Source organism: Blautia sp. HCP3S3_B11 (assembly GCF_052064435.1).
GTDB lineage: Bacteria > Bacillota > Clostridia > Lachnospirales > Lachnospiraceae > Blautia_A.
In genome coordinates, this window is the sequence record NZ_JBQHVP010000002.1 from 115,344 (window position 1) to 173,014 (window position 57,671).

The 57,671-nt window shown below is 41.0% G+C and carries 49 protein-coding genes (2 of these 49 cut by a window edge); 3 read left to right on the forward strand and 46 right to left on the reverse strand.

Annotated elements, in window-relative coordinates; translation table 11 throughout:
• The 18 genes from ACTNC0_RS02085 to ACTNC0_RS02170 all read right to left on the reverse strand — a co-directional run.
• Window positions 1–139 carry the 5' end (the start) of a D-alanyl-D-alanine carboxypeptidase family protein gene (locus ACTNC0_RS02085; RefSeq protein WP_441086167.1) on the reverse strand. Its footprint begins 1,088 nt before the window's first position, so 139 of the gene's 1,227 nt are visible here — the first part of the coding sequence; it begins with the start codon at window positions 137–139; its stop codon lies off the left edge, out of view.
• Window positions 136–1,296 (reverse strand): FtsW/RodA/SpoVE family cell cycle protein, encoded by a 1,161-nt coding sequence (locus tag ACTNC0_RS02090; protein ID WP_117677406.1) that lies wholly within the window; start codon window positions 1,294–1,296, stop codon window positions 136–138. Before ACTNC0_RS02090 ends, ACTNC0_RS02085 begins: the two co-directional genes overlap by 4 nt.
• 3 nt (window positions 1,297–1,299) lie before the next feature.
• Window positions 1,300–1,542, reverse strand: a complete 243-nt coding sequence (gene minE, locus ACTNC0_RS02095) for a cell division topological specificity factor MinE (RefSeq protein WP_118410924.1) — start codon at window positions 1,540–1,542, stop codon at window positions 1,300–1,302.
• A 20-nt stretch (window positions 1,543–1,562) separates the two neighbouring features.
• Window positions 1,563–2,354, reverse strand: a complete 792-nt coding sequence (minD, locus tag ACTNC0_RS02100; protein ID WP_117677408.1) for a septum site-determining protein MinD — start codon at window positions 2,352–2,354, stop codon at window positions 1,563–1,565.
• Window positions 2,355–2,476: 122 nt separating this feature from the next.
• Complete coding sequence (locus ACTNC0_RS02105) at window positions 2,477–5,293, reverse strand: penicillin-binding transpeptidase domain-containing protein (RefSeq protein ID WP_441086168.1); 2,817 nt, start codon at window positions 5,291–5,293, stop codon at window positions 2,477–2,479.
• Between the two features lie 62 nt (window positions 5,294–5,355).
• Window positions 5,356–5,886 (reverse strand): rod shape-determining protein MreD, encoded by a 531-nt coding sequence (mreD, locus tag ACTNC0_RS02110; protein WP_441086169.1) that lies wholly within the window; start codon window positions 5,884–5,886, stop codon window positions 5,356–5,358.
• Window positions 5,876–6,787, reverse strand: coding sequence for a rod shape-determining protein MreC (gene mreC / locus ACTNC0_RS02115; RefSeq protein ID WP_441086170.1), 912 nt, complete (start codon window positions 6,785–6,787; stop codon window positions 5,876–5,878). The genes mreD and mreC overlap by 11 nt, the downstream gene beginning before the upstream one ends.
• Window positions 6,788–6,803: 16 nt before the next feature.
• Window positions 6,804–7,817 (reverse strand): rod shape-determining protein, encoded by a 1,014-nt coding sequence (locus ACTNC0_RS02120; protein WP_441086171.1) that lies wholly within the window; start codon window positions 7,815–7,817, stop codon window positions 6,804–6,806.
• A gap of 96 nt (window positions 7,818–7,913) precedes the next feature.
• Window positions 7,914–8,633, reverse strand: coding sequence for a RadC family protein (gene radC / locus ACTNC0_RS02125; RefSeq protein ID WP_441086172.1), 720 nt, complete (start codon window positions 8,631–8,633; stop codon window positions 7,914–7,916).
• A 225-nt stretch (window positions 8,634–8,858) separates the two neighbouring features.
• Window positions 8,859–10,448, reverse strand: a complete 1,590-nt coding sequence (locus ACTNC0_RS02130; RefSeq protein WP_441086173.1) for an NAD(P)/FAD-dependent oxidoreductase — start codon at window positions 10,446–10,448, stop codon at window positions 8,859–8,861.
• On the reverse strand, window positions 10,445–11,635 hold the full coding sequence (locus tag ACTNC0_RS02135; protein ID WP_441086174.1) for an NAD(P)/FAD-dependent oxidoreductase: 1,191 nt from the start codon (window positions 11,633–11,635) through the stop codon (window positions 10,445–10,447). The genes ACTNC0_RS02130 and ACTNC0_RS02135 overlap by 4 nt, the downstream gene beginning before the upstream one ends.
• A gap of 20 nt (window positions 11,636–11,655) precedes the next feature.
• A complete protein-coding gene (locus tag ACTNC0_RS02140) occupies window positions 11,656–12,933 on the reverse strand; it encodes an aminotransferase class I/II-fold pyridoxal phosphate-dependent enzyme (protein WP_441086175.1) in 1,278 nt (425 codons plus the stop codon).
• 84 nt (window positions 12,934–13,017) lie between these two features.
• Window positions 13,018–13,962: a tRNA (adenosine(37)-N6)-dimethylallyltransferase MiaA gene (miaA, locus tag ACTNC0_RS02145; RefSeq protein ID WP_441086176.1), complete on the reverse strand. Its 945-nt coding sequence runs from the start codon at window positions 13,960–13,962 to the stop codon at window positions 13,018–13,020.
• Window positions 13,963–14,027: 65 nt separating this feature from the next.
• Window positions 14,028–16,157: a DNA mismatch repair endonuclease MutL gene (gene mutL / locus ACTNC0_RS02150; protein WP_441086177.1), complete on the reverse strand. Its 2,130-nt coding sequence runs from the start codon at window positions 16,155–16,157 to the stop codon at window positions 14,028–14,030.
• Between the two features lie 6 nt (window positions 16,158–16,163).
• Window positions 16,164–18,779, reverse strand: a complete 2,616-nt coding sequence (mutS, locus tag ACTNC0_RS02155) for a DNA mismatch repair protein MutS (protein ID WP_441086270.1) — start codon at window positions 18,777–18,779, stop codon at window positions 16,164–16,166.
• A gap of 311 nt (window positions 18,780–19,090) precedes the next feature.
• Complete coding sequence (locus tag ACTNC0_RS02160) at window positions 19,091–19,399, reverse strand: RNA polymerase sigma factor (protein WP_441086178.1); 309 nt, start codon at window positions 19,397–19,399, stop codon at window positions 19,091–19,093.
• A gap of 86 nt (window positions 19,400–19,485) precedes the next feature.
• Window positions 19,486–20,529, reverse strand: a complete 1,044-nt coding sequence (locus ACTNC0_RS02165) for a hypothetical protein (RefSeq protein WP_441086179.1) — start codon at window positions 20,527–20,529, stop codon at window positions 19,486–19,488.
• A gap of 129 nt (window positions 20,530–20,658) precedes the next feature.
• Window positions 20,659–22,284, reverse strand: coding sequence for an MBOAT family O-acyltransferase (locus ACTNC0_RS02170; RefSeq protein ID WP_441086180.1), 1,626 nt, complete (start codon window positions 22,282–22,284; stop codon window positions 20,659–20,661).
• Between the two features lie 262 nt (window positions 22,285–22,546).
• Between ACTNC0_RS02170 and ACTNC0_RS02175 the strand changes: the two genes are divergently transcribed.
• Window positions 22,547–22,729 carry a hypothetical protein gene (locus ACTNC0_RS02175; protein WP_441086181.1) on the forward strand — a complete coding sequence of 61 codons (183 nt, stop codon included), beginning with the start codon at window positions 22,547–22,549 and terminating at the stop codon, window positions 22,727–22,729.
• A gap of 52 nt (window positions 22,730–22,781) precedes the next feature.
• Here the strand turns inward: ACTNC0_RS02175 and ACTNC0_RS02180 are convergent, their stop codons facing one another.
• The gene (locus ACTNC0_RS02180; protein WP_441086271.1) at window positions 22,782–23,126 is read right to left on the reverse strand and encodes a serpin family protein; all 345 of its coding nucleotides are present in this window, start codon (window positions 23,124–23,126) and stop codon (window positions 22,782–22,784) included.
• A 34-nt stretch (window positions 23,127–23,160) separates the two neighbouring features.
• Here ACTNC0_RS02180 and ACTNC0_RS02185 point away from each other — a divergent pair, with 34 nt between their 5' ends.
• Both ACTNC0_RS02185 and ACTNC0_RS02190 read left to right on the forward strand, forming a co-directional pair.
• Window positions 23,161–25,875 carry a response regulator gene (locus tag ACTNC0_RS02185; protein ID WP_441086182.1) on the forward strand — a complete coding sequence of 905 codons (2,715 nt, stop codon included), beginning with the start codon at window positions 23,161–23,163 and terminating at the stop codon, window positions 25,873–25,875.
• Between the two features lie 123 nt (window positions 25,876–25,998).
• Window positions 25,999–26,439 (forward strand): type II secretion system protein, encoded by a 441-nt coding sequence (locus ACTNC0_RS02190; protein WP_441086183.1) that lies wholly within the window; start codon window positions 25,999–26,001, stop codon window positions 26,437–26,439.
• Between the two features lie 185 nt (window positions 26,440–26,624).
• Here the strand turns inward: ACTNC0_RS02190 and ACTNC0_RS02195 are convergent, their stop codons facing one another.
• The 27 genes from ACTNC0_RS02195 to ACTNC0_RS02325 all read right to left on the reverse strand — a co-directional run.
• Window positions 26,625–27,653 carry a GGDEF domain-containing protein gene (locus tag ACTNC0_RS02195; RefSeq protein ID WP_441086184.1) on the reverse strand — a complete coding sequence of 343 codons (1,029 nt, stop codon included), beginning with the start codon at window positions 27,651–27,653 and terminating at the stop codon, window positions 26,625–26,627.
• Between the two features lie 215 nt (window positions 27,654–27,868).
• Complete coding sequence (locus tag ACTNC0_RS02200) at window positions 27,869–29,845, reverse strand: diguanylate cyclase (protein WP_441086185.1); 1,977 nt, start codon at window positions 29,843–29,845, stop codon at window positions 27,869–27,871.
• 116 nt (window positions 29,846–29,961) lie between these two features.
• A complete protein-coding gene (locus ACTNC0_RS02205) occupies window positions 29,962–30,717 on the reverse strand; it encodes an SDR family NAD(P)-dependent oxidoreductase (protein WP_441086186.1) in 756 nt (251 codons plus the stop codon).
• 111 nt (window positions 30,718–30,828) lie between these two features.
• Window positions 30,829–31,884 (reverse strand): 16S rRNA (cytosine(1402)-N(4))-methyltransferase RsmH, encoded by a 1,056-nt coding sequence (rsmH, locus tag ACTNC0_RS02210; RefSeq protein ID WP_441086187.1) that lies wholly within the window; start codon window positions 31,882–31,884, stop codon window positions 30,829–30,831.
• 123 nt (window positions 31,885–32,007) lie between these two features.
• Window positions 32,008–32,181, reverse strand: a complete 174-nt coding sequence (locus ACTNC0_RS02215) for a chorismate--pyruvate lyase (protein WP_441086188.1) — start codon at window positions 32,179–32,181, stop codon at window positions 32,008–32,010.
• A gap of 428 nt (window positions 32,182–32,609) precedes the next feature.
• Window positions 32,610–35,261, reverse strand: a complete 2,652-nt coding sequence (locus ACTNC0_RS02220) for a heavy metal translocating P-type ATPase (protein ID WP_441086189.1) — start codon at window positions 35,259–35,261, stop codon at window positions 32,610–32,612.
• A gap of 74 nt (window positions 35,262–35,335) precedes the next feature.
• On the reverse strand, window positions 35,336–35,650 hold the full coding sequence (locus ACTNC0_RS02225) for a metal-sensing transcriptional repressor (protein WP_117676451.1): 315 nt from the start codon (window positions 35,648–35,650) through the stop codon (window positions 35,336–35,338).
• 345 nt (window positions 35,651–35,995) lie between these two features.
• Window positions 35,996–37,315, reverse strand: coding sequence for an MATE family efflux transporter (locus ACTNC0_RS02230; protein ID WP_441086272.1), 1,320 nt, complete (start codon window positions 37,313–37,315; stop codon window positions 35,996–35,998).
• A gap of 197 nt (window positions 37,316–37,512) precedes the next feature.
• Window positions 37,513–38,913, reverse strand: coding sequence for a tRNA (N6-isopentenyl adenosine(37)-C2)-methylthiotransferase MiaB (gene miaB / locus ACTNC0_RS02235; protein WP_441086190.1), 1,401 nt, complete (start codon window positions 38,911–38,913; stop codon window positions 37,513–37,515).
• 82 nt (window positions 38,914–38,995) lie between these two features.
• Window positions 38,996–39,904, reverse strand: a complete 909-nt coding sequence (locus tag ACTNC0_RS02240; RefSeq protein ID WP_441086191.1) for a M14 family zinc carboxypeptidase — start codon at window positions 39,902–39,904, stop codon at window positions 38,996–38,998.
• A gap of 171 nt (window positions 39,905–40,075) precedes the next feature.
• Complete coding sequence (locus ACTNC0_RS02245; RefSeq protein ID WP_441086192.1) at window positions 40,076–42,154, reverse strand: hypothetical protein; 2,079 nt, start codon at window positions 42,152–42,154, stop codon at window positions 40,076–40,078.
• 140 nt (window positions 42,155–42,294) lie between these two features.
• On the reverse strand, window positions 42,295–43,545 hold the full coding sequence (locus ACTNC0_RS02250) for a glutamate-5-semialdehyde dehydrogenase (protein ID WP_441086193.1): 1,251 nt from the start codon (window positions 43,543–43,545) through the stop codon (window positions 42,295–42,297).
• A 14-nt stretch (window positions 43,546–43,559) separates the two neighbouring features.
• Window positions 43,560–44,147: a 5-formyltetrahydrofolate cyclo-ligase gene (locus ACTNC0_RS02255; protein ID WP_441086194.1), complete on the reverse strand. Its 588-nt coding sequence runs from the start codon at window positions 44,145–44,147 to the stop codon at window positions 43,560–43,562.
• Window positions 44,095–44,316 carry a DUF896 domain-containing protein gene (locus ACTNC0_RS02260; RefSeq protein ID WP_117676445.1) on the reverse strand — a complete coding sequence of 74 codons (222 nt, stop codon included), beginning with the start codon at window positions 44,314–44,316 and terminating at the stop codon, window positions 44,095–44,097. The genes ACTNC0_RS02255 and ACTNC0_RS02260 overlap by 53 nt, the downstream gene beginning before the upstream one ends.
• A 73-nt stretch (window positions 44,317–44,389) precedes the next feature.
• Window positions 44,390–45,247 (reverse strand): glutamate 5-kinase, encoded by an 858-nt coding sequence (gene proB, locus ACTNC0_RS02265; protein WP_117676444.1) that lies wholly within the window; start codon window positions 45,245–45,247, stop codon window positions 44,390–44,392.
• A 133-nt stretch (window positions 45,248–45,380) separates the two neighbouring features.
• Window positions 45,381–45,875 (reverse strand): rRNA maturation RNase YbeY, encoded by a 495-nt coding sequence (ybeY, locus tag ACTNC0_RS02270; RefSeq protein ID WP_441086195.1) that lies wholly within the window; start codon window positions 45,873–45,875, stop codon window positions 45,381–45,383.
• Window positions 45,872–46,882: a PhoH family protein gene (locus ACTNC0_RS02275; protein WP_117844397.1), complete on the reverse strand. Its 1,011-nt coding sequence runs from the start codon at window positions 46,880–46,882 to the stop codon at window positions 45,872–45,874. The genes ybeY and ACTNC0_RS02275 overlap by 4 nt, the downstream gene beginning before the upstream one ends.
• A 203-nt stretch (window positions 46,883–47,085) precedes the next feature.
• Window positions 47,086–48,291 carry a sporulation protein YqfD gene (locus ACTNC0_RS02280; RefSeq protein WP_441086196.1) on the reverse strand — a complete coding sequence of 402 codons (1,206 nt, stop codon included), beginning with the start codon at window positions 48,289–48,291 and terminating at the stop codon, window positions 47,086–47,088.
• Window positions 48,292–48,307: 16 nt separating this feature from the next.
• Window positions 48,308–48,592 (reverse strand): YabP/YqfC family sporulation protein, encoded by a 285-nt coding sequence (locus ACTNC0_RS02285; protein WP_441086197.1) that lies wholly within the window; start codon window positions 48,590–48,592, stop codon window positions 48,308–48,310.
• A gap of 60 nt (window positions 48,593–48,652) precedes the next feature.
• Window positions 48,653–49,189 carry a DUF2284 domain-containing protein gene (locus ACTNC0_RS02290; RefSeq protein ID WP_441086198.1) on the reverse strand — a complete coding sequence of 179 codons (537 nt, stop codon included), beginning with the start codon at window positions 49,187–49,189 and terminating at the stop codon, window positions 48,653–48,655.
• Between the two features lie 112 nt (window positions 49,190–49,301).
• Entirely contained in the window at window positions 49,302–49,781 is a 480-nt protein-coding gene (gene rlmH, locus ACTNC0_RS02295) for a 23S rRNA (pseudouridine(1915)-N(3))-methyltransferase RlmH (RefSeq protein ID WP_441086199.1), read from the reverse strand.
• A 108-nt stretch (window positions 49,782–49,889) separates the two neighbouring features.
• Complete coding sequence (locus tag ACTNC0_RS02300) at window positions 49,890–50,990, reverse strand: chitobiase/beta-hexosaminidase C-terminal domain-containing protein (protein WP_441086200.1); 1,101 nt, start codon at window positions 50,988–50,990, stop codon at window positions 49,890–49,892.
• 13 nt (window positions 50,991–51,003) lie between these two features.
• A complete protein-coding gene (locus tag ACTNC0_RS02305) occupies window positions 51,004–53,751 on the reverse strand; it encodes a DNA translocase FtsK 4TM domain-containing protein (RefSeq protein ID WP_441086201.1) in 2,748 nt (915 codons plus the stop codon).
• Window positions 53,752–53,888: 137 nt separating this feature from the next.
• Entirely contained in the window at window positions 53,889–54,767 is an 879-nt protein-coding gene (locus ACTNC0_RS02310) for an undecaprenyl-diphosphate phosphatase (RefSeq protein WP_441086202.1), read from the reverse strand.
• A gap of 320 nt (window positions 54,768–55,087) precedes the next feature.
• Window positions 55,088–56,482, reverse strand: a complete 1,395-nt coding sequence (gene gltA / locus ACTNC0_RS02315) for an NADPH-dependent glutamate synthase (RefSeq protein ID WP_291805275.1) — start codon at window positions 56,480–56,482, stop codon at window positions 55,088–55,090.
• Entirely contained in the window at window positions 56,482–57,369 is an 888-nt protein-coding gene (locus tag ACTNC0_RS02320) for a sulfide/dihydroorotate dehydrogenase-like FAD/NAD-binding protein (protein ID WP_118410941.1), read from the reverse strand. The genes gltA and ACTNC0_RS02320 overlap by 1 nt, the downstream gene beginning before the upstream one ends.
• Before the next feature lie 221 nt (window positions 57,370–57,590).
• Window positions 57,591–57,671, reverse strand: partial view of a ClpP family protease gene (locus ACTNC0_RS02325; protein ID WP_441086273.1) — the 3' end only. The gene runs 714 nt beyond the window's last position; only the last 81 of its 795 coding nucleotides appear in the window; its start codon lies beyond the right edge, outside the window; it ends in the stop codon at window positions 57,591–57,593.

Genomic DNA, 57,671 nt, shown 5'->3' on the forward strand with positions numbered 1-57,671 from the left:
TTACAGTATGTACAGGTCTGGAATTTTGGTTTCGAATAGTTTTGTCTTCTTGTGCACGCTTGTATGGCGTGGCTGATTTATACGGAGTAGCTGATTTTCTTTCCTGTATTTGATTTGAAGATTCCTTTCTTTTTCTCATAAGTAATCCTCTCTCCTGTCAATCTCTTTTTGTATGATTTCCTTGTTATATGTACTGCTTTGGAGTCCCACATTAATCACAATTCCCATACCAATATACAAGCTTACAAGTGAAGTCAATCCATAGCTTACAAAGGGAAGCGGAGTTCCGGTATTTGGCGCAAGACCTGTTGCAACACAAATATTAATAAAACTCTGTAATGCGATCAGACCACCCATTCCGCAACATAGAATCCTCCCAGACAAATCTTTTGCCCGAAGACTCATCCGGATGCACTCAAATGATATCGCAAGCAGCAGCAATACGATTACCACGCATCCGATAAATCCATATTCCTCACCTGCAACCGCAAAAATAAAGTCAGTCTGATTTTCAGATACAAAATTACCCTGATTGACAGAAGTCGTACTGTCATCACCACTTAACTTTTTGCCAACCAATTCGCCTGAAGCAATCGCAGTTTTGGAATTATTCTGCTGTTCAATATCATCAGAATACTCCTCGTTTTCCGGATATAAGAAAGACATAATACGATTTCTCTGATAATCTTTGAGCAATTTCTGATCTGGCTGAACAACAATTGATAAAAAGATAATCAGAAGAGGAACTGCAATAAGCAATGCACCACCAATGATTTTATAACTCAATCCTGCGATATAAATCATAATACAAAAGATTACCACAACCGTAATCGTATTTTTCAGGTCAGGCTGTTGTAAGATCAAAAATAATGGAACTGCCAGCAATACGGCAGATAATGCCAGTGTTTTTAATGTATTCAGAGTTTCTTCATGATCCATGAAAAATTTTGCAAAAAATATAATCAGGATGATTTTAGATAACTCTGTCGGCTGGAATCGGAAAGATCCAATACCGATCCATCTGGCAGCACCGTTGGCGCTGTCACCAGCAATACGCACAACCAGCAGCATTATAATATTGAAGCCATACATAATCCACTGAAAGTTCATAATCCAGGAATAATCCATCAAGGAAAGGACTAACATAATTATAATTCCCAGCACTACACCGGCAAACTGTTTTGACCTCAGATCCGGAGCAGCAGTTCCTACTAATGTAACTCCAATCAGGCTGATTGCAATTAAAAAAAGAATCAGCCTGAAATTGTAAAATCTTAATTTATATTGCTTTAACATAATTTATCTATCCTTTTTATTCAAAACAGGAATATACACATAAAGCATTGCCGGCTCCTGTGTAATCTGAATTTTTATCTGTTTTTCATCGATGGTAAGGTATTTCTTTACGGTATGTATCATATCATTCCGCAACATTTTCATCATCTGTGGTGAGCAGTCGATCCGTTCTGAGATCAGCAAAAGTTTCATTCGGTCTCTTGCATATCCTGCTGAACGCTTCTTTTCTTTAAAAAAAGCTTTCACACAGATTCCCTCCTTACGATTTAATTGTTTTTGAAAATATTACTTAGCCTTCTGAAAAATCCCTGTTTCCTGTTAATATCAACAAATGGAATCTCTTCTCCGAGAATACGTTTGCAGATGTTCATATATTCATCTTCCGCCTGAGAAGCTTTCCCGGAGAGAGGTTCTCCCTGGTTGGTCGCGATCACAATCTGTTCATCATCCAGAATTGTTCCAATGAGATCAACTGCAAGAATTTCTGTCACATCCTCCACAGACATCATATCACCTCTTGTAATCATATCCGGTCGCAGGCGATTAATGATCAGACGGATATCATGAATGTCATTTGCTTCGAGAAGACCGATAATCCTGTCTGCATCCCTGATTGCAGATACCTCCGGAGTAGTAACCACCAATGCTTTATCAGCACCGGCAATCGCATTCTTAAATCCCTGCTCTATTCCCGCCGGGCAGTCCAAAAGAATATAGTCAAACTGTTCTCTCAAATCATCGGTCAGTTTTATCATCTGTTCTGGTGATACAGCAGATTTATCCTTTGTCTGCGCAGATGGCAGCAGGCAAAGATCCGGATGTCTTTTATCCTTAATCAACGCCTGTCGCAAGCGGCAGCTCCCATTAATTACATCTACCAGATTATAGACAATCCTGTTTTCCAGACCCAGAACAACATCCAGATTTCTCAGCCCTATATCTGTATCCACCACCACAACTTTCTTGCCAAGCATAGCCAGGCCTGTCCCGATATTGGCAACAGTAGTAGTTTTCCCTACTCCGCCTTTTCCGGAAGTGATCACAATGACTTCACTCATAGTTACATTTCCTCCTGAAAAAATTTTCCACTCTCCTGGTATTCTCGTGTATTGTGATTTTGCAATTACCACTCACGCCGTGTCAATAAGAGTTACTGAAAATGGAGTGAACAGCAATACCTTTAGTCATTCGATGTATCACTGGTATCAGTTGCGGCAACACCTGTAAGAATAGACTTTTCGTCAGCTAACTCAAAGATATATTTAAAAATTTCATCAGCCGCAAGGCATGCATTACCGGAAGTATATCCATTTTCAATACGAACTGCAATTGCATATTCAGGATCTGAAGCCGGTGCATATCCGATAAACATACCATGGTTCGGATGATAAATATTTACCTCGCCTGTACCGGTTTTACCTGCCACGTCTACTCCTAATCCATCAAACTGTTTATGAGTCTGAACCACTCGATACATTCCATCATGGATATCGTCCCATACATTCTGTGACACATCAACAGTGTTAATGATATCTGGTTCATATTCTTTAAGTGTTTCACCTTTAGAATTCGTCTGTCTGTCAAGTAAAGTCAGATCATATACATTTCCACTTGTAGCAATAGCGGTTGCATAACGAGCCAGCTGACTGGTAGTATAAGCATTTGTGCCCTGACCGATGTAAGACGGAACAGCATATGAAGTTGATACCTGTGGTGCAGATTCCGTAATCTCAATTCCTGTTTTCTTATCAAGCCCAATCTCAGCAGCATATTTCTGTAGCACACTCAGACTTCGATTTTCTGAAAAATCTCCGTTCTCATCCTGTCCAAGCTTAAAACCAACCATATTGAAATAAGAGTTGCAAGACTGTTCTATTGCTTCTCTGATCTCAATTTCCCCATGTCCCTGTTTATTCCAACAGTTAATTGGCGGAGTTACCAGGTCAAAAGAACCTGTACAATTAATATATGTTCCATCATCGATCACGCCTTCAGACATTCCGGCAATCGTAGAAAGAATCTTAAATGTAGAACCAGGTGCCGCTGTCTGCTGTGTTGCTTTGTTAAAGAATGGACTGGACTGATCCAGAGACAGTTTTGTATAGTATTCTGTATCCATATTATTTACAAGTCGGTTATTATCATATCCAGGATAAGAAACACATGCCAACACATCTCCGGTCTTTACATCCGTAATCACTGCTGATGCAGAACAAGGCTCCAGTGCAAGCTGTGCAGGTTCAATCTCCAAGGTATAAATCTTATTGATCATAAAATCATACGCCGTCATAGCACCAGATGCCAATGCTTCATAAGTGCCGTCATCCTTCGATAAAACGCCTTGCTCATAAAGTACCAAGCAGATTTCTCTTCCTGAGATCGTATCTTCCTGAAGCATATATTTGTACAGAAGTTTAGAAAAACTGTTATCTGTTTTCAGATAATCTATCAGATAATCTGTAAGTGCTTTATATACCTCATCTGAATCCAGATAATCACCTTCTGTAGAAAATTTGGAAATATCGATCCAGTTCTGACTTGCTGCATATGTCAGATAATCTTTCAGGCTGATATTTTTATCTGTTGTCCATACCTGATAAGTGCTGTCAGATGTATCGATTGCATTTTTTGAAATAATTCCAAGAGTATCTCTCAGAAGATCATCACAAATATATGTGAGATATTCCTGAATCTGTTCATCTTCATCCTTTACAGCAGGAGGATTCTCACTTGTAAGTCTGTTAGTTATTGTATCAAAAACCTGTTGCTGTTTTTGCTGAAATTTGGCATATAAATTTTTTTCTGTATCAGAAGCATCTGCGTCACTGAATTTACTGATATCAATAACGCTGTTCGACACCAGTGCATTATATACGCCATAAATCGGTATCTTAATCTGAGCCGCATCCTGAACACTGAAATCATATGTCTTGGTTGCTTCTATCTTAGACAACAAAATTCCGGCAACCCTTTGTTTCAATATCTGATAGATTGCAGACTGCCAGCTACTGTCTATAGTCAGATACGTATCATTACCTGCCACAGGTTCCACTCTTGTACTGTCATCAATTTTAAGTACTTTACCAAGGTTATCGACAGTAACAGTTTCCTCACCATCTGTTCCCTGCAATGAAGTTTCCATATATTTTTCAATACCGGTTTTACCAACAATTGCATCATTGGAATAATCAGGGTTCTTTGCCCTTAATTCTTCCAATTCATCTGAGGAAGCCTGACCTGTATATCCAAGTATCGGTCCCATACTCACATCATCAATATATTTACGAATAGAATCTTCTACAATATCAATACCCTGAAGCTCCGCCTGATTTTCCTTGATAGCAGCTACTGATTTCTCACTTACATTTGTGGCAATCGTAACAGCCATATATTTTTTAAAACTGTTTGTACTTAATGCGTAACGAATCTTTGCCAGATCAAGAACATCCTGTTTGGACAGCTCCAGTGGCAGACCATGAGATTGAAGTTCTTCGTTGGTATAAGCATTATCTCCATAGAGAACAATGGAAAATCCCTTATTGCCGCTTAGATATTCAATCATCTCATCTGCAGTAGCCTTTTTTTGTTCTTTTGTCAGATTATCAATCAGCGCTTCACCATAAATATCTGCACGAAAACGGTTCAGTGTAAATCCCTCATCCACATCAAATACATAATTTCCATTCTCGTCCAGAACAATATGAAAACTGGTGCTTATAGAATCACCATTAGACTGAAGAATCTTCAGAACCTGATAAGCAATGCCATTCAGCGTAAGATTTTTTTCTCTGGTAGAATCATAAGTTCCGTTATCCTCAAAAGTTACAGAATAAGCCAGCACATTTGTTGCCAGTTCTTCTCCATTTCTATCATATATATTACCACGTGTGCTCTTGATCACACGTTTTTTGGTCGTCCTTGATTCAAATTTACTGATATAGTCCTGTCCCTGAATGATCTGCAGTTCAAAAAGCTGTCTTACTAAAGTAGCAGACATAAACACAAAAACAAGCACCAATACTGTAGTTCGTTTTATTCGTATCTTTTTAAAAAATCTTTTTATTTTAGTACCCAAATAGACTCACTTTCTTTCCTTGATGGATTATTCATAAAATGATAGTTAATATAATGAAATACCCGGTAAACAATCAATGTAAGAATCACTGTATAAAAAATCTCAGGCAGGATAATTCTATATAAATAAGTTCCAAGTCCTAAACGGCCACGAAGTAAAAACTGTAACGCATAGACAGCAAGACCATACAATAAATCTCCAATACCAGCAAGCATTACCGGAACTTTAATATCATCATCATAACAGATCCTATGTGCATATCCGCTGAAAAATCCAATATACATATAGATCAGAGCATAAAATCCAAATACAGATCCATAGAACATATCTACAAAAAAGCCGCAGAAAAAGCCTGTCCACATTCCACTTTTTCTACCCCGCATCAATCCCATCGATATACAAAGAATCAGAATAAGGTTCGGTGTGATAGATCCAATAGATATCACATGAAGAACTGTACATTGAAGAAGAAAACTTATAAGAATCATAAAAAATAATGTTATCTTACTCTTCATTCGCAGTTGCCTCCTGAGCTGCCTGTCCGCTGTCATCAACAGAATCCTGTTTATTTACTGTAATTACAAGTACATCTTTCAGGTGCTGAAAATCTACGGGTGTGACGATTGTTCCGGTTTTAGTCAGATTGTTGCTGTCCTGCTGAACTTCGCTGACATATCCGATAAACAATCCTTCTACATATTTTTCACTGATATTTGACGTTACAATACGTTCTCCGACTGTTACCTTATTATCCTGGTCATACATCTGACTGAAACTCAATTTTCCCTCATCAATCAATTCCAGGTCACCCTCTACCACACAATTATCCTGCGTGCTGACTGTCATGGCGCTGACATTACTGCTGTCATCAATGATGGAACGTACGGTTGCCCAATGAGTTCCTACCTCTGTTACAATTCCTACCAGTCCTTTATCAGCAATTACATTATTGTCCACACGTATTCCATCTGCTGATCCCCGGTTGATCATAAATGTATCATACCAGTTTCCAGGATCTTTGGATATTATCTCAGCGGCAACCTTTGGATATTCTGTATATTGCTGATCAAGATTATACATCTGCTGTAATCTTACATATTCTGTCTGATCCTGAATCAGCTTATTATTCTGTTCTGTAAGACTTTCTACCTGTGCCTTTAAATTCTCATTTTCGCTGAGGATTTCTTCTTTGTCGCGCATACGATCCTGCATTCCGGTAAGAACAGAACTGATCTTATTGATGCTGTTCTCAAATGGGACAATCACAATACCTGCCGCATCCTGCAATGGTGCAGTAGTAACACCGGAAGCAAATGTAGCAGCAATACAGCTGACGCAAAAGATCGTCATAATGGCCAAAAGATGTTTACTTTTTAATTGAATCCTAAAACGTACTTTCTTTTTCAGGTTTTTCATGATGCACCCCTAAAAATTATAGTTTTCTCTGCGTAATCGGTACTGCCCATTTACGCAGATCTTTATCTCTGATTATTTTCTCAAGACCTGTAACTGCCGAAGTTTCATAAAGTTCTGACAGATTAAAGGTAAACCCAGTATAACTGGCAAGATATTTGTCTATATAAAGCAGTCTTGTACTGCCTCCTGTTATGTAAATACCCTGTTTTGCGATATGATAGGAAATCTGTGGCGGAATTCGTTCCAGAAATGTCTTCATTTCTGCTGCAATCTCATTCAGACAATTCATAATTCCATCATTTACCACGTATGATGAAATGACTTCTTCTCTCGGGAGTCCGGAAATGCAGTCGATTCCGACAACTTTTCGAACTCCTTTTTTCTGATCACTAAGACGTCCCATTACCATCTTAAGCCTCTTGGCAGTTCGTGTCCCTATCTGCAGATTATACCTCTTACGTATTTCACTGCAAATAGATTCATTCATCTGTCTGCCACCCAATGGTATTTTCTTACTGATAATAATCTTTCCGTCAGTAATAATCGATACTTCTGTACTCTGTGCACCGATATTAACGATCATATTTCCTTCCGGATCTTCCAGATTCACACCCATGGCAATCGCATCGGCGATTGGTGCTTCCACCATGAATACACGATTTTTCTTCAACCAGTGACCGTTTGCCACATGAAAATAAGCCCTTTTCTCGACGGCAGTCATATCCAGCGGAACTGTAAAATACATCACCGCTCCAAATCCGAGAATATGATCGATCTTACGAATCATGCTGTAAAGAACGATTTCCTGAAGTTCCAGGTTAGCAATCATACCAAATGTCATCGGCGAATCAACTGCAATATCTGTAGGTGACTTCTCAAACATCTCATACGCTTCGTTACCCATGGCAATGATCTTACGTCCTTTGGATGCAATCATATTTTTCTCAATATAAGTTTTGTTCCTAAAAAAAGAATAGACCTTTACGGAACTGCTCCCCAAATCTATTCCATATGTTTTCTCAAACAGCATATATCTGCCCCTTTACCGTTATTGTCCGCACACAAATCCTGACAGACAGTATCTCCTCTATTTCTGATTACCAGATGTAGAATAAACAGTACTCTCTTATTCTACACATTCTTCCCACAATCCTTCTTCTCTGAAGCTACAATACTTCTGATCTCCAATTACAATATGGTCAAGGAGATGTATGCCAATCAATTCCCCTGCCTGATAAATTCTTGTCGTAATCTGTACATCATCCGGACTTGGTGTAGGATCACCACTTGGGTGATTATGAATCAATATCAGACTGACTGCATGGCGGCGTAACGCCTCCATATAGATTTCTCTGGGTGTTACCATTGATCCCGTTGCAGTTCCCCTGGTCAATATTTTATCTCCCAGAAAATGCCCCTTTACATCTGACATCATACAGATTACAACTTCTTGTTCTTCATGACGAAGTTCTTCCATATAATAGGCTGCAATAGAAGCCGGATTATTCATAACCAGCTGAGGTCTGGCAGCATTTCTTGCAATCCTTTTGGAAAGCTCGCCAATGCATTTCAGCTGAACGGCTTTTACCTGTCCGATTCCATTTATTTTCATAAGATCCTGTAAAGATATATGTAAAAGTCCTGTCAGTCCGGGATAGGAAGATTTCTCCATAACCTTAAGAATTTCCTGTGCAAGTGTCAGTGAATTCTTTCCCTGAGTACCACTACGCAAAATTACTGCCAGCAGTTCGCTGTCACTTAATGCGCTTTCTCCCTGTGTAAAACATTTCTCATATGGACGCTGCTCCTCCGGCAGTTGTTTCATGATATTATTTGTATTATTCATAAGTTTGCCGTCTGCTCTCTAAAGCTTTTGGGCAAATTGCAAATTATATTCTAGCATAAAAGAGGAGAGATGTACACTCTCCTCCTAAAGTTTTTATGTGAACTTTATGTGTTGCAATGTTATATTACTGATTAATTTTTACTGTATTCTCAGTAATATATTTCATGCTACATGCCAAAGTAAACAAAACAAAAACAACCGTCATATTATTACATATTCTGTCAGCTACTTTGTAATTGCATATTTTCTGCATACTGTCTCCGCAACTTTTATTCCGTCCATAGCTGCGCTTGTAATTCCGCCCGCATACCCTGCGCCCTCACCACAAGGGTAAATTCCTCCTATATTTGCCACAAGTTCCTGATCGCGTACAATTCTTACAGGAGAAGAGGTACGGCTTTCTATACCGCTGAGAAGTGCATCTTCTCTGTCAAATCCGGAGATTCTTTTTCCAAAAGATTTCACGCCTTCTTCTATCGAATCGCCTACAGCTTTTGGCAGAATAGACCGGACATTTGTCAAAGTATATTCACCTTTCATACATGGCAAAACTTCTCCCAATGCTTCACTTGGCTGATTTTTGCAAAAATCCCCAAATAGCTGAACAGGAATCTTGCCTTTTCCAAGTTCCCATGCTTTCCTTTCCAGATTACGCTGGAATTCTACACCGCCAAGTGCTCCTTTTTCCGGAAAATCCTCAGGTGTGACTGTCACAATCATTGCACTGTTCGCATTTCTGGAATCACGCGCCTGATAGCTCATACCGTTAACCGCAAGACGTCCAGGTTCTGAAGACGCATTTACTACGTATCCGCCAGGACACATACAGAAAGAGTAAACGCCTCTGCCGCTCTCACATTTATGAGTTACTTTGTAACTGGCAGCTCCAAGTAATTCATTCTCTGGTTCTCCGTACAGATCCATATTGATCATTTCCTGCGGGTGCTCGATACGCAGTCCTACGGCAAACGATTTCGGTTCCATATAAACACCACGTTTCTGAAGCATCTCAAAGGTATCTCTTGCGCTATGCCCAAGAGCAAGCACACAAACTTCAGCCGGGATTTTTTCACTGTTGTTTATCTCCACTTCTTTCAGCGCACCATTCTCAAAAATAAGATCTGTCACTTTTGAACGAAAGCAGAATTTCCCCCCCATGTCCTCTATCTCATGACGCATTTTCTCAACGATTCCAACCAGGACATCTGTTCCCAGATGAGGTTTCTGCTGATAAATAATCTCCTCCGGTGCACCGGCAGCAACAAAACGCTTCAGTACTTCATGGTTGCGTCCATAAGGATCCTTAACAAGGGTATTCAGTTTTCCATCTGAAAAAGTACCGGCACCGCCTTCTCCAAATTGTACATTGGATTCAGGGTCAAGAACTCCGTTCTTCCAGAAGTTCTCTACGGTTTTCTGACGTTTATCTGCCTCTTCGCCTCTTTCAAGGATGATAGGACAATATCCGGTCTTCGCAAGATACCATCCGCAGAAAAGTCCGGCAGGACCGCTTCCTACGATTACCGGTGGATGTATTAGTGGTGTTTCACCTGACTGTGGAAACTGATATTGTTTTTCTTTAGTTAACGTAATATTGTTATTGTTAACTTTTTCAACAATTTTCTGCTCATCTTTGATTTTTACATCGATTGTATATACAAAAATCTTATCATTCTTATGTCGGCAGTCTAAAGACTGTTTCTTTATCTCATAAGTGAAACTACTTCCTGGATTCTTTAGCGTCTTTAAAATTTTCTTTTCAAGTTGTGCCTGTGTATGTGTGATTGGAAGCTTAAGCTGTGAAATTCGAATCATTTTTTATCCTCCTTTGCAGCATTAATACCAGCAACTGCTCCGCTGCTCCACGCCCACTGTAGATTATATCCTCCGCATGTACCATCAATATCCAGAAGTTCTCCTGCGAAATACAAATTTCTGCAAAGTTTTGATTCCATAGTATGAGCATTCACCTGAATCGTATCTACACCTCCGGAACAAACCTGCGCCTGAGAAAATGACATTCCATCCTGAACTTCAAGCGGAAATTCCTTTATTGCGGAGATTAAATGTTTCTGGGAAGTAAGAACCTTTATCAGTTTTTCCGGGAAAAGACCGACTAAAAGTTCTTTTTCATTTTTATATGGACACGCTTTTTTTCGTGAGTGTAACAATTGTTTTAATTCTTCTTCGGATAACTCTGGCATGAAATTTATACGTAATGCTGCTTTATGACCTTCTCTGACAGCACGAATTGCATAAGTACTGATCTGAAATACAGGAATGCCGGATATTCCGTATTCCGTAAGCTGAAGTTCGCCTCTCTCCGATTTGTAAAATTTTCCGTCTATAAAAAGTGAAACTTCTCCTTCCGTACGTACGCCAGCCCACACTTTAAAGGCAGGCCCTTTACATTTTAATGCCGTTAAAGCCGGATAAACCGGAATAATATGGTGTTTTAAACTCTCTGCAAGTTCATATCCACTTCCATCTGAACCAGAAACAGAGGAAGCTTTCGAACCATTGGCAAGTATAAGAGCATCCGCCTCATAGTGCCATCCTTTTGTCAGAACCTGGAAGTTTCTGCCGTTCTTCTCTGTCTCTATCGCAATAACCTGTTCGTTTGTCTTTATTTTTATACCCAGATTGGATGCTTCCATGCATAACACATCTACAACGCTCTGTGCCTGATTACTTCTCGGATACAGGTATCCATTCTTATCCAACGGAAAAATTCCCAATTTTTTAAAAAATTCCACCGTATCTTTAACAGAAAACTGTGCCAGCGCATGATTTACAAACTCGGGATGCTTCCCTCTGTATGCATCATCTGGCATCACAAGATTTGAAAAATTACATTTACCATTTCCTGTCGCACAGATTTTTTTTCCCGGCTTTTCATTTTGTTCCAGAACAGTGACCGCCGCCCCGTTTCTGGCCGCTATAATCGCCGCCATCAGTCCTGAAGCGCCAGCACCTATGATCACTACCTGCCTCTTTTTCATAGTCCACCCTCAGCCATTTATTATTTTAAAGTCACAAGACCTTTATCTACCATTTTCTGCAGAGACATCAGCACACCAAGTTTTGCATGTTCCCAGGTAAGTCCACCCTGGAAGTATACTGCATATGGTGGTTTCATCGGACCATCTGCTGAGAGTTCAATAGAAGATCCCTGGACAAATGCTCCTGCTGCCATAATAACCTGACTGTCATATCCCGGCATATCCCACGGTTCCGGATCTACGTAGCTGTCAACCGGCGCTGCCGCCTGAATACCTTTGCAGAAAGCAATTAACCCTTCCGGTGTTCCAAGGCTTACTGCCTGGATAATATCCTGACGTTCCTCTGTAGAATTCGGAATCACAGGGAATCCTAATCTTTCATAAATGTTTGCCGCAAAAACAGCACCTTTTAATGCGCCCTTGGTAACCATTGGTGCAAGGAAAAATCCCTGAAAAAACGAGCGGTTCACTCCAAGAGTTGCACCTACTTCACTTCCAAGTCCCGGACAAGTCATTCTGTAAGAGGCATTCTCCACACATTCTTTGGTACCTGCAATATATCCACCGATTGGAGCAAGTCCGCCGCCCGGATTTTTGATCAGTGAGCCAACAACCATGTCTGCCCCTACGTCACTTGGTTCGATCGTATCTACAAACTCACCATAACAGTTGTCTACCATGCAGATAACATCCGGTTTAATGCTCTTAACAAAAGCAATCAGTTCTCCGATTTGTTTTACAGAGAAAGACGGACGTGTCTGATAGCCCTTAGAACGCTGAATCTCAACAAGGCGGGTTTTTTCATTGATTGCCTTACAAATACTGTCATAATCAAAAGTTCCATCTTCCAGAAGTTCTACCTGACGATAGCTTACACCATATTCTGCAAGAGAACCTTTTGACGGACGAATACCAATCACTTCTTCCAGTGTATCGTATGGTTTTCCTGCCGGTGCAAGAAGTTCATCACCTGGGCGAAGATTGCCAAACAGCGCAATTGCCAGTGCATGAGTACCGCATGTAATCTGTGGACGCACCAGACATGCCTCTGTATGGAAAGTATCTGCATAAACTTTCTCAAGTGTCTCACGTCCGATATCATCATATCCGTAACCAGAAGAACTTCCGAAGCATTCTGCGCTTACCTTGTTCTTCTGCATGGCAAGAAGCACCTTCATCTGGTTGTATTCTGCTGTTTTATCAAATTTATCAAATCTTTCTTTCAGGGATTCCTCAATTTCATGACCGAAGTCGTAAACTTCAGAGGAGATTCCAAGCTGTGCATACATTTCTTTCATAATCTGTTTATTCCTCATATATTTTATAGTCTGTAATCTCTTAATCTAATACTGCGAATAAAAATTTAACTGAATCAATGTTATTTATAAAATCTCTCTTTCACGACAAATTTCCAACATTTTTTCAAGAATCAAATCTTCATTATAGTCAAATTCATCTTTATTCATCCAAATCGTATCTTTTTCTCTACGAAACCAGGTAAGCTGGCGCTTGGCGAAGTGTCTGGTATCTCTTTTAAGGATTCGTACTGCCTCTTCCAGAGGATATTCCCCATCCAGATATGCAAGGATTTCTTTATAGCCCAGTCCCTGCATGGAAACCATTCCTCTGTGATAGCCCATACTTTTCAGTTTCTGTACTTCCTCAAGAAGTCCCTCCTCAAGCATTTCATCAATACGGTCATCAATACGTTTATAAAGAAGATCTCTGGAGACATTCAGAACAAAATATGCCAGATTGTATGGCGTCTCATGTTCTTTCTGCTCCTGGTTATGAGCTGAAATCGGAGAATGATTCTGATGATAAAATTCCAGGGCACGAATCACACGTTTTACATTATTGGCATGAATTTCTTTTGCACTGACAGAATCAACCTCCAGCAGCATCTGATGAAGATATTCATTTCCTTTCTCTGCTGCAAGCTGTTCCAGTTCCTGACGGTATCCGTCTTCCTGCTCTGCCTGAGTAAAATCAATATCTTTGGTAATTGCCTGTATATAAAACCCGGTTCCACCTACCAGAATCGGAATCTTTCCTTTTGCATAAATCTCTTTCATGGCGGCTTTTGCCATCTGCTGAAACTTTACAATATGAAACTCTTCTTCAGGCAGCAGTTCATCTACCAGATAATGCTTCACTCCCTGCATTTCTTCCTGGCGGATCTTAGCAGAGCCAATATCCATATATTTATATACCTGCATGGAATCTGCGGAAATAATTTCACCGTTTACCGCTTTTGCAAGCGCAATAGAGAGATGAGTTTTTCCTGCTGCCGTCGGTCCGGTAAGAACAATCAATGGCTTTTTCATAGTAACTCCTTATATTAAAATAAAAACAGTATAATCCCTGTTCACTGCATACATAATAACACACATTATACAATACGTTTAAATTTCTTTTCCAGTTCTGTCTTTGTCATGGAAATGATCGTCGGGCGTCCATGTGGACAATGATAAGGATTATCCAAAGTCAGAAGCTCATCAATCAACATATTTGCCTCTTGAACAGACATCTGATGGTTTCCCTTTACTGCGGCCTTACACGCCATCGTTGCAAGTCTGGAAGCAAAGATTCCAAGTGGATCTTTATCTTTCTCAGATGCAAGATTATCCAGCATTTCCAGAAACAATTCTTCCTCATCCAGCCCATAGAGATTGGTCGGTACGGCATTAATGCAATATTCCTTACCTCCAAATGGCTCGATCTCAAAACCAAAATCTTCAAAATATTTTCTGTTTGTTTCAAGCAATACCTCTTCCTGAAGATTCAGGGATACGATCAGTGGAGGAGAAAGATACTGGGATTCTATCGTCTGCTCGCGAAATCTTTTAACAAAACGTTCGTAATAGACCTTCTCATGAGCCGCATGTTGATCTATGATAAAAAATCTGTCTTCAAATTGTACAAGCCAGTACGTATCAAAAATCTGACCGATCAGCTGATGACGACTTCTGGATTCAGGGGCAAGAAGTTTCTCTTCAAACAATTCTAACTGTTGTGGTTTTTGCTGTTTCTTTACTTCCTGTACCCTTTCAGCACTTTCATCACAAGTTTCTGCATTCTCATTTGAATCCACTACATTTTTATTCACAGAAACAGTTGCTTTCTGTGACATATTTACCTGCATTGCGTCAGGCTGTTTTTCATGTATATTTTTGTCGTTTATTGTTCCTTCGAAAAGCTTCTCCTCTGCTTTTGTAAAAGGATCTTTTGTCTGATAAATCTTTTGCTCACGTACTGCCTGTTCCGCCATAGTGATAGTTCCTCGCGGAAGTGTTGAATAAGAAGAAATCTGTTTTTTATCCATAGCAGTACCTGGTGCAGATACTGTCCTATCATTGCCTTTTATCGACACATTCGAAGTACGATTAACTGTATTCGATACTTGTGTTCGATACTCCGGCATTTCAGCACGACGTTTCATTTCAAATGGCTCCGGTATATCTCCCGGTTTTACTAAAGAAGACTGCTTTCTTACAGATTCCTCTTTTCCAAAAGGAACTGTCTGAATCATTTCCCGCGTAGTAAGCGCCTTATGAACTGTCTCATAAACGGCATCGTAAACTTCCGTTCCTCTGGCAAACCTTACCTCCATCTTACTTGGATGTACATTTACGTCCAAATCATTTCCCTCCATCTGGATATGAAGAGAAACAAAGGGAAACTTATGCTGCATGAGAAATCCCTTATAGGCATCCTCGATTCCCTTTGCAATGATCCTGTTTTTTACAAAACGTCCGTTAATATAGTAATTCTCAAAAGTACGGTTGCCTCTGGAAATCTCCGGTTTTCCCACAAAACCCTCAATCTTCATGAAATCATTCTCGTAGGATACCTCAAGAAGGGCTTTTGTAATATCTCTTCCATATATATTATAGATCACATCTTTTACATTATAATTACCGGATGTGTGAAGCTTCACCTGTTTATTCTGGATATATTTAAAAGAAATCTCAGGATGGGACAATGCCAGCTGTTCCATCAAAGTGCTGACATAATTTCCCTCCGTAGTATCTGATTTCAGGAACTTGCTTCTTGCAGGTGTATTATAAAAAAGGTTTCTCACCAGGAAAGTAGTTCCTTCCGGAGCCCCCATATCCTCTAAAGACTCCTGTACACCACCATTAATCACATAGCGGACTCCGCTTAATGCAGATGGGGTTTTTGTGATCAGTTCCACCTGTGCAACAGCGGCAATACTGGACAAAGCCTCACCGCGAAATCCAAGAGACGCAATGTGTTCCAGATCCTCAACCTTCTCAATCTTACTGGTGGCATGACGCAAAAATGCCAGGGGTACCTGATCTCTTTCCATACCCCCGCCATTATCTGTGATACGTATCATCTTTTTGCCGCCGTCTGCGATCTCCACTGTTACAGCAGTTGCTCCTGCATCAATGGCATTCTCCACAAGCTCCTTCACAATGGAGGACGGACGTTCCACTACCTCACCGGCAGCGATCTTATCTATGGTCTGCTGGTCTAATACTGCAATTTTTCTCAACTTTTATCACCATCTGTTCTTAATCTTGTTTTGCAGGTTATAAAGTGTGTTCATTGCCTCGATAGGAGTCATGTTTCCCATGTCAAGACCCTTGATTTCTTCTATGATGTCATCATCTTTAACGGTATCAAACAGGGACATCTGTGCCATATCCATCTGATCATATACCGGCTTCTTCTTTTTCGTCGTGGTTAAACCCTTTACTGCTGCCGTAATATCCGCATCACTGAGCTCCTCTACCAGTTCCTTCGCACGCTGGATTACAGAATCAGGCACACCTGCCAGCTTGGCAACCTGAATACCATAGCTCTTATCTGCACCACCCTGAACAATTTTACGTAAGAATACGATATCGTCTCCTTTTTCTTTGACTGCAATACAGTAGTTATTCACTCCTGGGATTTTTCCCTCCAACTCGGTAAGCTCATGATAATGAGTTGCAAATAAAGTCTTGGCACCACAGAGCTTGGTGTTGCTGATATGTTCGATTACCGCCCACGCAATGGCAAGTCCATCGAAAGTACTCGTACCACGTCCAATCTCATCAAGGATCAGAAGGCTTCTTGCAGTTGCATTTCTCAAAATATTGGCAACTTCTGTCATCTCCACCATAAATGTACTCTGACCACTTGCCAGGTCATCTGATGCACCTACACGTGTAAAGATTCTGTCAACAATTCCGATGTTTGCTTTTTCAGCAGGGACAAAGCTTCCGATCTGTGCCATCAGTACGATCAGGGCAGTCTGTCTCATATATGTAGACTTACCTGCCATATTTGGACCTGTGATAATGGATACCCTTTTTTTATGGTTGTCCAGATATGTATCATTTGCAATAAACATATCGTTCTCAATCATCTGATCTACAACCGGATGACGGCCATTCTTGATGTCAATCACACCTGTTGTGTTTGTTTTTGGACGTACAAAATGATTTCTTTCAGCAACCAGTGCAAGAGAAGCAAACACATCTAATGCGGCTACTGCCTTGGCTGTTTTCTGAATACGCACAACCTCTTTACCGACAGTATCACGCACATTACAGAATAATTCATATTCCAGCGCATAAAGCTTGTCCTCTGCACCAAGAATTAAATCTTCCAATTCCTTCAATTCCTGTGTAATGTAACGTTCTGCATTAGAAAGTGTCTGCTTACGAATATAGTTGTCAGGTACTTGGTCTTTAAATGTATTGGTAACCTCCAGTGAATAACCAAATACACGATTATATTTAATCTTCATTGTCTTGATACCGGTACGCTCACGTTCCCTTGCTTCCAGTTCGGAAAGCCATTTTTTGCCATCTGTTCTGGAACGGCGGAATTTATCTACATCTTCATTATAACCTTCTTTGATAATACCGCCATCCTTCTGTGCAAGAGGCGGATCTTCCACGATGGCACGTTTAATCAGATCTGTTACATCTTCCAGAGAGTCCATATCTTCATAAATTTTCTGAAGCAGGGGAGTCTTAAATTCTTTTAATACCTGTTTTATATATGGAAGCATTTCCAGTGAAGAAGCAAAAGCGATCAGATCCCGCGGATTAGCTGACTTATAACTGATACGGCTGATCAGTCGTTCCAGATCATAGACAGGTCCCAGATATTCCCTGATCTCGTCGCGAAGCATTCCATTTTTATTTAACTCTTCCAACGCCTCAAGACGTTCCTCGATCTCATCTCTGTCGATCAATGGCTGTTCTACATAACTGCGAAGTGTTCTGGCACCCATGGCAGTCTTTGTCTTATCCAGTACCCAGAGAAGAGAACCTCTTTTCTGTTTTTCACGTAATGTTTCTACAAGTTCAAGATTCCTGCGGCTGGAACTGTCGATAAGCATATACTTTTCTGCTGCATACGGACGGATCGTCGCCATATGGGACAGCGCGGTTTTCTGTGTTTCCTTCAGATAAAGGAAAAGTGCTCCTGCTGCAATGATCCCGCAGTCATAATCACCAACGCCCAATCCCTCCAGAGAGCCTACATGAAAATGATCTTTTAGTGTGCGGCGGCACAACTCGTCATCGAAATACCAGGAATCCAATGAAAAAACACAAATCCCAAGACGGTTCTGCAAGTCATCTGTATCTATATTAGACATATAAAAAGAATCATTACAGATAATCTCTGCAGGAACAAATTTATTGATCTCATCAAGAAGTTTCTGAGGTTTGTCCACCTCAGTAAGGAAACAGTCACCTGTTGTAATGTCTGCAATAGCGCATCCGAAATGTTCTTCCATAGACACAATAGACATCAGGTAATTATTCTTTGTCTCATCAAGAGCAGCAGCATCCAGTGTGGTTCCTGGGGTTACAATCCTTACAACCTCACGCTTTACCAGTCCTTTGGCTTTTTTAGGATCCTCTACCTGCTCACAGATTGCTACCTTATGTCCTCTCTCGATCAGACGATTAATATAAGTCTCCGCAGCATGATAAGGGACACCACACATGGGTGCCCTCTCCTCTAATCCGCAGTCCTTTCCTGTAAGGGTAATCTCCAGTTCCCTGGTGACAAGCAATGCATCATCAAAAAACATTTCATAAAAATCTCCCAGACGGTAAAATAGAATGCAGTCTTTATATTGTTCCTTTGTCTTGCAGTATTCCTGCATCATCGGGCTTAATACAGTAATATCAGCCGGGAACCCGGTGTTTTCGCGGGTTTGTGGGACTGTCTGACCTGATTTGACGACAGTTTTACGATAGTTTTTATTTTCTTTTGTGTTTGTGTTAGATTCCAAGTATTAAATACCTCTTTCTAGTTTATCGGTAAGTATATATTCTCTCTTAACTTGATTCGGTTAAACTTTTCCCCATGATCCTCACCTTCCTTTCAGTGATGGTGCATGGCGCTATCTAATAATATAACACGACACCCCTGAAGTTTCAAGACTGCCTTTCCAACCACCTTTCTAATTTTTTCTTATCAACCAGTGTTCTGCGCCCGGATCTGATTTCGTTCTTTTGTGCGGATGACCTCCTCCACCAGTGTCTGCGCCTCCGGTTCTCTGGTCAGGTCGTCAAGACTGAAGATAATCCGCCGTCTGCTTTTGTGGCGTAAAGCCATGTGCCGCGCCGCTTTATAGAGATAAGCCTTAAAACATCCATCCCGGATGCGGGGCTTTTTCGTAAACAGCCAGGAAAAGGTTTCCATCATTAAGTCCTCCGCTTCATGGACGTCATGCAGATAACCATCGATGTATAAGGTCAATGGGTCGCCGTATTTTTTTATCAATAGTTCAAGTCCTGTCTCGTCACCGCTCAGATATTACCCATAAAGCTCTTCATCAGTAGCCATACCGTTCAATTCCTTTCCCCACATTACTCCTCTGTTGTCAGGTGTAATCTCCTGGCTTCTTTCCATCCTTCATTAATAATACTTCTGTTTTTATCTTCTATCATGGTTTCTACATATTCCAGACAATCCTCTGTATCCTCTGCGGTTTTATCCCATTCTTTTATAACCTTTTCTAAATGCACACTATCCTTCAGATCATAATGTTCTACCATATAGTTTCCAAAATAATTCGTAAACTTTTTCTGTCCATACAGATTCAGATGATGATTATTATAAAAATCATCCATCATGCTCAGTCCGATTTCATCCTTTTTTGTTTCAAAGTTCACATAGGGAAATCCATATTCTTTGATAATCTTTTCCGCTTCATTTGCTCTTTGATAAAATGGATAACTCTTTTTTGTAATTCTGTGTGGTGTGCGCATGAACAGAACATTGTCAATTCCTTCATCTTTTAAATACTGAAGAAGATCTCGCAGATAATATTCTGCCTTTTCAGACAAAGGAAGTACTGAGGTATCGCCCTTCACATCTATTACTTTACTTTTGGTTTCTTCTGCTCCGGATATTGTCTGAAATCCCTTCAGTCGGCTGCTGCCTTCCAGCATCATACGTGACTGAAGGTAAAAATTAGCTATGCACAAATCCAGACTCTGCCAGTTTGAATGATACTTTAAAAAAGGTATGAAATACTCTGTCTGCTGATCTTCGGGTACTATCTCCTTAATTGTGTTTATCTTATTTACTGACCATGGAATATTATCTATGTACTTTCTCAATCGTTTTTCATTTATCTGATATTCATCATCCTGCAATGTCCCGTTAATCTCTATCACAATTACTTTTGGATCCTGATTAGCCAGAATCTCCTTAACCTGTGATTTTACTATTGAGATCGGACTTCCGGCCACCGAATAATTATAACTGGTAAATCCGAACTCTTTCCAGAGCAAACCTGGTGCTATTGCCGTATAAGTCTCACTTGCTCCAATCGTTACCATGTTCAGGCTATCCTTGGGTTCCAGATAAAATCCCTTGATACGCACACTATCCGGTAAACTGTTCACCTTAAGAAATCCGGCTGCTCCACTTAGGAATAACATAAATATCAAACCAAAGCAACTTAGTTTTAAAATTCTTTTTTTCATCATATGTCCTATCTGTCTTATTACCTAAAGGCATTTTTCAAACACGCTCTAGAACTGCATATACACAAATTCTGCTGTACTGCATCCAGGTCCGTACATTCCAAATATGGCAATGCTGAGAAGCCCTGCAAATAATACGATCCACTGAAATTTTGGATATTTCTCCTCCAAAAGTTTCCGTATTGTTGTGTCAGAATGACGTTCCTGTATCAGACTGACATAAAAGATCAAAACAGTCATAAATATAAGCAGCATATAATCATACAATGTCATACCGCACGACGTAATCTGCTCTATGATCTGAGTTATATCAAAACTGAAATCCATAACACAACGTCCCAGCATATCTATTGCAGCAGAAAAATTATTGCCTATGTCAAACATATATCCTATCAGTACGATCAGAAATGTCCGTAATATTTGAAAAATACGCCATGACGTTTTTTGAGTCTGAATATGCAGACCGGCAATTGCTTTATTAAATAATGGCTGCATCAAAACAGATAACAGGATCACGCTGCCATTCCAAACACCAAAGGCAACATATTTCATATTTGCCCCATGCCAGATTCCCACAAGTAAGAAAGTGATAAAAGAAGCAATTCCTGCCGGAAGCACTTTTGCAATATGAGCTCCGATTGCATGATCACCATATTTTTGTTTCAGGTTTTTACCCATTTTAAAAAAACGTTTTGACATTGCAAGAGAATAAAACACATAATTCTTCATCCATGCGCCTAATGTAATATGCCAACGTCTCCAATAATCGTTAATACTTACTGCAAAATATGGTCTGCAGAAGTTCTCAGCCATTTCAATCCCCAGGATTTCTGCAAATCCTCTGGATATATCGATTCCACCTGAAAAATCCGCATATAATTGTAATGCATAGACCAGAACTGTTATAAAAATAACAGTTCCATTATACTGCATATAATCTGGTGCAGCCATTTGGATCAGGCTGACTGCCCGGTCTGCGATCACCATTTTTTTGAAATATCCCCAAAGCATCAAAAGTGCACCATGTTTTAGATTTTTATAAGAAAATTTTCGTTCTGCATAAAGCTGATGCGCCAGCTGATCATAAAAACTGATCGGGCCCTGAATGATCTGCGGAAAAAATGATACAAACAATGCATATTTTGCCGGATTTCTTTCTGGTTCAATTTTTTCTCTGTAAACATCGATCAAATATCCGGCAGACTGAAAGGTATAAAAAGAAATCCCTAACGGCAATGCCAGATGCAATATTGGAATCGAACCAGTCATTCCTGATTTTTCAATAAAACTGTTCATTCCTCCGGCAAACAGATTAAAATATTTTAAGAATATAAGTATTCCAAAATTCAGCACAAGTACCATGATCAGAACTTTTCTTCTCTTCCTTTTCATTTCCTCTTTGTACTGCTTTTTCTGTTCCCGATCCCATTCTCCGCTATGAAGAACTATCGTTTCTTTCGCTGTTTTGCTGTTTTTATACATAATAAGTGATGCAAAATAAACTGTAAATGTAGTAAATAAAAGAAAAGCAGCATATTTCCAGCTTGCCCATAAATAAAAAATATAACTGGCAACCAGTAATACGGTCCATTGATATTTTTTTGCAGGAAACATATAATATGCTGCTGTTACCAGCAGCATAAATATCATAAATGTAATTGTCGTATATCCCATACTTGCTACCCCTGTCCTTCTGATAAGCATCAGTATACTTTTGTTTAGGAAATACGTCAATCATATAATTGACATATACTATAAATATAACCTGAATTATTCACGGAACAATATCTAAACTGATAACTATAGCATGAATCTAAGCTGCGTATCATCCGGGCGGATGTGTTCAAAAAATTGATACAATATAGTTAAGAATATTGTAATTGTTCAATCCCTTCTTATCTGGACTGATTTATTATGAAAGGCAGGATTACTGGATATGATGACCCCAAATGAAAACTTAAAAACTTATTCCATAAAAGAAATTCCTTATTATCATATTTACGGGAGAACTGATGAGATGCAGAATCCCCTTCCCCTTTTCTGGAACGGAAGCGGTATTGAAGTGAATGTCACAGGATCTGAACTCTGGATTGATCTTGACATAGACTGCATCAAGTAAGTCCACTGTTTCAATTGCGAAAAGCAATAAGCAGTGGGCTTACTTGATTATATCAGGAGATAGATGTTACTTTTCCAATGAACAGGATTTCATCATTGCTTCTGTCATAGATCAGAAATGCAAATGGGCGGGTAAGTTCCACGATTTTGATAATCGGTTCATTTTCCACCGCAGCAGACATACATTCCATGGTAACTGCCGTCACTGCTGCTGCCTTCGTGCCGTTTTCATCCAGCTCCAGTTTTGTTTTCTGCAGTATCGTATCCACATTTACATTTTGGTCTGCAATACCGGAGAAATCAGCATTGCTGGAAAATAGATTGTCCAGCCCCAGGCTTATTGTACAAACTTTACAAATTCGTCCATTATCATTGCTATTTTTTGGTAAAAAGAGTATACTTTAAAGCACTAAACACCAGGAGTACAAAATTATGAACACACACTCATCCGGATATTACAGCATAGACAAAGACTATAATATCCTAAGCTATAACGACACTGCCAAACAACTGTACCCCCATCTCCAGCTGGGAGTAAAATGCTATAAGGCACTTATGGGGCTTGATTCCCCATGCCCACCCTGCCCTGTAGCACTGGGGATACAGGGGCCAAAGACTTACCTGGATCCGATTCGTCATATTTATGAGACAGTTGATGCAGTAGAGACTGTACAGCCCGACGGCAGCAGAGGACATGCACTTGTATTCAGCACAGTAGCTGAAGGAGAAAGCCTGTCAAAGTCCATTCCCACAGGCGAGAACTCTCTCCGTCTGCTGGGTGCCATCAACCTGCTTGCTTCTGACTACATGTCTGTTTATGGCGTAAACCGGGAAACCGGGAAAATCTCCGTATATCGTTCCAGATTTACTGATGCTTTTGCGGATCTCGATATTAAAGATAATTCAGACTATAAGCTGTCATTTGATTTTCTCATCCAGAAATACATTCATCCGGATGAGCGTTCCTATGTGTCCAGACACCTGAATTATGAAACCCTGCTGGAAAGACTCTCTCAGGAAGCCTCTTTCAAATTCCATTTCAGGCTTGTCACAGATACTGTCCATTACTATTATCTGCTCATTGCCAGAAACGGAAATGCCGATGACTATCGGGATTTTGTGATTGCAGTGGCCTGTGAAGACAATGATGTGACAGCACGCAAGATTTATGAAAATCAGCTCCACTCTCTCCTGGCATCCATTACCCATGCTGCCGGCTACTTTCATCTCGACCTTACAGATGATAAGATTCTGAAGATCGGAGGCACCTCTGCCCTGGCCTATAAGATGGATGCTGACGCTTCCATTGACCATTTTATCGCAGAGACTTCTGTTTTCATACCGGTATTAAAGGACAGAAATGATTTCATCAACGCATTTTGCCGCAGTTCCCTGATGAAAAGCTATGAGGACGGTCAGGTGGAAGTCACCAGGGTTTCCCGCTGTCTCTACGATGACAATATAGCCAGGATTTCCAAATATGTGGCAAGACTGCTGCTCAATCCTTCCAACAACCATCTGGAAGCAATCCTTTACGGTGAGGATGTCACCAGAACACAGGAGGCCTATGAGACACAGGTAAGTATTGTCCAGACACTAAGCAGCAATTACCTGAACGTATACCTGATCAACCCCATAGAAAAAACTCTCTCCGTGATCAAGCAGGAAAACCACGATATCCCTGATCAGGACAAAAAACACAACGATACATATCCCTATGATCTTTTCCTCTCAGACTATATCCGGCAGCGTGTACATCCGGATGACCGTACAATGCTGGAAGAATCACTGGAACTGGGCAATGTAATGGGTGTTTTGTCCGGTCAGTCCGAATACAAGGGAAATTACCGGATAAATGACAGGGATGGTATCCATTACTATCAGTTCCGCTTTATCAAAAACGAAGACTCCGGCATCATTGTTCTGGGATTTCTGAATGTGGACGATGTGGTGGAATCAGAGATCAGACACCAGAAGCTCCTTAAAGAAGCTCTTGACACTGCCGAACGCGCCAATGCAGAGAAATCCAATTTTCTTTCCCGTATGTCCCACGATATGCGTACACCACTGAATGGGATCATTGGTCTGCTGGAAATTGATAAAAAACATGAAAATGATATCGAATTTCTTAAAAAAAATCGTGAAAAAGCATTCATTTCAGCCAGTCATCTGCTCTCTCTTATCAATGATGTGCTGGATATGTCCAAGATCGAGGAGGGCGGACTTGTACTCAACCATGAACCTTTTGATCTGATCAGATATGAAAAAGAGACACAGATGCTGATCGATATGCAGGCACAGAAAAACGGCATTGATTTCACCGTTCATATCGCACCGGAGATATACGAACATCCTTTTGTATATGGAAGCCCTCTGCACCTCCGCCGTGCCATGATGAATATTTACAGTAACTGTATCAAATACAACAGAGAGAATGGGGCAATCCATACGGAGGTTGATGCTCTCTCTTCCCATGATCATAAACTGGTCTTCAGATGGACGATCTCTGATACGGGAATCGGCATCAGCAGAGAATATCTGGAGAAGATCTTTGAACCGTTTACTCAGGAGAACGTAGATGCTCGAAGTGTATATCATGGCACCGGACTGGGTATGAGCATTGCCAAAGCATTATTTGAGCAGATGGGTGGTAGCATTGAAATTACCAGTACTCCAGGTATCGGAAGTACTTTTGTGATCACTCTGCCTTTTGAAGAGGCAGAAGAAAGGGATATCTCTTCTGAGACAGAATCTGAGCGAAACTCCATTCAGGGCATAAAAATCCTGCTGGCAGAGGATAATGAAATAAACAGAGAGGTGGCACAGGTACTCCTTGAAGAAGAAGGGGCTGTAGTAACTGCAGTATCCAATGGAAGGGAAGCTGTAAAACTTTTCTCCCGTCACCCTGAGGGGACATTTGATGTGATACTTATGGATATTATGATGCCTCTGATGAATGGATACGAAGCCACACGCCAGATCCGGAAGCTTGACCGGACGGATGCTTCTTCCATTCCCATCATTGCACTGACCGCCAATGCTTTTGCAGAAGATGTCCGCCATGCACTGGACTGTGGTATGAACGCACATCTGGCCAAACCGCTGGATGTGGAAAAAATGATCCATACGATTGCCTTGTATCTGTAAAGAAATATTTTTTCTGCAAATATTGCACAGTAACAGATTCTGTGCTATCATGCTAAAAAAGCTTAAGGGGTAAAGTAGTGTATATTTTACTCCTGGCATAACTATTATTTACAGGTATAATATATGCAAAGAAAAGATAAAGGTTTTACCCTGATTGAACTTGTAGTTGTGATTGCAATCCTGGCGATTCTTATCGGACTTCTGGTGCCTTCTTACACAAAATATGTGGAACAAAGCCGCGAATCAACGGATCTGGCAAATGTTCGCGCTGCGTATGATGAAATGATGGCAGCTATAAATCCGGATGGCGAAGATCCCCAAACTGCGACGCAAACAGTTCAGCTGAAACAGAAAATAAATGACTGGCAGTCCGCAAAAACTATAACTATCGCCGGGATTTCCCACACTGTAGGTGAGAGTGATACTGCAAACTGGGCAGGAACTCTGGGTTCTGATGGACAATGTGTTGTTTCCCTTAATGCTGATAACAGTGTGAAATTTACATGGTCAGGTGGAAAAGGGAGTGGTGTGAAAATACATTTGTTTAAGTCTTTTTATGTTTAAATATAGCAGATTCGATCGTGCAGTTTTTGAATGTACTCATTTACAGTTTTTATAAAAAACAGAAAGCCACGACATGGGGTGCGCCTCCAAACATGTCGTGGTTTATCAAAAAAAGTCTTATTATATTATTATATAAGTATTGTATAAGTTTTGGCAGCAAAATCAAGTAACTTTTCGCTACCTGCCTATCTTTTATCTGAACCGCTTTCATTATAATAGCGTTCTTTGCTCTCATACATCCTCGCATCCGCAACTTTTGAAATTTCATATACACTATCCCAATTTCTCTCTGTGCTGAAAACCCATCCGTATGAGACAGTCATTGAATCAACAAACTCACCATGCCAGTTTGCCACATTGAAATCGAAGCTACGCAGAACATCGTGAAACTGATCTGTATTCTCTGTAATGATAACAGCAAACTCATCTCCACCGATTCTATATACCTTCCCATACTTATGAAAGCTGTCTCTCATGCAATCTGCCGCTGCGCATATAAGTTCATCTCCTGCCGCATGGCCATAAGAATCATTTGCCCGTTTTAATCCATTCAGATCTACAGAAATGTATACCCACTCATCGCTAAGCCTAAGTTCTTTTATATCATTTTCATATGCGCGCCTGTTAAAACATCTGGTAAGCTCATCTGTATTTGACGTGTATATCAGTTTTTCTTTCTCTAATCTTTCTTTTATGACTTTCGAAAACATATATGTTATACAGCAGGATGCCAATACCAGATATGTACCTACTATGAAAATAGCAATAATACCGCCTTGCAAATAAAATGAGTCCTCTACTGTTACAATAACAATATATTTATCATCCTGCCGCATCACGTATCTGCAAGGTTTTCCGTCCACTTTGATATGTTTTGCAGCTGTGCTATCACTACTGACACGATCCGATGAATCCGATGATATCCCTATATCTTCAAGCTTTTTACCTGTTTTACTACCATCTGTAGCTCCCTCGATAACCTGTGTATCCACATCTGCGACAACAATTTCCATGTCTTTATATACCGGCATTCCCGCTACTACATTAGAAATGTTATTCTGTTTTATCTCATTGAGAAGTCTCTTGGGCTCAATCCCCACCTGGATCATCTTCGTCCCGTCTTCATTCCAGGTGATCGCATACATCATTTCTTTTGCTTCCGAAGTATTAGGGGTAACATCCTGGCACATTGTCAGCGATTTATCCTCAAGCATCGGCTTAAAATACTCCATCTGTGTACCGGAATTAAAACTATAACTTTTCTCTTCTTCATATTCTCCGTTCCCTTGCCAATTATGCCGTTATATGTAATTTTAGTGTAGCAAATGGCAGATGGGATGTCAACGGGAGGAATGGCATAAAAAAGCTATAGACTGGGTGCTTTCCAGTCTATGACCTGTCTTCCTGCGGGTCTTCAGGGGATTTTTTATCAGTTTCTCTCTTCCAGATATTCCAGGCATTCATTCACACCTTTAATACCAAGTTCCTTGCGTACTTTATCCTGAACTTCCACCAGACATTCCAAAAGAAGAGGATTAAATATTCCGCATTCTCCATTCAGGATCATCTCCATTGCCTTTTCATGAGAATATGCTTTCTTATATACCCGGTCACTTACCAGGGCATCATACACATCTGCCAGTGAGACCACCTGGGCAGATATAGGGATTTCTTCTCCCTTCAGGCCATCCGGATATCCTTTTCCATCATAACGTTCATGATGCCAGCGGCATATTTCATAGGCATATTTCATCATCTCTTCATCATGATACATTTCCAGACTGTCAAGCATCCGGGCACCTATGATCGTGTGCTGTTTCATAGCTTCAAATTCTTCCTTTGTAAGCTTTCCGGTTTTATTCAGAATTTTTTCATCAATTCCAATCTTACCGATATCATGAAGTGCGGAAGCTGTGGCAATCATATGCTGTTGAGACCAGGAAAAATCGTAATTTTCTGATTTTCGCATCAGTCTCTCCAGCAAAAGCTGCGTCAGAATATTAATATGCAGCACATGAAGCCCGCTTTCACCATTTCGGAACTCTACAATCTGACTGAGAATCCCGGTCATCATACGGTTATTTTTCTCTTTTTCATAAATCTGATCTGTTACCAGATGGATCAGACGCCTTTGCTTGGCATAAAGCTTGATCATATTGATAACCCGCTGATATACCACCTTGGTATCAAATGGTCTGCTTATATAATCCGAAGCCCCCAGTTCATAGGCACGACGGATATAACTCTCTGATTCTTCACTGGAAATCATGATCACCGGTATATCCTCGATCCATTTATCTCTGTTCATATAGGCGAGTACTTCAAATCCATCCATTTTGGGCATAATAATATCCAACAGGACCAATGAGATTTCAGTTCCATGCTGCTCCAGCATCTTCAGAGCCTCTTCCCCGTCACAGGCTTCCAGGATCCGGTATTCCTTTCCCAGAATTTCCTTAAGTATCTCGCGGTTCATTTCAGAATCATCAACGACCAGAAGCTTGGGCAGGTTTCTTTTTTCCGTCTCATCTGTATTTTTCTTCTGATTCCACCGAGTCACTACTATATTTTTATGTCCCTTGGCCATATACATAAGTCTGTCTGCTTTGGTGATTGCTTCCTCCAATCTACCATGGGTAAACATAACTCCACCAATGCTCACTGAAAGCTTCAGACGATTAAAACCCGGAATATGCGTCGCATGGATCTTCTCCTGGATCATACGAAGCTTCTGTGAAAAAACTTCCTTCTCAATTCCAGGCAAGATCAACAGAAATTCATCTCCTCCATAGCGCACCAGAATATCCGTACGACGGATATAATGACGAATTACATTCACTACGGTTGTCAGTACCAGGTCTCCTCCATCATGACCATAAGTGTCATTGAACAATTTAAAATCATCCAGATCGATAACTGCAACTCCGGCATTCAAAGACATATTTTTGACTTTTTCCTCAAAATATCTGCGGTTATACGCCCCTGTCAGCACATCCTTATACAGCTTTTCACTATATACAGTCAGCTTTTCCGTCAGTTTTTCATATCCTTCCTCATCCGTCAGTGTGTTTTCGTCCAGCTTTTTCAGCATTTCCATTACATAAGGCTCACTGTCAATCTCCAGATACCTTGCAAATACCTGATACATATCAGAATCAAGAAATTCGATTTTGGATGTTTGTTTCTTTTCATTCAGCGCTTTAATGGAAATACAATTCTCACATCTTTTATCTTTATTCCAGAAAGCATAACACTGGCAAAGATTTTTTCCGCCTGCAAGCTTATTTTTCATTCCGTCAGTCTGCAGATCACTTCCTTTCAGGAGACGGACTACATCAAAAATCTCCCGAAGCACTTCCATTTTATTCTCTGCTTCCTGCATCGTCATTTGTTTCCACTCGATCATTATTCTCAGCCTCTCACGAACAACAATTTTTTTCTGCAATATAAACTTGTATTATTATACCACTTACTCATCATGCAGTACAACAATAATATTTTTTCTTTATCTTCTGAGTTGCCTTACTGATTTCTGCTATTTCCACGAATGTTCTTTCCGTCATAGGAATATGACAGACTGATACAATCTGTATATTCGTGCATAATTGCCAGTTTCTTTCCATAATACAAAAGAGGCTTGTCACAATGATATCCTATTCCCGGAAACAAGAATACCCTGATGTTTCTACCAGGGTATCCGTTTCTTTTATATTTTATTATCTCTGTAATATACAGAACCAGTTCTGTATCATTCCTTATTAACTTTTCAGGCCATACAAAATGTGCGTTTCCAGCCTCGAGACCATCTATCAAAATATTTTGTCCGGTACAGAAGCGATTTGTAACAGTCATAAAATATGCCCAGTCTGCAGTCTCCTCCACTGTCATCCATCTCTTTAACGGTGTCTGCTCCATAGTTTCATTCCATAGAACTTTATCTTCCATAACCGGCTTGTTTAACTCAGTCAAAACACCTCCAAAGTCAAGACTATTACATGTTGCACCATATTTTGCAATACGAAGCGCCGCATTTTTTGTATAGGAAAGGACTCCGCCTTTGCTCGCTACATATTCCGGAAATTCAGAGCCATTATGACCACTGGCTGATCCAATCATGAGTACTGCACGAATATTTGGATGTATTCCATATTTCTCAGTGATTCCAATCGTTCCCCTTAAATTCACATCAATATCTTCTTCATTCTGCACACCCGCATTATTGATAACGATATCAAAAGGTTTCAGTTCCGGATATTGTGCTTTATCCCGGATATCCATACAGATATGTATATAAGCATCTTGCTCAATAATTTAATATAGAGCATTTATGGATTAAAAGCAAGCTTTGTTTACTATAATTGTAAAGTATTGAATCACAAACATACTCTGCTATTTGTTTTTCACAGCCCAGCGCATTTTAGTAGAGCGGGCTCTTCCATTCTGTGCACATTCCTGAGCAGATGGACGGATCACATCTTTTGCATAATCAGAGTAAATTCCTGCTTTGTATCCTTCTTTGAGAGCTTTCTTTACAAGTTTATCCTCTCCGGAATGGAATGTAAGGATAGCTACACGTCCGCCTGGGCGCAGTGCATCCGGCAGTTTCTCCATAAATTCATACAATACTTCAAACTCGCGGTTCACGTCGATACGGAGCGCCTGGAAGGTTCTCTGACAAGTTTTCTTAATCGTATCTTTCTTCTCTTTTTCCGGAAGAAAATCCAGAGTTTTTTCAATTACCTGACGCAGTTTTGCGGTTGTATCAATACGGTTTCCTTTACGGATTTCATCAGTTATAGCTTTGGCAAGCTCTTCACAGTATGGCTCGTCAGAATTCTCATAGAGCATTCCTGCCAGCTCATCTCTGGTAATGGTGTCCAGGCGTTCTGCTGCACTGATACCAGCCTCCTGATTCAAACGAAGATCCAATGGTCCATCGACTTTAAATGAAAATCCTCTTTTCGGATTATCAATCTGCATGGATGAAACGCCAAGGTCTGCAAGAATGAAATCAAATCCTCCCACTTCCTTTGCAATTTCATCGATCGTACAGAAATTCTGAAGCTTCACCGTGAGAAGATCTTCTCCGAATCCCTGATCTGCAAGACGTTTCTTTGTTTTATCAGATTCCTCCGGGTCTACATCTGTAGCATAAATATGTCCCTTGCCATTCAGACATTTAAGCATCGCTTTGGTATGACCGCCATAACCTAATGTAGCATCAAATCCGATCTCTCCGGGCTGAATATTCAGAAAGTCTATGATTTCCTTAACCATAATGGAAATATGCATTCCGGCAGGAGTATTTCCTTTCTGAATCACATGCTCAATAGTATTTTTATATTTCTCCGGCTGCAATTCCTTGTATTTTTCTTCAAATTTCTTTGGATATTTTCCTTTATAGCGCACCCGTCTTTTGTGTGGTGTCTGGTTCTGATTTTCCATAGCCTCTCCTTTGTACATTTTTCTTAACAAATCCTGTAATCAAAACATAGAATACTATACTTTGCTCATATCTCTGTCACTGCTTATTTTTTACAATCGGAACAGTGAATTTTTCTAACTTAATTAATCGATTATCGTATACTGCATCATTTCATAGTGTAATTTACTTCCCTCTACAATATCAAAAGGAAGAAGCGCTCTCGCAACAAGTTTTAATTCCTCATCAAGAACATCTGTCCTGCGCAGATGCGCATAATCTCCATCAATTGATTCTACAATATAATCACATACTAACATAATGAACCTCCAACTTTTGTTTTTTACAGTTTATCACACTTTTACTTCCAAATCAGCAACATTTTCATCTTATACTTTTCAGTGCTTCGTATACTTAATAGATGGTCTGCCATCTGTAAAGTAATCAATCTGACTGATGATTTCTCTGTTCTCTACCAGATAGTTCATATATCTGCCTGATTTAACCGAATCAAGCAAGTCCCCACCCACTGCTTCAATTGCGAAGAGCAATAAGCAGTGGGTGGGGACTTGCTTGTATCAGGAGGGGGGTACAAGCCCCTCCTGACAAACTGCGAAGCAGTTATTCGGTGTAGAGCCACGTAGCGGAAGCGGATTGTGAATATCCGATTGACTAATGGCATAATCTCTATTTCTTCTCCATGCTATGGTTGAAATATCTGACTGGATTATCTGATTTAGCCGGAAGCTTATTCCTGCGTAATACCGGTTACTTCATAACCAGCTTCTTTGATTACTTCGCGAATTTTATCCTCATCCAGTTTCTCCGGTGCATGGATCACTGTTGTTCCTTTTTCGTGGGAAGAAACTACGTCTTCTACACAAAATGCTTCTTTCACTGCCTTGTTTACATGTGCCTCGCAGTGTCCACACATCATTCCTGTTACATTTACTGTGATTGTTGTCATACCTTTATTCTCCTTGTTTTCTTTTTTATTTTCCTGATCTTTATGATCATGAATTTCATTATTGTTTATATTATTGTCAGCCATATTAGAAGATGCATTGCCTGTTGTATGATTTCCTGTATTGTCTGCAATATGAGAAGCTCGTAATTCATTCTGCTTAATCTTCTTATCTTTCGATGCGTCATGTACTTTAAACAGATTTAATCTGAGTGCATTTGTAACTACACAAAAACTGGAAAGGCTCATTGCCGCCGCACCAAACATAGGATTAAGTGTCCATCCGAAGATAGGAATCCATACACCTGCCGCAAGCGGAATACCGATCACATTGTAGAAAAATGCCCAGAAAAGATTTTCATGGATATTCTTAAGTGTTGCACGACTTAAACGAATCGCTGCCGGAACATCACTGAGCCGGCTCTTCATCAGTACCACATCTGCTGCGTCAATTGCAACATCTGTACCTGCTCCAATCGCAATTCCGATATCTGCTCTGGTAAGTGCCGGGGCATCATTGATACCATCTCCTACCATAGCAACACGTCCCTGTTCTTTCAGAGAACGGATTACACTCTCTTTGCCATCCGGAAGTACACCTGCAATTACTTCATCAACACCTGCCTGTGCTCCGATTGCCTTTGCAGTACGCTCATTGTCACCCGTAAGCATGACAACACGGATTCCCATATTCTGTAACTCTTTTACTGCCTGAGGACTATCCTCTTTCATAACATCAGCTACTGCGATCATACCGATCAGCTTATTGTTTTTTGTGAAAAGCAGTGGGGTTTTTCCTTCTCCTGCCAGCTTTTCAGCCTGTAATATCAGTTCCGGTGCAATGGATATCTGATTGCTGATATATTTCATGCTGCCGCCCGTCAGAACTTCATTATCTAATACCGCACGAAGTCCATTTCCCGGAAGTGCCTGAAAATCAGAAACTTCTCTGGCTGCGATCTGTCTTTCCTCTGCCTTTGCAAGAATCGCTTTGGCAAGAGGATGCTCACTCTTCTTCTCCAGTGCATACGCATAGGTAAGAAGTTTTTCTTCCGAAATTCCGTCTGCCGGAACCAGATCTGTCACCTGAGGTTCACCTTTTGTGATCGTTCCTGTCTTATCTAACGCAACAATCTGTATCTTTCCTGCTTCTTCCAGAGAAACTGCTGTTTTAAACAGAATTCCGTTCTTTGCACCCATTCCATTTCCAACCATGATAGCAACCGGTGTGGCAAGTCCAAGTGCACATGGACAACTGATAACAAGAACAGAAATGCCTCTTGCCAGAGCGAAACCAAATGGTCTGCCCACAAGCAGCCAGATAATCGTTGTGATAATAGCAATACTGATAACTGCCGGAACAAAAACTCCTGAAACGCGGTCAGCAATCTTTGCGATTGGTGCTTTGGTGGCTGCCGCATCACTGACCATCTTAATAATCTGTGAAAGTGTAGTATCTTCTCCTACACGGGTTGCCTCACATCTGATAAATCCTGACTGGTTTACCGTTGCGGCAGAAACCGCATCTCCCGGATTCTTATCTACCGGAATGCTCTCGCCGGTAAGTGCCGCCTCGTTTACTGCACTGTTTCCTTCCAGGATCACACCATCCACCGGAATATTCTCTCCCGGGCGGACTACAAAGATATCACCTTTGCGCACCTGCTCAATCGGTACTGTAGATTCCTGGCCGTCACGCACAACTACTGCTGCCTTAGACGCCAGTTTCATAAGACCCTTGAGTGCATCTGTTGTCTTGCCTTTCGAACGGGCCTCCAACATTTTTCCAACTGTGATCAGAGTAAGAATCATGGCAGCAGACTCAAAATAGAACTCCATCATATAGTTCATAACTGCCGCAGAATCTCCGTCTACCTGTGCCCTTGTCATGGCAAAGAGTGCATAAACACTCCACACAAAAGAAGCCATTGAACCGAGTGCTACCAGTGTATCCATATTTGGAGCGCGATGCCAAAGGCTCTTAAATCCACTGATAAAGAATTTCTGGTTGATAACCATTACGATTCCTGCAAGTAAGAGCTGTACCAGTCCCATTGCGACATGATTATCATTAAACCATGCCGGAAGCGGCCAGTCCCACATCATATGTCCCATTGAAAAATACATCAGCACAAGCAGGAAACCTGCTGATGCGATCAATCTTCTCTTTAATATTGGGGTTTCATGATCTTCCAGTGCTTCTTCCGCTGCTGATGCGGATATCTGTGCTCCGGAAGCTCCTTTTAGTGATGCGCCGTATCCTGCATCCTGTACTGCCTTGATGATCTCGCCTGAGCTGGCAGTTCCTTCCACTCCCATGGAATTTGTCAGCAGGCTGACAGAACAGGATGTCACACCCGGAATCTTGGATACAGCCTTCTCAACTCTGCTGCTGCAGGCTGCACAACTCATCCCGGTTACGTTGTATTGTTCCATTTTCATTCCTCCTCGTATTTCTATTTCGTAACTGTTCAGTATCTTCACAGTTAGTAAACTGCTGAATAGTCACTCTATTTCATAAGCCTCTGCAAAGTAGCAACCAACTCATCAATTGTCTCATCCTTACCTTCCCGGATATCTCTGGCAACGCAGGTACGGATATGATTCGCAAGCAGTTCTTTGTTAAATGCATTTACTGCCGCATTTACCGCTGCAGACTGAATCAGAATATCATTGCAGTACGCATCATTCTCCAGCATACCGATAATTCCACGAATCTGTCCTTCTACGCGTTTGAGACGATTGATCAGCTTTCTGCGTTCCTCTTCGGAACGGTCTGTGTGCTTCTCACAGCAGGGACAGGCTTTCTTTTGTGTATCTGTCATATAGTATACCTCCTATCGATAAATCAAATAATATTTCAAAGTAAATAGATATTTCGCAACTCATTCATATCGGATTAGCTAATATATTTTTCCATTCTATTCTCTGTCCTTTTTGAATACCCTATCGGGGTATCACTATAATGATTACTATATACCCCAGCAGGGTATTTGTCAATACTATATTTTTATAAATCCCGTACATCTCGAAGCATATTGCTGAAAATGGCGCAAACCGCAATATTCCGCAGATAAAACTCTGATTCTTTTATAACTATAAAAAGAGCCTTCACAGAAACGCTGTCCAGCCTATGTTGACAACAGTATTTTCTGCAAAAGCTCTTATTACTATCCTCTATGTACTTTTCTTCTTACAAAATAAAAGCAAATCACCTGCATAATGATCGTCAATATCCAGGATACCGGATAGGAAATAAACAGAATTGCCAGTGATCTGTGATGTGGAAAGATTCCAAAAATCCACACAATTCTGGTTCCAACTGTTCCGATTACAGACAAGATCATTGGAACACCGGAATGTCCCATTCCACGTAAAGCTCCCGGAAACAGATCCATGATTCCGCAAAGGAAATACGGTACTGTGGTATAGGAAAGAATTTCCATTCCACATCGTATTACATCTGTGTCCTTGGTGTAAATCTTAAGAAGTTCCGATCCGAAGAAATAGGCACTGCATCCAAGTGTAAGTGCCGTAACCATGGAAATAATGATGCAGTCAATCAGAACTTTATCCATACGCTTAAACTTACGCACACCATAATTCTGACTGGTAAAACTCATACATGCCTGTGTAACAGAGTTCACAGCTACATACAGAAATCCAAAAATATTATTGGCTGCTGTATATCCCGCCATGGCAGTCGATCCAAAAGAATTTACAGAAGACTGCAGCAATGCATTGGAAAAATTAATGACTGTGCTCTGGATTCCCGCTGGAATTCCCACCTGGAAAATCTGTTTCAGGTAATCCTTATTAATCCTGAGTTTCGAAAAATACAGCTGGTAGCTGGTCTGCGAATTACATAAACATCTGATTACCAGAATACAGGAAATCATCTGGGAAATTACTGTAGCAATGGCAACTCCTGCCACATCCAGATGAAATATAATCACAAGTATCATGTTTAATATGGCATTCACAACTCCTGAAACAACTAAGAAAATCAATGGCCTTTTCGTATCGCCCACCGCTCTTAAAATTGCTGCTCCATAATTATATAACATAAAAAACGGCATACCAAGAAAATAAATTTTCATGTACAGAACTGACTGTCCGATTACATCCGCAGGTGTCCCCATTAATTCCAACGCACCCCGGGAAAAAAACAGTCCAACAAATGCCATAACCACACCACTGATCAATGCCAGAGTTACCGAAGTATGAACCGTATCCGACATCTCTTTACTTTTACCGGCTGCAAAAAAACGGGCAGCAAGTACATTCGCACCAAGTGAGATTCCGATAAACAGGTTAGTAAACACATTGATCAGTGCAGTGGTAGAACCTACCGCTGCAAGTGCCTGACTTCCACTGAACCGTCCAACCACCACGATATCTACAGCATTGAACATCAGCTGTAAAATGCCCGACAGCATTAAAGGCAACGAAAACGAAATCAGCTTGTCCATGATGGTTCCGTTGCACATATCTATTTCGTATTTATTTTGTTTCACTTTATCTTTCACCCTCTATATTATTACTAATGTACCGATAAGTCGGTTCTTAAAATAATTTTGTCGATACACTAAGTGTGCCGACAAGTTGATTCTTGAAACAATCTTGCAGGATAAGTTTTCTTATATTTTATTTATTCTTTATCAGAAGTCCTGTTTTTCTGCCGGAATCAGTCTACAAGTGTTCCGAAATAGTAGAAGCCCTTGCAGGTGTCCAGTTTTACTTTCACATATTTACCGATCAGATCCTGACATCCTGGGAAATGAACGAGAAGATTGTATTCTGTTCTTCCTGTAAAGATTCCTTTTTCTTTGCTCTCTTCTTCTACAAGAATCTCCTGCACGGTTCCCTCGAAACGAGAAGAAGCCTTACGGCCTTTCTCCTGCACCAGTGCAAGGAGACGGTCAAAACGATCTTTTACTACATCTTCAGGTACCTGGTTCTCCATTTTTGCTGCAGGTGTTCCGCTCCTCTTAGAGTAGATAAATGTGAATGCAGAATCGAAATCGCATTTCTCAACCACATCCAACGTATCCTGGAAATCTTCCTCTGTTTCTCCCGGGAATCCTACGATGATATCTGTAGTCAGGGAAATGTCCGGCACTGCTTTGCGGATTTTGCTTACAAGTTCCAGGTATTTCTCTTTGTCATAACGGCGGTTCATAATCTTTAAGATACGGCTGCTTCCAGACTGCATCGGCAGGTGAAGGTGGTGGCACACTTTCTTGCTCTCAGCCATTGTCTGGATCAATTCATCAGAAAGATCCTTCGGATGAGAAGTCATGAAACGGATTCTCTTTAATCCCTCAATCGCCTCTACCTGCTTCAGAAGCTGCGCAAAAGTAACCGGATGCTCCAGCGTCTTACCATAAGAATTAACATTCTGTCCCAGAAGCATTACTTCTGTCACACCATCTGCAACCAGTGCTTTGATTTCTTCCACGATTGCCTCCGGCTCGCGGCTCTTCTCTCTTCCTCTTACATACGGCACGATGCAATAGCTGCAGAAATTATTGCAGCCAAACATAATATTTACACCTGTTTTAAAGGAATATTTACGATCAGTAGGCATTCCCTCCACGATCTCATCAGACTCTTTCCAGACGTCAATGATCTGTCCTTCTGTATTTAAGCTTCTGTAAAAAAGTTCCGGGAATTTATGGAAATTGTGAGTACCGAAAACCAGATCTACAAAAGAATAATCCTTGTGAATCTTCTCGATAACTTCCGGTTCCTGCATCATGCAGCCAAATAATACGATCTTCATCTCCGGTTTCTTTTTCTTAATGCTCTTTAAATGTCCAAGATGTCCATAAATCTTCAGGTTCGCATTCTCACGGACTGTGCAGGTATTATAGATAACAACATCTGCTTCTTCTTCCTTAAATACTTCTTTATAGCCCATTCGTTTTACGATTCCGGCTACTGTCTCTGTCTGTAGGGAATTCATCTGACATCCAGCATTCTGAATAAAGAAAGCTGGCTCTTTCTCATATTTTTCTTTAACGATCTCTGTGCATTTATTGATATATTCTAATTGTACTTTACTTTCCTGTGTATTATTGTTCACTCTTGATTCCTCATCTTTCTATAAAAAGTAATCTTCAGGGCGTCCTTTTTATCATACAAAATTTGTCCTCTTATGTCAAACGCTATTTTACAAACGCACCACTGTTTAACGAATAAATATATTCCAACGGAATCATTCTTAATTCCTCTATTTCTCCCTTACGGTAATCTGGAATTTCAATCGCCATAGAAGGCTGACGGATCACTTCCGCATAAAATTGTTCCGGTGATCCCATATCTGGTTTTGTCCCTGGTTTTGTCCCTGTTTTTCTCGTCACTGCACCTCCGGCGATTCCTTTTTCCAGACGGTATCCTGAACATTTCTGCAAATGCCTTGCAAGTCGATAATTTCTTTGATTATAGGCAAATCCTTTCTCCTGTCTGCAGTAAATGATCTTTCCTCTTGAATAACTGAAGGTGAGAAGTCCTTCACTTGAATATTCCTGAAAAATATTGATCAGCGCCCTGGTCTCATTTTCACTGGCAGGTTCCTGATTGATTTTTTTGCGCTGATAATAATTTGTAGGGAAATTTCTCCGCAGATCAATCCCCCTGGCATTGCTTTCATAATCATCCACCGGTTTATCCTGCATTTTCAACATTTGTCTGTAAATCGGATTTCGGATCGCACCATATCCTTTCTCTGAGATTTCATAACTGTCAGGATTCAGGATCGGAATAGCACAGATCCTTACTTTATCCAGAAGTCTTTGAACTTCATAACTCTCACCAATAATCCAGTTGCTTTCATAGGCCACGCAATACTCTTTTATATTCGATAACAAGTATTCCGGAAGATTGCCATCTCCACTTTCTATTCCACTCAGGCAGAAAATACATCTGTCACCTTTTCCTATTTCCAGCATGGGAATCATCCTGTCATCGTGACTTCTTCCGATTACCCTGAATTGTGCAAACTCTCCATATCTCTGTCCGATTTCCCACATTGTATAATAAAGTTTCTCATATGTACCCGACTGTTCTGCTGCCATACCGGCCATCCTCCTTTCATTCGCAAAGATTGCGCTCTATACTATATATATGAAAAGAGACAGATCCTAAGACCTGTCTCTTAAAAATTTTTCCTGTCGGATATTTATATATTTCGTATTTCCTATTCAGACTATCTGAATCCATAAAATGCCTTACCAATTCTCTGGATATTACATTTCTTTCTTACGTCTTCTTACAAGCACATATCCACCAGCAAGAACAGATGCAGCTGCCAGAGCAAACATAGTTCCTATCGGTGATTCATCACCTGTGGATACTGCGGATTTGGATGTACCGTTTGTGCCATCTGCATATGTGGTAGGTGTTACATCTGTAGTTCCTCCGTCTGTTGTTCCATCACCGGAAGTTGTTCCATCACCATTTGTGCCGTCTGCACCCGGTGTCACACTTGTCTGAGCCAGAGGAGCTGCCTTAAACTGATAGGACAGAATCTCTGAAGCGTCTGTGTCTTCCCAGTTAGTTCCGCTATATACCTGTTTGTTATATTTAATATAGATTGTGTACGCTTTCTCTGCATCTGTATAGATACCATTCTTAGCGCCAATCTTCCATGATGTATTCCATGTTGACGGATTCTGAGACATGCTCCATCCTGCCGGAACCCATCTTACATCTCCCTCTCCAGGATTGTTGTTCTGAGTACCAGCACCGATTACTGTGAAATCATAGAATGTATTCGGGTAGAATACAAGCGCATTCTCAAATCCCTGAACAACGCTCTCATTTACATTCGGTACTACTGCGGTATGTGACGGAGTTGGGGTAGGAGTTGCAGGTGCTGACGGACGTTCTGCTTCAATTGGTTTGAACACTGCCGCTGCATGCTGCTTTTTATCTTCACTTACAACACATACATAAATATCTACTTCATGCTCCGGAAGTTTGGTAACTTTTTTTGTTACATTCGTATCAGCATCGATATCACTGCCTTTTTTGGATGTATCGATTGTAGGTGCTTTTTCACCACGTTTTACTGTTTCGATATAGTAAGTACCTTTTACATTGGACTGGAAAGTAACCTCTACGCTGTTATGTCCGGTCCATTTCATGTCAATTCCTTTTACGACCATATCCACACCCGGTGTCGGAGTCGGTTCTGCCGCGCTTACAAGTGTACCATCATCAGCAAGTTTGTAATCAGAATCACCCTCATATGTAATCTGAGAGAGAACATCTGACAGTATTACATCTGTAACGCCGTCTGCAAGTTTTACCACAGTTCTTCCTGCCGCAGCTTCCTGAACAGCTAATCCAATTGTAGAACCTGTAACTGCACCATTTACATTAATAATGCCATTTTTATCAAGTACCACATTACTTGCAGTTTCCGGTGTAGAATTAATGACTGTATTTCCTGTAACGCTTACTGTTCCGCGTATACTTACGGCACCCTCACTGTAAATTGCTCCGCCTGTTGTAGCAGAGTTTCCTGTAATCGTACCACCTAAAAGATAGACGTTACCATCGGCTGTATTGCTGATCGCACCACCATTTCCAGTTGTTTTATTTCCTGTCAGAACGGCATCATCAGTTAATCCATAGTTACCGCTTACAATCTCTACAATAGAACCAGTAACACCATCACCAGATCCATCAACTGTCAGACTGCCGGATCCGATAGCAGTTCCATCGGAATCTGTTACAGAACCACCTGCCATCTGTAAATTACCACCATTTACAGTAAACATACTGCCTGTGAATCCTGCTGCACGTTTGATTGTAGTATCTTCCGCTGCAACCAACATAATATTCTTAGTAGCCGGAACATCTACAGTAGCATTCAGTTCAATCTCACCTTTTACTTTAACATAAGTAGGTGTGCCTGTCAGATCTGTTGTATCCGGTACTGCTGCAAACGCATCTGCAAGAGTTGTATAAGACTGATCACCAACTACGATTGCTACCGCAGCATCAGCTTCTGCAGCCTGAGCATCTGTTTCATCCTGTGCAGGGGTTTCTTCTTCCTCTGCCGGTGTTTCCTCAGCTGGTGTCTCTGTCGGATCTGCTGCCGGATCTTCCGCCGGTGTCTCATCGGCTGGTATCTCATCGGCTGGTGTCTCTGCAGGATCTTCTGCCGGTGCTTCTGTATCTGTTGCATCAAGTTCTCCGGAAACTTCCTCACTTGCTGCTTCCACTGCTGTATCTGCTGCTGCAAATGCGGCTGTCGGTGCCATTCCCACGGATAATGCACTTGCCATTAATAAAGCAAAAAGTTGTTTTTTTCTCATTTTATGTCCTCCCGTGAATGAGTTTATAATCACATCTGTTACTGCCTGCTATCCTTCTTTCCTCCCCGAAAGCAGGTGGTAACCCCAAATCTGAGATGAAGTATATCACATCTTTCAGAAAAAATCAATGTTGCTGTTGGCTATGGACGGACCTGTCCATTTCCATAAATAATATATTTCGTTGTGGTCAGAGCCTGCAGTCCCATCGGTCCTCTCGCATGAAGCTTCTGCGTACTGATACCAATCTCTGCTCCAAAGCCAAACTCAAAGCCATCCGTAAATCGTGTAGAAGCATTCACATAAACCGCTGCCGCATCCACTTCGTCCAGGAACTTCTGTGCATGCTCATAATTATTTGTGATAATAGCCTCTGAATGCTTGGTATTATACTTATTAATATGAGCAATTGCCTCTTCCACAGAAGAAACCACTTTGATTGAAAGAATATAATCCAGATATTCCTTTCCCCAATCCTCTTCTGTAGCATGTACCGCTCCCGGAATAAGATCATATGCCGCTTCATCTGCACGGATTTCCACATGTTTCTCCTGAAGGCGTTTCGCAAGGACAGGAAGAAATGCATCTTTGACATTTTTATGTACAAGAACGGACTCGCAGGCATTGCATACACCAACTCTCTGAGTTTTCGCATTAATAATAATGTTTGCCGCCATCTGCAGATCTGCTGTCTCATCTACATACGTATGACAGTTACCTGTACCTGTCTCAATAACAGGAATGGTACTCTGTTCTACTACCGCCTTGATCAGGCCTCTTCCTCCACGTGGGATAAGGACATCCACATATTGATTCATCTTCATAAATTCAGCCGCTGTCTCTCTTGAAGTGTCAGAAATAAGCTGAATTGCATTCTCTGTCACTCCTTGCTCTTTCAGAGTTTCTCTGATGCAGTTTACGATTGCTTCATTTGAATGGATTGCATCGCTTCCGCCTTTTAAAATCACTACATTGCCTGTCTTAAAGCATAACGCAAATGCATCCGCTGTCACATTTGGTCTTGCCTCATAGATAATTCCAATTACGCCAAGCGGTACTCTTTTCTGTCCGATAAGTAACCCATTCGGACGTTTCTTCATTCCCAGCACTTCTCCGATCGGATCTTCCAGAGCAGAAACCTGTCGCAGCCCCTCTGCCATTCCTTCGATTCTGCTCTCTGTAAGGAGAAGTCTGTCAATAAGTCCCTCTGGCATATGATTACGTTTTCCTTCTTCTACATCCAGTGCATTGGCACTGATCAATGTCTGCGCATCTTTTACCAATCTGTCTGCCACTGCAAGAAGCACTTCATTCTTCTTGTTTGTGGAAAGATTTCTCATTTCTGTTTCAGCTGCCTTTGCATTCATGCCAAGGCGATTCAGCATCTCATTCATGTCCCGGTCTCCTTTCAGTCAGTAAGATAGCATGTTTCCTCTTCTGTTACCACGATCTGCGGGCAGATATCTGTAGGTTCTGTCGGAACCTCCGGCAACATCTGAAAAGAAAATGCGACAGCAACCCGCTCAAGCTGCGGATGCTTCTCAAGATAACGGTCATAAAATCCTCCGCCATATCCAACCCTGTGATTCTCTCTGTCAAAAGCCACGCCTGGCATGATCATAAGAGCCTCTGGCCATTCAACAATCTCCCCCGATGCCGGTTCGGGAATCCCAAAGTATCCAGGTTCAAGCTGTGAAAAATCGGTCAGTTTATAAAATACCATATCCTTTTCAACAACCTTCGGAACTGCAACTTCCTTTCCGGCCTTCCATGCCTCTTTTATAAGATACTCCGTTACAACTTCATGATTGTAATCTGCATATACCAGAATCTGACTGGCGTTTTTGAATGCAGGAAGCGCTGTCACTCTTTCGGTGATTATAAGACTCATAGATCTTATCTGCTCATCACTGCGCAGCTTTCTTTCTGCAAAAATTTTCTTTCTAATGTCTTTTTTTGATTCCATATCTCTCACCCAGATTAACGATACTTCCATCTTCCTGTTTTACATCAATATTATCAAGCTGAGAACGCAGATTCATGCGAACAGATGCCAGATACTCCTTACGGAGCAGATCTCTCTCTTTTTTCTCTTCTTCTGTAAGTCCTACGCTCTTCGCTTTATGTGCAAGTGCATTAATACGGTCAATCTTTTCGACTTCCATAGTATTTCTCCATTTCTTAGCTATATATTTTAATTTCTTTATTTCACAAGAAAGCATCCTGTTTGCAGACCTCTTACAACAATCTGTCAATAATATCGATCAGGTAAACTTCCTCTTTGGACTGGCTTACAAACAGTGTGCCGTAATTACGTCCTTCTGTAATCTTATGGATGATATGGAAATCTGCTCCATTTGCAATTACCATATCCACGCCTGCTGCTGATGCAATCTGTGCAGCAGTCAGCTTTGTAGCCATTCCTCCGGTTCCTACCTTACTTCCCGAAGTTCCTTTTCCCATGTTGAGCAGTTTATCATCCAAGTTCTCTACCACATCAATAAATTTCGCATTCGGGTTTGTGTTCGGATCATCTGTAAAAAGTCCATCGATATCAGATAACAAAATCAGCAGATCAGCCTGAACAAGAGCTGCAACCACTGCCGACAATGTATCATTATCACCGAATTTCTCCAGGTTCTGAAGCTCATAGGTAGAAATAGAGTCGTTCTCATTTACAATAGGGATAACTCCCAGACTCAGCAATTCATTAAAGGTATTCTGCGCATTCTTTCTGTTGATATTATTTACCATCGTATTTTTGGTCATCAGAATCTGTGCAGATGGCTGATTATACTCTGAAAAAAGTTTCTGATAGATCATCATCAGTCTGGCCTGTCCTACTGCCGCACAGGCCTGCTTTCCTTTAAGTTCCGTCGGCTTTTCTTTCATTCCAAGTGCGGCAACTCCTGTTGCAATAGCACCTGAAGAAACAAGAATTACATCTTTTCCCTGATTACGCAGATCACTGAGTTCTCTTGCAAGAACTTCCAGCTTGCGGAGGTTCAGTCTGCCTGTCTCCGGATGTGTCAGGGAAGAGGAACCAATTTTGATTACAATACGTTTTTTATTCTTAAGTCTTTCCCGGTAATTCATTCTTTTGTTACTCCATTTATATAACCTTAATTTTTGATCTCTTTTTATATCAGACATAGTGTATTAAAAATATTTCCTGCAAAATATATCTCAAAATGCGGTTATAGGATGCAGAAATAATTTTTGACGCTCTCTAACGAGTAATTCCAAGTTCATCCAGCGCCTTTGCCTGTTTCGCTTCCATAACGGCAGCCTCTTCAGATGCCATATGATCATATCCAAGAAGGTGAAGCATACTGTGCGCTACCAGGAAACAGAACTCTCTGGTTACACTGTGTCCGTATTCCTCTGCCTGTGCAAACACCTTATCCACTGAAATCATAATGTCTCCCAAAAGGAGTTCATCGGTGTCAAGGTCAAAATAGGATTCATCTTCTTCTACGATTTCATATCCTGCCGGTGTCTCAAAAGGAATCATGGGAAAAGAAAGTACATCTGTCGCCCTCTCAATATCACGAAACTCTGTGTTAACTCTCTTAATCTCCTCATTATCTGTAAGCACCAGGTTCACCTGCGCCTCATAGGGACATTCTTCCATTTCAAGAACCTTATCGGCTACTTTTACTGCCAGAGTCTCATAATCGATTCCCAGTTCCCGGTCTGTCTCATAATCGATCTGCATATTCATCGTTCATTTCCCCCGTTTCTGCGTCTTGCCGGTCTTTCAGGCTTTTGTTTCTTTTCATAATCATCATACGCCTGAACGATCTGCTGTACCAGCGGATGACGGACAACATCTTTGCTGGTAAGCTGACAAAAACCAATATCATCTATTTTCTTCAGTACTTTCATTGCTACATCAAGTCCTGACGTAGCATCTCTTGGAAGGTCCTTCTGGGAAGCATCTCCTGTAATGATTACTTTAGAACCGAATCCTATACGTGTCAGGAACATTTTCATCTGTGCAGGAGTCGTATTCTGCGCCTCATCAAGGATGATAAATGCATTATCAAGTGTACGTCCTCGCATATAGGCAAGAGGTGCTACTTCAATCAGACCACGTTCCATATTCCTGGCAAAGCTGTCAGCTCCCATAATCTGGTACAATGCATCATAAAGCGGTCTCAGGTATGGATCGACCTTGCTCTGAAGATCTCCCGGGAGAAAGCCCAGCTTCTCTCCTGCTTCGATTGCCGGACGTGTCAGAATAATTCTGCTGACCTCCTCGTTTCTGAAAGCAGTTACCGCCATCGCCATTGCCAGATAAGTTTTACCTGTACCGGCAGGACCTACGCCAAAGACAATCATCTTCTTACGAATCTGTTCTACATAATCCTTCTGTCCAAGTGTCTTCGGTTTAATAGGTCTTCCCTGAATCGTATTGCATATAAAATCTTTATCTATCTCAGTAAGAACCTCATTTCTCTGCTCCATTGCCAGAGACAGAGCATAATTTATGTTCTGTCTTGTGATCGTGTTGCCTCTCTTTGCAAGCACCACAAGCTCTTCTATTAATTTCTTCGCAGAAGATGCACTCTGTTCATTGCCAAGTATCTTAAGAATTCCGTCTCTGGAAATTACCGTTACGTTCAGTGTTCTCTCAATCAGTTTAAGATGCTCGTCAAACTGGCCAAATACATTTGATTCCAGATCAGCAGGCACTTCTGTGTGTAATTCAATAATGTTACCAGCCATCCTGTGATGTCCTTTCATGTACATAATTCTGGATTACCATTCGCCTGGGCTGTTGCCCGCGAAAGAATCAGATGTGTCTATTGTAACACCTCCTTGCAAGTTTTTAAATAAAAACTTCCCTCATTTACCTATTATTTTGTGAAGTTTCTGTGTCGGTATTTATCGTCAATATAGCATAGAACCTGTTTACAGGTCAAACTCCCTCACCGGATTTTTGTATTTTTCTCCTTTATCACCTGTTCTTTACCAATCTGTTCTACGACTTGTATGGTTCCCCTCGTAATGCAAGACTGTCCGGTAATTCTGGTTGTTATATTAGTTTTTAAAATCTTCACATTATCTTCCATAAGTTTTTTCTCGTATTTTTGTAATTGCTGTGCAGCCTCCCCATTTGCCGCTTCCGGCGTATAAGTTTCTTCTTTTGATTCATAATTTACAACTTCTGCCCGTCCGATCCATACAGGCAGTAGAAAATTTTCTGTAATATGCAGAGGTTCTTCCTCCGTAATACATCGCTGACTTTGAACCACCGGTCCGTATAATCCAAGATACCATTGTCCTATGCGAAAGTATAATCCACGCTTTATTTTTCCAGCTGGTTTTTCCACCGGATGCTTCATTGAAAATTCCTGATAATATGAAATCTGTCTGGAAATAAAAATGTCTGCATCTGCATGAACATATTCATTTCTTACGATTTCCTTACTGTCATTCATAATATGAAGTTCTCCGGATACCAGAAGTTCCCCCTTTTTACATACATCCCCGGGGTTCTTCACAGGTACTCCACAACGAACGATCATATCCGTAATTACCCCTTCTTTATCTGCGATCAAGTCACAAGGACTTGTATCCGCAGAATCTTCTTTTTCAGTAATTCCCTCCTGAAGTTCAAGAATCAGACGGGTTCCTTCTATCCTTGCAGATACCCATGTAGTTTCTGTGAATTTTCTTCGTACTGCTGCCGCAAGCTCAGAACAATTCACTTTCTTTTTCGCCATTCCGTGAACGATACCCTGTTCATCAAGGAAATCCAGTATCTCTCCTGTACCGTTTCGGACATTTCCCTCTATATGAATATTCCAGATTCTCCCCGTCATAAAAAATATCAGAACACATCCAAGAAGCATTCCTGCAAAAAAAGCTTTTCTTTTTTTATTTGCGAAAAAAAAGAAGGGCATTCCCCGTTTTTGTATAATCTGAATATGTACACCTGTTTTACTCCGAACCGGTCTTAAGCGCCAGAAATCTCCTGCCCGCATTTGAGCAGTAACCTGATCATTATTTTTGTACTGTATTTTCTCCATATAAATCTTTCTGCTTCTGCAGAGATTTAAAAAGCGTTCCGGATATTCTCCTCTCACAAGGATGATTATGTAACCATATATTAATTTCAGGATTTTTTCCATTCCCACCACCTGATTTTTATGTCATCTGCTTCTTTGGATAAATACCTGAGATATTCCCGGTCACCTTCATTGCGCTGGAAGTATACCAGAGAATCTCCAGATTTTTTCCACAGATGCTTACCTTTCCCCGAAGAGACCGGATTACAATTTCTGTAGGTGTATATCTGGAAATAGACTTATAATTCTCAATGAGAATTTCCATTGAACCAGTCATAGTAATAATCGTTTCACTATATGCCAGATCAGGAGGAATCTCTAACGCTGATACCATCTGTTCCTTCCACCGTCCCAATTTTCCCATAAAAAAATCCCTCCGGCTTTTAGTATCAGTCTATGCCGGAGAGATTATACAAATTCCAGTTTAACGAAACAGAACCATAGAAAACCACAAAATAGTATTTCCTCCGAGGTTATATTCCATAGATTCGCGCTCTACGATCTCATTTACTACCACGCCATGGCTCTCCAGGCATGGATGCATTCGCTCTGGATGTCTGCAGGGTTTTCCTTCCTTGTATGCGCATTTTTCACAGATATCGCAGGATTCTGTCGAAAGGATATATGTCTCATATCCTTCCCTGTTCAGGTATTTTCCCACCTCTGTGGTCAGATCTTCGTGCGCATGTCTGGTAGATAACATTTCTTCCATATTCATAATATCCGAAACTTCTGCCACACTGGAAAAGAAAACAGCCTGTGGAAAACTTCTTATTTTCTTCTCACATTCCTGCAAAGTACCCACTGCCGGCGGGCAGGCCCAGGTAGAATCATAACGCTCACATTCTTCTCTGCAGATTGTGCGCACACGCTCTTCTACCCCAATATTCTTCGTATCAAGTAAACGATATTCAAAAATAGGATATTGTGAAATAAACTCTTCAAATTTTTCTGTATTCATGTCGTTTGTCTTCTTTCATTTTATATTCGTATTGTGCAGCACTCATATTATAATATCCAATGAGAATTGCGGAAGCTGCCTTGCATCGGAGTAATTTGCAGATATCCCACATTTATTTGTGGTATGGTTCATGGTTCATAATGCGGTAACTTCTGTATATCTGTTCCAGAAGAATCATCTGCATCAACTGATGAGGAAATGTCATCTTTGAAAAACTCAGCTTATAATCCGCACGTTTTAACACTCTGTCACTTAATCCCAACGATCCGCCGATTACAAAAGCAATAGAGCTGATACCAGAAACTCCCAGTTTTTCAATTTTTTCAGAAAGTTCTACTGAATCCAGCATTTTTCCATCAATTGCCAGCGCGATCACATAGTCCTGCTCACGGATATGCTTCATCAGGCGCTCTCCCTCTATATCTTTGATCTGTGTATTTAATGCTTCTGACGCCTTATCAGGTGTTTTCTCATCGGCTACCTGACAAAAAGTCAGTTTACAGTATCTGCTGAGTCGTTTCGCATATTCTGCAATTCCATCAGATAAATATTTCTCTTTAATCTTTCCAACTGTGATAATACGGATTTCCATTATTTAATCTTCCTTACTTCTAAGTGTGTCGACAAAGTTACCGCCTACTTCGCGGGATATTGCCAGCGAACAGTAACCCGATATATTCTAATCCCAAACAAACAGCCACTAATATTGCAGATAATACTCCATCGTAGTCACTTTACTGACCTTACCATTGGCAGCTACAAGAATCACATTTAATTTATGATATCCAACAGGCATGGATATTGGCTGTTCATAAAGTGTACTGTTAATATCCGGCTGAGAATCAAACGCGTAATATGCCTTACATCCATCCGGCACAGTCACTTTTATTTTGGTTTTCTTATCATAATCGCCGGACTTTGGTGTTACCTCTGGTGCATCTGGTGTCTTCAGAACAATCACATATTTTCTGTAGATTATATCACTCTCAATGCCTTTATCATTCACACCAATCGCTTTAACTTCTGTCGTTCCCTCTCTCAAAGTAATCGGCTCTGTATACAACACACTGTCTTTTGTAGGTACACTTCCATCCATAGTATAATAAATCCGGGCATGATCTGCCCTCAATTCCAGAGTCTGTACCGATGCATAAGTACCCGGCGCAGGATTTGACACAGGAGTTTCGCAGATATAATCCCTGCATTTATCCTGAACTTCCTTACTTGCATGTTTCAGTACATTTCTTACTTCCTCATTATTTCCGTTCTGTACAAGAAGCTCCACATATTCCCTGTATAATGACACTCCGGCAGTTTTATTACATATAAAAGGTTTTAAAACAAGAATTGCTGATTTCCTGTCTCCCAGCTTCTCCATACTCTTCGCCAGCAAGAGATTTGCAGCCTCACTTTCCGGTTTCAAATCAAGGGCATCTTCCGCAATCTTTAATGCCCTTTCATAATTCTGCTGTTCATACTGCCTCTTTGCGCCGGAATACAAAGCCGAAAAAGAATGTAACTGCCGATAACACAGTGCCCCCAGCAATATTGCCGCAAATGCCACAAGACATATCAGCTGTTTTTTACTGATATGTCTGATATATCGTTTTTTTCTCTTCCATTTTTTTAATATATTAAAATATTTAAACTTGAATTTCTTCTGTGGCGGACGATTCTGCTGTTCTTTCTTCATAAGTGTTTCTACAGAATCAAACTCTTTTACCCAAGGTATCTCTGCAAGACAATACGGGCAATACAAAGACCCCTTCTCCACTTCTTTGTGACATTTCGGACATTTCATAGGCAGTCCTCACTTACTGGTTCTCAAGATAATTCTGAAATTCTTCCATAGACATAAGAATTTTTCTCGGTTTAGTCCCCTCTTCCGGACCAACTACACCTGCATCGCAAAGCTGATCCATAATTCTGGCAGCACGATTAAAGCCAATTTTAAACATTCTCTGAAGCATGCCAATGGAAGCTTTCTCTTTTTCAATGATAAACTTACCAGCTTCCTCAAAATGTACATCCCTGTCATCACCAGACATTCCTGCTGCTGTTACAGGAGAGTTCACCTGCTGCTCAATCTGCTGGTTATATTGTACTCCCGGATTCTTATCTGCAAGAAACTCAACCACCGCACTGACTTCATCATCAGAAACAAATGCTCCCTGAAGTCTCGCCGGTTTCTGATATCCCTGCGGATAAAAGAGCATATCACCTTTTCCAAGAAGTTTCTCTGCTCCATTCATATCCAGGATTGTTCTGGAATCGATACCAGAGGATACAGAAAAAGCAATTCGAGAAGGCATGTTCGCCTTGATCAGACCGGTAATAACGTTTACAGATGGTCTCTGTGTCGCAATGATCAGATGAATACCGGCAGCTCGCGCAAGCTGAGCCAGACGGCAGATCGCATCTTCCACCTCACCCGGTGCAACCATCATAAGATCTGCAAGCTCGTCTACAATGATTACGATCTGAGGCATCTTCACCGGTTCTTCTTCCGCTCCTGCCTCCTTGATCTGTTCTGCTTTTCTGTTATATTCATCCAGATTACGCACACCATACTCTGCGAAAGTATTGTAACGATTTGTCATCTCCTGTACCGCCCAGTTTAAAGCTCCTGCCGCTTTTTTCGGATCTGTTACGACCGGAATAAACAGATGCGGAATTCCATTATAAACGCTAAGTTCTACTACTTTAGGGTCAATCATAATAAGCTTTACTTCTTCAGGTTTCGCTTTATATAAAATACTGATGATCAAAGTATTGATACATACGGATTTACCGGAACCTGTTGCACCGGCGATCAGAAGATGCGGCATCTTCGCAATATCCGTTACAACTGTCTTTCCTGCAATATCCTTACCTACAGCAAAAGATAGCTTGGATTTCGCTTTCTGGAACTCTTCTGACTGAAGCAGATCTCTGAGCATAACCGTACTGTTCTCTTTATTCGGAACCTCAATTCCTACCGCTGCCTTTCCCGGAATCGGTGCCTCAATACGGATATCTGGAGTTGCAAGGTTAAGCTTGATGTCATCTGCAAGACCAACGATCTTGCTGACTTTCACTCCCATCTCCGGCTGGAGCTCATAACGGGTAACTGTAGGGCCGCAGCTTACATTCGTCACTGTCACATTTACTCCGAAGTTATGTAATACTTCCTGAAGCTTCTGTGCTGTTTTACGCAGATATGCATCAGAATCTCCCTGTGATTTATTGCTTCCTTTTTTAAGAAGATTTAATGTAGGAAATTTGTATTCTTTTTTTACGGCTTCTTCCTGCTGGGTAATCTCATGCTGAATATTTACAATTCCGCTCTGGATCTCTTTCTGAGAAGATTTAGGGTTTCTCGAAGGCTGCCGTGGTGCCTTCTCCTCCTGAAAAGGGGGCACATCCTCCGACACTTTCGCTTGTTCAGAAGGCCTGGAAACAGTGTCTGCGTAAGCTTCTTCCTTCTCAGCAAATAAATCTTCTTCCTGAGGAATATTCTCATTTTCGTATATATCTGATGCAGTATCAGCTCTGTGAATCTCAAAATTCATCGGGGAACTCATATATTTTGTCGCAGTTTCATCCTGCTCCTGATTTATATTCGCATGAGCTGTATCAGTACCTGCATCTTCTGCTGACATTTCCGATGCTCTTGATACCGTCTTTTCTTCTTCACTGATTCTCTTTTTCTGTGTTTTTTTCTTTTTCTTCGGTTTCTCCTCCGGATATCCTGTCAGTTTGGTACCTTCAAGAAATCCACCTTTTTTCATTTTTTTCGCTTCAGCCGGATCAAGAAGGAAATCATCATCTGAAATCTCATCATCTCCGATCTCCTCTTCCAGTCTGCGGATTCGTTCTTCACGTCTTTCTTCACGCATAAGCTGTCGTTCACGGGCACGCTCCTCCCTGCGCATCGCACGCTCAGGCTGTCCCTGAACATATCGTGTATGTCCCTCTTTTACAAAATCACATATCTTTATAACGATCATAGTTATAAAATCCAGCAGCGAACGCTGTGTAATAATGATCATGCAGACAACAAACGCCAGAATAATGATAACATAACCACCAATCGTACCAAATGCAGATGTGATTGAAATACAGATTGCTCCACCAATCAGTCCGCCTCCAGTTTTATAATCCGCGCTTAATGAAAAGTAATCCAGCAAAGTCGTGCTTTTCATATAGCCATCCGTAAGAAGCTGTGCAGCTCCGCACATAAACAAAAACATTACAAATGCTGCCGCAAGTTTCTTATATGCCAGACGATTCGTCCTGTTGATCAGAATAAAAGCCGCTTCTAAAAAGAACACGATTGGAAATAAATATGCCATCAGGCCCATCAGTCCAAAACAGAAGTTACTGATCGCATCTCCTACAAAACCTCCCACGCCAAAATTGCTTGCCATCAGAATTACGCAGGCTGCCAGGATCACAAATATTATAATCTCTGTCTGAAATTTACCTACTTCCTGCTCCATAGCCGTCGGCTTTTTCGCATTCCTTGTATTTTTTGTACCTTTCCCCGAACGTCCGGTATTCTTACTCTTTGATGCTGCCATTATAAGGCTTCCCTCCTTAATTCTCTTTTATATCTCTCACGAATAATTCCTTCGTTTGCCGTACATACCTGAAACCTCCGATACTCCCGGCCTCATATCAGATAATCTAGTACATCACCTTATTAGTATACTGGCCCTTATAGAGCAAAATTCAACGCCAGTGTAATAATACCGACCGCAAATGAATAATATGCAAAATAACGCAGTTTCATATTCTGAGCCATTGCAACCGTACTTCGTATCACAAGGCAGCCCACAAATCCTGCAATAACCATTGCAAATACATACGCAAAACCAAGTCCAGCTGTCATCTCAGAAGCACCGAAATTTCCTATCTCAGCAAAAAAGGCGCCTACGATTGCAGGAAGGCTCATAAACACTGAAAAACGCACCGCAAATTTACGATTATATCCACATAAAAGTGCAGCGCATAATGTAAGTCCCATTCTTGAAATGCCTGGAAAAACTGCAAGTCCCTGACAGATACCAATCCACATGGCGCTGTCATAAGAAGCCTCTTTCGGACCTTTTTTTCCACCGGACTTATTCAGATCAGTTACCAGAAGCAGTACTCCCGTAAGTAAAAATCCAATTCCCGGAACAATTGGCGAATCAGCCGCCAAAAGCGCCAGTCTCCTTCCTGTGAATCCCAGAAGTGCTGTTGGAATCATTGAAATAACAAGAAGTGCCCCTAATTTCCGATATGTTCCCGTCACGATTCTTGCATAATTCAGATTCTTACCGGTTCTTTTGTTATAGATATAAATATTCAGATTCCCGATAAGATCCATAAACATTTCCAAAAGTGCCAGAGCTATCTTCTTTAAATCTTTCCGAAACAAAAATATAATTGCAGCAGCAGTCCCCAGATGGAGTATCGCTTCCAGCAGCAAGCCTGTTCCATGATTTATTCCCATAAGCTGTTCCAGTGCGCACAGATGTCCCATACTGCTGACAGGAAGAAATTCCACCACTGCCTGAATAACAGCCAGCAAAATTAAATATACAACTATCATAAACTGATCCTTTTTTCCGTTTCCCGATGTTCCTTAGTACATCATTTCGCAGATACCCTGTTCCTTACGCCAAACGCGAAGATACACTAACTATTCATCGATTAGTTTGTTCATTGCTGCTTATCCCGTTCTCAGCAACTGATTTATACTGTATGTCTTTTCGCTACTACATGCATAAATAAACAGTAACTCTTTCCCGACAATTATAATTATTATAGCACATTTAAAGATAGTTTACAACCAAAAAGCCCCCTGACTGAAAAACCAGCCAGAGAGCCCTGCGTTTGGACATTCAAGAGAATTTCTTAATAAATTCTCAATTATTTATTTTTAAGATATTCGTCGATACCTCTGGCACCAGCTTTACCTGCACCCATAGCAAGGATAACTGTAGCTGCACCTGTAACAGCATCACCACCGGCATATACGCCGTCTTTGGATGTCTTACCTGTTTCTTCTTCGGCAACGATACATCTTCTCTTGTTGATCTCAAGACCTTTTGTTGTGGAAGAGATCAGTGGGTTTGGTGAAGTACCAAGGGACATGATAACTGTATCTACATCCATGTCATATTCAGATCCTGGAATCTCAACCGGACGTCTTCTTCCTGAAGCATCCGGCTCACCAAGTTCCATCTTAACAACCTTCATACCTTTTACATGACCATTTTCATCAACAAGGATTTCCTTCGGGTTAGTAAGAAGATCAAAGATGATTCCTTCTTCTTTAGCGTGATGAACTTCTTCTGCTCGCGCAGGAAGCTCTGCTTCACTTCTTCTGTATACGATATGTACTTCAGCGCCAAGTCTTAAAGCTGTTCTTGCAGCATCCATAGCAACGTTACCGCCACCTACAACTGCAACTTTCTTGCCGGCTGCGATCGGTGTATCATAAGACTCATCGAAAGCTTTCATCAGGTTGCTTCTTGTAAGGTACTCGTTAGCAGAGAATACACCACTTGCATTCTCTCCCGGGATGCCCATAAACATTGGAAGACCTGCACCTGATCCGATAAATACAGCTTCAAATCCTTCATCCTCGATCAGCTGATCGATTGTTATGGATTTACCGATTACTACGTTAGTCTCAAATTTAACACCTAATTCTTTAACTTTCTCAATCTCTTTCTTAACAACTTTCTGTTTCGGAAGACGGAATTCCGGAATACCGTAAACAAGAACGCCGCCAAGTTCATGAAGAGCTTCGAATACAGTTACATCATATCCTGCTTTCGCAAGGTCACCTGCACAGGTAAGTCCGGAAGGACCGGAGCCGATAACTGCAACTTTATGTCCGTTCTTAACTTCTGCTCCTGCCGGTTTGATGTCATGTTCCAGGGCATAGTCAGCGACAAATCTCTCCAGTTTACCGATAGAAACGGCTTCACCTTTAACACCACGGATACATTTACCTTCGCACTGTGATTCCTGAGGACATACACGTCCGCAGATAGCCGGAAGTGCGGAAGATAATCCGATTACTTTATATGCTTCCTCAATCTTGCCTTCTTTGATCTGTTCAATAAATCCAGGAATGTTGATGGATACAGGGCAGCCTTCTACACATTTCGGTTTCTTGCAGCCTAAGCATCTCTGTGCTTCTTCCATTGCTTCTTCCTGATTGTATCCAAGACAAACTTCTTCAAAGTTTGTTGCACGTACCTTCGGATCCTGCTCTCTTACAGGAACTTTCTTTAACATCTTTGCATCTGCCATTACTTGTCACCTCCGCACTGTCCGCATCCACCGTGGTGGGTATCGCCTTCCTGAAGCTTCAGTAATGCACGGCCTTCTTCGGTCTTGTACATCTGGCTTCTCTTCATAGCCTGATCGAAATCAACGAGATGTCCGTCGAATTCCGGTCCGTCTACGCAGGCAAATTTGATCTCATCGCCAACCTGAAGGCGGCATGCTCCACACATACCAGTTCCATCAACCATGATCGGATTCATGCTGACAATTGTATGAATGCCAAGTTTCTTAGTAAGAAGACAGACAAATTTCATCATGATCATTGGTCCGATAGCAACACAGACATCATACTGTTTGCCTTCATTTGTTACCAGATCCTCAAGAGTCTTGGTAACCATACCGGAACGACCATAAGAGCCATCATCTGTTGTAACATACAGATTAGATACGGAAGCAAGTTCTTTCTCAAGGATTACCATATCCTTTGTCTTGGAACCAAGGATAACATCTGCTGTGATTCCATGCTCGTGCAACCATTTAACCTGTGGATATACAGGTGCTGTACCAACACCACCGGCAACGAATACCAGTTTCTTTTTCTTTAATTCTTCGATATCTTCGTTAACGAACTCGGATGGACATCCAAGAGGTCCTACGAAGTCACGGAAAGAATCTCCTGCTTTTAATTCAGACATCTTAATAGTAGATGCGCCGACTTCCTGGAACACAATTGTAATTGTTCCTTCCTCACGATCATAATCACAGATAGTAAGCGGGATTCTCTCGCCCTTCTCGTCCATCTTTACAATAATAAATTGTCCTGGCTGACAATGGCTTGCAACACGCGGTGCGTGTACAACCATAAGATGGATCTTAGCTGCCAGTGTCTCAGCTTTTAAAATCTTATACATGGTTTTCCTCCTCGCAAATAATAAACCTCTAATAATAATACGCCAAAATCTGACATATGGCAAGAGTTGATTTAAAACATGCATAAGAAATTTTTATCTTTTCAAAATAAATTCTCTGTATTGTCTCAACAACTGGCTTGTTTCTCTGTATTAAGCAATATTTTCAGACTATATAAGTCTATTTTTAATATCAAATCTTATTACATCTTTTTGAACATCTTCTATTGTCTATTCTTTTTTTCTATCATTTCATACAGTTTTGCCAATGCTTCCTTAATCCCGCCAACCTCATCGATCAGTCC

What these genes read in the sequence shown, in the direction of transcription:
- ACTNC0_RS02090 (WP_117677406.1), bottom strand. Translation starts at nt 1,296, where the DNA reads ATGTTAAAGCAATATAAATTAAGATTTTACAATTTCAGGCTGATTCTT.
- minD (WP_117677408.1), bottom strand. Translation starts at nt 2,354, where the DNA reads ATGAGTGAAGTCATTGTGATCACTTCCGGAAAAGGCGGAGTAGGGAAA.
- ACTNC0_RS02105 (WP_441086168.1), bottom strand. Translation starts at nt 5,293, where the DNA reads ATGTCTGCTACTTTAGTAAGACAGCTTTTTGAACTGCAGATCATTCAG.
- mreD (WP_441086169.1), bottom strand. Translation starts at nt 5,886, where the DNA reads ATGAAGAGTAAGATAACATTATTTTTTATGATTCTTATAAGTTTTCTT.
- mreC (WP_441086170.1), bottom strand. Translation starts at nt 6,787, where the DNA reads ATGAAAAACCTGAAAAAGAAAGTACGTTTTAGGATTCAATTAAAAAGT.
- ACTNC0_RS02120 (WP_441086171.1), bottom strand. Translation starts at nt 7,817, where the DNA reads ATGCTGTTTGAGAAAACATATGGAATAGATTTGGGGAGCAGTTCCGTA.
- radC (WP_441086172.1), bottom strand. Translation starts at nt 8,633, where the DNA reads ATGAATAATACAAATAATATCATGAAACAACTGCCGGAGGAGCAGCGT.
- ACTNC0_RS02130 (WP_441086173.1), bottom strand. Translation starts at nt 10,448, where the DNA reads ATGATTCGAATTTCACAGCTTAAGCTTCCAATCACACATACACAGGCA.
- ACTNC0_RS02135 (WP_441086174.1), bottom strand. Translation starts at nt 11,635, where the DNA reads ATGAAAAAGAGGCAGGTAGTGATCATAGGTGCTGGCGCTTCAGGACTG.
- ACTNC0_RS02140 (WP_441086175.1), bottom strand. Translation starts at nt 12,933, where the DNA reads ATGAAAGAAATGTATGCACAGCTTGGAATCTCCTCTGAAGTTTACGAC.
- miaA (WP_441086176.1), bottom strand. Translation starts at nt 13,962, where the DNA reads ATGAAAAAGCCATTGATTGTTCTTACCGGACCGACGGCAGCAGGAAAA.
- mutS (WP_441086270.1), bottom strand. Translation starts at nt 18,779, where the DNA reads ATGATGCAGGAATACTGCAAGACAAAGGAACAATATAAAGACTGCATT.
- ACTNC0_RS02170 (WP_441086180.1), bottom strand. Translation starts at nt 22,284, where the DNA reads ATGGGATATACGACAATTACATTTATGATATTTATGCTGCTGGTAACA.
- ACTNC0_RS02175 (WP_441086181.1), top strand. Translation starts at nt 22,547, where the DNA reads ATGATGACCCCAAATGAAAACTTAAAAACTTATTCCATAAAAGAAATT.
- ACTNC0_RS02185 (WP_441086182.1), top strand. Translation starts at nt 23,161, where the DNA reads ATGAACACACACTCATCCGGATATTACAGCATAGACAAAGACTATAAT.
- ACTNC0_RS02190 (WP_441086183.1), top strand. Translation starts at nt 25,999, where the DNA reads ATGCAAAGAAAAGATAAAGGTTTTACCCTGATTGAACTTGTAGTTGTG.
- ACTNC0_RS02195 (WP_441086184.1), bottom strand. Translation starts at nt 27,653, where the DNA reads ATGCTTGAGGATAAATCGCTGACAATGTGCCAGGATGTTACCCCTAAT.
- ACTNC0_RS02200 (WP_441086185.1), bottom strand. Translation starts at nt 29,845, where the DNA reads ATGATCGAGTGGAAACAAATGACGATGCAGGAAGCAGAGAATAAAATG.
- ACTNC0_RS02205 (WP_441086186.1), bottom strand. Translation starts at nt 30,717, where the DNA reads ATGGATATCCGGGATAAAGCACAATATCCGGAACTGAAACCTTTTGAT.
- rsmH (WP_441086187.1), bottom strand. Translation starts at nt 31,884, where the DNA reads ATGGAAAATCAGAACCAGACACCACACAAAAGACGGGTGCGCTATAAA.
- ACTNC0_RS02215 (WP_441086188.1), bottom strand. Translation starts at nt 32,181, where the DNA reads ATGTTAGTATGTGATTATATTGTAGAATCAATTGATGGAGATTATGCG.
- ACTNC0_RS02220 (WP_441086189.1), bottom strand. Translation starts at nt 35,261, where the DNA reads ATGGAACAATACAACGTAACCGGGATGAGTTGTGCAGCCTGCAGCAGC.
- ACTNC0_RS02225 (WP_117676451.1), bottom strand. Translation starts at nt 35,650, where the DNA reads ATGACAGATACACAAAAGAAAGCCTGTCCCTGCTGTGAGAAGCACACA.
- ACTNC0_RS02230 (WP_441086272.1), bottom strand. Translation starts at nt 37,315, where the DNA reads ATGTGCAACGGAACCATCATGGACAAGCTGATTTCGTTTTCGTTGCCT.
- ACTNC0_RS02240 (WP_441086191.1), bottom strand. Translation starts at nt 39,904, where the DNA reads ATGGCAGCAGAACAGTCGGGTACATATGAGAAACTTTATTATACAATG.
- ACTNC0_RS02245 (WP_441086192.1), bottom strand. Translation starts at nt 42,154, where the DNA reads ATGAGAAAAAAACAACTTTTTGCTTTATTAATGGCAAGTGCATTATCC.
- ACTNC0_RS02250 (WP_441086193.1), bottom strand. Translation starts at nt 43,545, where the DNA reads ATGAATGAGATGCTGAATCGCCTTGGCATGAATGCAAAGGCAGCTGAA.
- ACTNC0_RS02255 (WP_441086194.1), bottom strand. Translation starts at nt 44,147, where the DNA reads ATGGAAGTATCGTTAATCTGGGTGAGAGATATGGAATCAAAAAAAGAC.
- ACTNC0_RS02260 (WP_117676445.1), bottom strand. Translation starts at nt 44,316, where the DNA reads ATGGAAGTCGAAAAGATTGACCGTATTAATGCACTTGCACATAAAGCG.
- proB (WP_117676444.1), bottom strand. Translation starts at nt 45,247, where the DNA reads ATGAATTACCGGGAAAGACTTAAGAATAAAAAACGTATTGTAATCAAA.
- ybeY (WP_441086195.1), bottom strand. Translation starts at nt 45,875, where the DNA reads ATGAATATGCAGATCGATTATGAGACAGACCGGGAACTGGGAATCGAT.
- ACTNC0_RS02275 (WP_117844397.1), bottom strand. Translation starts at nt 46,882, where the DNA reads ATGGCTGGTAACATTATTGAATTACACACAGAAGTGCCTGCTGATCTG.
- ACTNC0_RS02280 (WP_441086196.1), bottom strand. Translation starts at nt 48,291, where the DNA reads ATGGAAAAAATCCTGAAATTAATATATGGTTACATAATCATCCTTGTG.
- ACTNC0_RS02285 (WP_441086197.1), bottom strand. Translation starts at nt 48,592, where the DNA reads ATGGGAAAATTGGGACGGTGGAAGGAACAGATGGTATCAGCGTTAGAG.
- ACTNC0_RS02290 (WP_441086198.1), bottom strand. Translation starts at nt 49,189, where the DNA reads ATGAATACAGAAAAATTTGAAGAGTTTATTTCACAATATCCTATTTTT.
- rlmH (WP_441086199.1), bottom strand. Translation starts at nt 49,781, where the DNA reads ATGGAAATCCGTATTATCACAGTTGGAAAGATTAAAGAGAAATATTTA.
- ACTNC0_RS02300 (WP_441086200.1), bottom strand. Translation starts at nt 50,990, where the DNA reads ATGAAATGTCCGAAATGTCACAAAGAAGTGGAGAAGGGGTCTTTGTAT.
- ACTNC0_RS02305 (WP_441086201.1), bottom strand. Translation starts at nt 53,751, where the DNA reads ATGGCAGCATCAAAGAGTAAGAATACCGGACGTTCGGGGAAAGGTACA.
- ACTNC0_RS02310 (WP_441086202.1), bottom strand. Translation starts at nt 54,767, where the DNA reads ATGATAGTTGTATATTTAATTTTGCTGGCTGTTATTCAGGCAGTGGTG.
- gltA (WP_291805275.1), bottom strand. Translation starts at nt 56,482, where the DNA reads ATGGCAGATGCAAAGATGTTAAAGAAAGTTCCTGTAAGAGAGCAGGAT.
- ACTNC0_RS02320 (WP_118410941.1), bottom strand. Translation starts at nt 57,369, where the DNA reads ATGTATAAGATTTTAAAAGCTGAGACACTGGCAGCTAAGATCCATCTT.